This is a genomic window from Micromonospora sp. RP3T (assembly GCF_003027925.1).
GTDB lineage: Bacteria > Actinomycetota > Actinomycetes > Mycobacteriales > Micromonosporaceae > Micromonospora.
On sequence record NZ_PYPS01000024.1, the window covers coordinates 57,672 to 114,499 of the forward strand.

49 protein-coding genes and 1 pseudogene (1 of these 50 only partly in view) are annotated in these 56,828 nt (G+C 72.9%); 22 read left to right on the forward strand and 28 right to left on the reverse strand.

The window, feature by feature from the left end; all coding sequences use genetic code 11:
* From C8054_RS19740 to C8054_RS19755, 4 genes are all read right to left on the reverse strand, one after another.
* Positions 1–685 carry the 5' portion of a hypothetical protein gene (locus C8054_RS19740; protein WP_107158690.1) on the reverse strand. The gene continues 197 nt to the left of window position 1, outside the view, so 685 of the gene's 882 nt are visible here — the first part of the coding sequence; it begins with the start codon at positions 683–685; the stop codon falls past the left edge of the window.
* A 287-nt stretch (positions 686–972) separates the two neighbouring features.
* Entirely contained in the window at positions 973–2,049 is a 1,077-nt protein-coding gene (locus C8054_RS19745) for a macro domain-containing protein (protein WP_107158692.1), read from the reverse strand.
* A complete protein-coding gene (locus C8054_RS19750) occupies positions 2,046–2,729 on the reverse strand; it encodes a DUF4433 domain-containing protein (protein WP_146179941.1) in 684 nt (227 codons plus the stop codon). Before C8054_RS19750 ends, C8054_RS19745 begins: the two co-directional genes overlap by 4 nt.
* Positions 2,730–2,732: 3 nt before the next feature.
* Positions 2,733–4,331, reverse strand: a complete 1,599-nt coding sequence (locus C8054_RS19755) for a restriction endonuclease (RefSeq protein ID WP_107158696.1) — start codon at positions 4,329–4,331, stop codon at positions 2,733–2,735.
* A 451-nt stretch (positions 4,332–4,782) separates the two neighbouring features.
* Here C8054_RS19755 and C8054_RS19760 point away from each other — a divergent pair, with 451 nt between their 5' ends.
* Positions 4,783–10,179 carry an AAA domain-containing protein gene (locus C8054_RS19760; protein ID WP_107158698.1) on the forward strand — a complete coding sequence of 1,799 codons (5,397 nt, stop codon included), beginning with the start codon at positions 4,783–4,785 and terminating at the stop codon, positions 10,177–10,179.
* A 44-nt stretch (positions 10,180–10,223) separates the two neighbouring features.
* Here the strand turns inward: C8054_RS19760 and C8054_RS19765 are convergent, their stop codons facing one another.
* Together C8054_RS19765 and C8054_RS19770 are read right to left on the reverse strand one after the other, a co-directional pair.
* Positions 10,224–11,141 (reverse strand): HNH endonuclease, encoded by a 918-nt coding sequence (locus C8054_RS19765; RefSeq protein WP_199199849.1) that lies wholly within the window; start codon positions 11,139–11,141, stop codon positions 10,224–10,226.
* A gap of 329 nt (positions 11,142–11,470) precedes the next feature.
* Positions 11,471–12,727 carry a helix-turn-helix transcriptional regulator gene (locus C8054_RS19770; RefSeq protein ID WP_107158700.1) on the reverse strand — a complete coding sequence of 419 codons (1,257 nt, stop codon included), beginning with the start codon at positions 12,725–12,727 and terminating at the stop codon, positions 11,471–11,473.
* Positions 12,728–13,132: 405 nt separating this feature from the next.
* Between C8054_RS19770 and C8054_RS19780 the strand changes: the two genes are divergently transcribed.
* Positions 13,133–14,125, forward strand: a complete 993-nt coding sequence (locus tag C8054_RS19780; protein ID WP_233219727.1) for an oxidoreductase — start codon at positions 13,133–13,135, stop codon at positions 14,123–14,125.
* A gap of 216 nt (positions 14,126–14,341) precedes the next feature.
* A complete protein-coding gene (locus C8054_RS19785; protein ID WP_146179942.1) occupies positions 14,342–14,830 on the forward strand; it encodes a hypothetical protein in 489 nt (162 codons plus the stop codon).
* Here C8054_RS19785 and C8054_RS19790 read toward each other — a convergent pair.
* Complete coding sequence (locus C8054_RS19790; protein ID WP_107158706.1) at positions 14,814–17,183, reverse strand: hypothetical protein; 2,370 nt, start codon at positions 17,181–17,183, stop codon at positions 14,814–14,816. The two genes, C8054_RS19785 and C8054_RS19790, sit on opposite strands and share 17 nt — an antisense overlap.
* Before the next feature lie 215 nt (positions 17,184–17,398).
* On the opposite strand from C8054_RS19790, the gene C8054_RS19795 reads away from it, so the two are divergent.
* Both C8054_RS19795 and C8054_RS19800 read left to right on the forward strand, forming a co-directional pair.
* Positions 17,399–18,313, forward strand: a complete 915-nt coding sequence (locus C8054_RS19795; RefSeq protein WP_146179943.1) for an S-4TM family putative pore-forming effector — start codon at positions 17,399–17,401, stop codon at positions 18,311–18,313.
* A 46-nt stretch (positions 18,314–18,359) separates the two neighbouring features.
* Positions 18,360–18,737, forward strand: coding sequence for a hypothetical protein (locus C8054_RS19800; protein ID WP_107158710.1), 378 nt, complete (start codon positions 18,360–18,362; stop codon positions 18,735–18,737).
* Here the strand turns inward: C8054_RS19800 and C8054_RS19805 are convergent.
* Together C8054_RS19805 and C8054_RS19810 are read right to left on the reverse strand one after the other, a co-directional pair.
* Positions 18,716–19,255: a flavoprotein gene (locus C8054_RS19805; RefSeq protein WP_107158712.1), complete on the reverse strand. Its 540-nt coding sequence runs from the start codon at positions 19,253–19,255 to the stop codon at positions 18,716–18,718. The two genes, C8054_RS19800 and C8054_RS19805, sit on opposite strands and share 22 nt — an antisense overlap.
* Positions 19,256–19,355: 100 nt before the next feature.
* Positions 19,356–21,578 (reverse strand): immune inhibitor A domain-containing protein, encoded by a 2,223-nt coding sequence (locus C8054_RS19810; protein WP_107158714.1) that lies wholly within the window; start codon positions 21,576–21,578, stop codon positions 19,356–19,358.
* Between the two features lie 166 nt (positions 21,579–21,744).
* Between C8054_RS19810 and C8054_RS19815 the strand changes: the two genes are divergently transcribed.
* The 5 genes from C8054_RS19815 to C8054_RS19835 all read left to right on the forward strand — a co-directional run bounded on the left by C8054_RS19815 (position 21,745) and on the right by C8054_RS19835 (position 26,110).
* A complete protein-coding gene (locus C8054_RS19815) occupies positions 21,745–23,025 on the forward strand; it encodes an AAA family ATPase (protein WP_107158716.1) in 1,281 nt (426 codons plus the stop codon).
* Between the two features lie 104 nt (positions 23,026–23,129).
* A complete protein-coding gene (locus C8054_RS19820; protein WP_233219728.1) occupies positions 23,130–23,336 on the forward strand; it encodes a hypothetical protein in 207 nt (68 codons plus the stop codon).
* Positions 23,337–23,391: 55 nt separating this feature from the next.
* Positions 23,392–23,700: a DUF6403 family protein gene (locus C8054_RS19825; protein ID WP_107158718.1), complete on the forward strand. Its 309-nt coding sequence runs from the start codon at positions 23,392–23,394 to the stop codon at positions 23,698–23,700.
* Positions 23,697–25,049: a hypothetical protein gene (locus C8054_RS19830; protein ID WP_107158800.1), complete on the forward strand. Its 1,353-nt coding sequence runs from the start codon at positions 23,697–23,699 to the stop codon at positions 25,047–25,049. Before C8054_RS19825 ends, C8054_RS19830 begins: the two co-directional genes overlap by 4 nt.
* Entirely contained in the window at positions 25,046–26,110 is a 1,065-nt protein-coding gene (locus tag C8054_RS19835; RefSeq protein WP_233219732.1) for a hypothetical protein, read from the forward strand. The genes C8054_RS19830 and C8054_RS19835 overlap by 4 nt, the downstream gene beginning before the upstream one ends.
* 27 nt (positions 26,111–26,137) lie before the next feature.
* On the opposite strand, the gene C8054_RS19840 is transcribed toward C8054_RS19835, so the two are convergent.
* Both C8054_RS19840 and C8054_RS19845 read right to left on the reverse strand, forming a co-directional pair.
* The gene (locus tag C8054_RS19840) at positions 26,138–26,704 is read right to left on the reverse strand and encodes a snapalysin family zinc-dependent metalloprotease (protein ID WP_107158720.1); all 567 of its coding nucleotides are present in this window, start codon (positions 26,702–26,704) and stop codon (positions 26,138–26,140) included.
* Between the two features lie 77 nt (positions 26,705–26,781).
* Positions 26,782–27,549: an SDR family oxidoreductase gene (locus C8054_RS19845; RefSeq protein ID WP_107158722.1), complete on the reverse strand. Its 768-nt coding sequence runs from the start codon at positions 27,547–27,549 to the stop codon at positions 26,782–26,784.
* 99 nt (positions 27,550–27,648) lie between these two features.
* On the opposite strand from C8054_RS19845, the gene C8054_RS19850 reads away from it, so the two are divergent.
* The 4 genes from C8054_RS19850 to C8054_RS19865 all read left to right on the forward strand — a co-directional run bounded on the left by C8054_RS19850 (position 27,649) and on the right by C8054_RS19865 (position 30,008).
* Positions 27,649–28,488: a helix-turn-helix transcriptional regulator gene (locus C8054_RS19850; RefSeq protein WP_199199850.1), complete on the forward strand. Its 840-nt coding sequence runs from the start codon at positions 27,649–27,651 to the stop codon at positions 28,486–28,488.
* Positions 28,489–28,622: 134 nt separating this feature from the next.
* Positions 28,623–29,333, forward strand: a complete 711-nt coding sequence (locus C8054_RS19855; RefSeq protein WP_107158725.1) for a hypothetical protein — start codon at positions 28,623–28,625, stop codon at positions 29,331–29,333.
* Between the two features lie 13 nt (positions 29,334–29,346).
* The gene (locus tag C8054_RS19860) at positions 29,347–29,607 is read left to right on the forward strand and encodes a hypothetical protein (RefSeq protein WP_107158727.1); all 261 of its coding nucleotides are present in this window, start codon (positions 29,347–29,349) and stop codon (positions 29,605–29,607) included.
* Positions 29,604–30,008, forward strand: coding sequence for a hypothetical protein (locus tag C8054_RS19865; RefSeq protein ID WP_107158729.1), 405 nt, complete (start codon positions 29,604–29,606; stop codon positions 30,006–30,008). Before C8054_RS19860 ends, C8054_RS19865 begins: the two co-directional genes overlap by 4 nt.
* A 78-nt stretch (positions 30,009–30,086) precedes the next feature.
* Here the strand turns inward: C8054_RS19865 and C8054_RS19870 are convergent, their stop codons facing one another.
* The gene (locus C8054_RS19870) at positions 30,087–30,668 is read right to left on the reverse strand and encodes a dihydrofolate reductase family protein (RefSeq protein ID WP_107158731.1); all 582 of its coding nucleotides are present in this window, start codon (positions 30,666–30,668) and stop codon (positions 30,087–30,089) included.
* A gap of 119 nt (positions 30,669–30,787) precedes the next feature.
* On the opposite strand from C8054_RS19870, the gene C8054_RS19875 reads away from it, so the two are divergent.
* On the forward strand, positions 30,788–34,171 hold the full coding sequence (locus tag C8054_RS19875; protein ID WP_107158734.1) for an AAA family ATPase: 3,384 nt from the start codon (positions 30,788–30,790) through the stop codon (positions 34,169–34,171).
* A gap of 48 nt (positions 34,172–34,219) precedes the next feature.
* On the opposite strand, the gene C8054_RS19880 is transcribed toward C8054_RS19875, so the two are convergent.
* On the reverse strand, positions 34,220–35,074 hold the full coding sequence (locus C8054_RS19880) for an ABC transporter permease (RefSeq protein WP_107158736.1): 855 nt from the start codon (positions 35,072–35,074) through the stop codon (positions 34,220–34,222).
* The gene (locus C8054_RS19885; RefSeq protein WP_107158806.1) at positions 35,071–36,084 is read right to left on the reverse strand and encodes an ATP-binding cassette domain-containing protein; all 1,014 of its coding nucleotides are present in this window, start codon (positions 36,082–36,084) and stop codon (positions 35,071–35,073) included. The genes C8054_RS19880 and C8054_RS19885 overlap by 4 nt, the downstream gene beginning before the upstream one ends.
* A gap of 118 nt (positions 36,085–36,202) precedes the next feature.
* On the opposite strand from C8054_RS19885, the gene C8054_RS19890 reads away from it, so the two are divergent.
* Positions 36,203–36,703 carry a GNAT family N-acetyltransferase gene (locus C8054_RS19890; RefSeq protein ID WP_107158738.1) on the forward strand — a complete coding sequence of 167 codons (501 nt, stop codon included), beginning with the start codon at positions 36,203–36,205 and terminating at the stop codon, positions 36,701–36,703.
* Positions 36,704–36,716: 13 nt separating this feature from the next.
* Here C8054_RS19890 and C8054_RS19895 read toward each other — a convergent pair whose 3' ends face one another.
* From C8054_RS19895 to C8054_RS19915, 5 genes are all read right to left on the reverse strand, one after another.
* Positions 36,717–37,700 carry an aldo/keto reductase gene (locus C8054_RS19895; protein WP_107158740.1) on the reverse strand — a complete coding sequence of 328 codons (984 nt, stop codon included), beginning with the start codon at positions 37,698–37,700 and terminating at the stop codon, positions 36,717–36,719.
* A 59-nt stretch (positions 37,701–37,759) separates the two neighbouring features.
* Positions 37,760–38,731, reverse strand: a complete 972-nt coding sequence (locus C8054_RS19900; protein WP_158273875.1) for a helix-turn-helix domain-containing protein — start codon at positions 38,729–38,731, stop codon at positions 37,760–37,762.
* 216 nt (positions 38,732–38,947) lie between these two features.
* Positions 38,948–39,802 carry an aldo/keto reductase gene (locus C8054_RS19905; RefSeq protein WP_107158744.1) on the reverse strand — a complete coding sequence of 285 codons (855 nt, stop codon included), beginning with the start codon at positions 39,800–39,802 and terminating at the stop codon, positions 38,948–38,950.
* Positions 39,803–39,934: 132 nt separating this feature from the next.
* A complete protein-coding gene (locus C8054_RS19910; RefSeq protein WP_107158746.1) occupies positions 39,935–41,110 on the reverse strand; it encodes an endonuclease in 1,176 nt (391 codons plus the stop codon).
* A gap of 40 nt (positions 41,111–41,150) precedes the next feature.
* Complete coding sequence (locus C8054_RS19915; protein ID WP_107158748.1) at positions 41,151–42,128, reverse strand: LysR family transcriptional regulator; 978 nt, start codon at positions 42,126–42,128, stop codon at positions 41,151–41,153.
* 38 nt (positions 42,129–42,166) lie between these two features.
* Between C8054_RS19915 and C8054_RS19920 the strand changes: the two genes are divergently transcribed.
* Together C8054_RS19920 and C8054_RS19925 are read left to right on the forward strand one after the other, a co-directional pair.
* Complete coding sequence (locus tag C8054_RS19920) at positions 42,167–43,045, forward strand: serine hydrolase (RefSeq protein WP_107158750.1); 879 nt, start codon at positions 42,167–42,169, stop codon at positions 43,043–43,045.
* 155 nt (positions 43,046–43,200) lie between these two features.
* Positions 43,201–44,184, forward strand: coding sequence for an MBL fold metallo-hydrolase (locus C8054_RS19925; RefSeq protein WP_107158752.1), 984 nt, complete (start codon positions 43,201–43,203; stop codon positions 44,182–44,184).
* Positions 44,185–44,194: 10 nt separating this feature from the next.
* On the opposite strand, the gene C8054_RS19930 is transcribed toward C8054_RS19925, so the two are convergent.
* The 9 genes and pseudogenes from C8054_RS19930 to C8054_RS19970 form a co-directional block, all read right to left on the reverse strand.
* Positions 44,195–44,734: a DUF1697 domain-containing protein gene (locus C8054_RS19930; RefSeq protein ID WP_107158754.1), complete on the reverse strand. Its 540-nt coding sequence runs from the start codon at positions 44,732–44,734 to the stop codon at positions 44,195–44,197.
* 15 nt (positions 44,735–44,749) lie between these two features.
* Positions 44,750–45,505, reverse strand: coding sequence for an FkbM family methyltransferase (locus tag C8054_RS19935; RefSeq protein WP_107158809.1), 756 nt, complete (start codon positions 45,503–45,505; stop codon positions 44,750–44,752).
* Positions 45,506–45,518: 13 nt separating this feature from the next.
* Positions 45,519–47,285 (reverse strand): sulfatase, encoded by a 1,767-nt coding sequence (locus C8054_RS19940; RefSeq protein WP_233219729.1) that lies wholly within the window; start codon positions 47,283–47,285, stop codon positions 45,519–45,521.
* Between the two features lie 131 nt (positions 47,286–47,416).
* Positions 47,417–48,100: pseudogene (locus C8054_RS19945) on the reverse strand (CDP-alcohol phosphatidyltransferase family protein); the annotation flags it as partial.
* 154 nt (positions 48,101–48,254) lie between these two features.
* Positions 48,255–49,679 (reverse strand): amino acid permease, encoded by a 1,425-nt coding sequence (locus tag C8054_RS19950; protein ID WP_107158813.1) that lies wholly within the window; start codon positions 49,677–49,679, stop codon positions 48,255–48,257.
* A gap of 116 nt (positions 49,680–49,795) precedes the next feature.
* Complete coding sequence (locus C8054_RS19955; RefSeq protein WP_146179944.1) at positions 49,796–50,305, reverse strand: hypothetical protein; 510 nt, start codon at positions 50,303–50,305, stop codon at positions 49,796–49,798.
* 84 nt (positions 50,306–50,389) lie between these two features.
* Positions 50,390–51,109, reverse strand: coding sequence for a hypothetical protein (locus C8054_RS19960; protein WP_107158760.1), 720 nt, complete (start codon positions 51,107–51,109; stop codon positions 50,390–50,392).
* Between the two features lie 2 nt (positions 51,110–51,111).
* Positions 51,112–51,903 (reverse strand): ABC transporter permease, encoded by a 792-nt coding sequence (locus C8054_RS19965; protein ID WP_107158762.1) that lies wholly within the window; start codon positions 51,901–51,903, stop codon positions 51,112–51,114.
* Entirely contained in the window at positions 51,900–52,799 is a 900-nt protein-coding gene (locus tag C8054_RS19970) for an ABC transporter ATP-binding protein (protein WP_107158764.1), read from the reverse strand. The genes C8054_RS19965 and C8054_RS19970 overlap by 4 nt, the downstream gene beginning before the upstream one ends.
* 132 nt (positions 52,800–52,931) lie before the next feature.
* Between C8054_RS19970 and C8054_RS19975 the strand changes: the two genes are divergently transcribed.
* From C8054_RS19975 to C8054_RS19990, 4 genes are all read left to right on the forward strand, one after another.
* On the forward strand, positions 52,932–54,167 hold the full coding sequence (locus tag C8054_RS19975) for a sensor histidine kinase (protein ID WP_107158767.1): 1,236 nt from the start codon (positions 52,932–52,934) through the stop codon (positions 54,165–54,167).
* A complete protein-coding gene (locus tag C8054_RS19980) occupies positions 54,164–54,835 on the forward strand; it encodes a response regulator transcription factor (RefSeq protein ID WP_107158769.1) in 672 nt (223 codons plus the stop codon). Before C8054_RS19975 ends, C8054_RS19980 begins: the two co-directional genes overlap by 4 nt.
* Positions 54,836–54,905: 70 nt before the next feature.
* The gene (locus C8054_RS19985; RefSeq protein ID WP_107158771.1) at positions 54,906–56,330 is read left to right on the forward strand and encodes a DUF234 domain-containing protein; all 1,425 of its coding nucleotides are present in this window, start codon (positions 54,906–54,908) and stop codon (positions 56,328–56,330) included.
* 87 nt (positions 56,331–56,417) lie between these two features.
* A partial coding sequence (locus C8054_RS19990) for a hypothetical protein (RefSeq protein ID WP_107158773.1) occupies positions 56,418–56,828 on the forward strand: 411 nt, incomplete at its 3' end.

Consider the following 56,828-nt stretch of genomic DNA (forward strand, 5'->3'; position numbering starts at 1 on the left):
GCTCGGCGAAGGCTTCGTGGGTGTCGCCGTGAAGCCACCACGCCGATACGCTGCCGTCGGGTGGGTCCGTGGTCACGGTGAGGACGCATTCGTGCGGCTGCCACCGGTAGGAAGCCGCGCCGCCGGCCAGCGACCGCCGGGACGGCTGCCCATACCGGGCGGTCAGTTCGGCGATGACCACCGCCGACGCCGGCTGGTCGATCGCGGTTGCCCATAGCCCGTTGCGGTAGGGCTGCATCGGCCATTGCTCAAGGGACTCCCAGTCCGCGTCCGGCCCCTCGAACGACAACGGCAGGTCGCGCTCGTGGTAGAACGACGCGAACCAGTCCAACAGCCAGCCGCTGAACGACTCGCCGTCGCGGCCCCACCCCAGGCCCGATTCCGCCGTAGACGTTCTGGAGCAAGCCCAGACCAGCGGATCGTCGGCCCCGCCGAGCTCGAAGCAGTTGACGTACGCGGCGTAGGTCTCCGTTTCGAACCACACCAGCGGCCCGCACCGATCCTGTACCGGCTCCACCGAGTAACTCGCGAGAAAGGGATCGCTGCCCACCTGGGCCCGCTCGACTCCCGCGAGGATCTCCTCCAAGGAGAGCAGGTGGTTGTCGTAGGCGAACTCCCGCCACAGATCGGGCAGCGGAAGAGTCCAGTATTCCCCGTCGACCACGACGCCGGAGTCGTTGAGCACTGGGATGCGAACGATGGTTGTAGAACTCGAATACTGCGGCGGGTAGCGCGCGCTTCGTCCGGCGACCCCATTCGTTGATCAGCTCAACCATCCGTGGGTCCTGCTCAGCCTCGGCGCACATCAGATCGTAGACACTCTGCAACCACGGAACGGCACGCGGCGACCGGCTGGAGACCTCGATTGACATCGACCTCAGCCTAAGTCGCTGGTACAAGCCTACGGATTACCGCACATGTCGCAGCCCGGGGGCCGCCGACCGTTACCGGTATTCCGGTCAAGCTGCCTTCTCAGGTCCGTGCCGGGCTCGGCAGCAGCCCGACGTCCTGGAGCCGGCCGTGGGCCATTCGGATGTGGGCGGGCGTGAACAGCCGGGCCTTGCGCCCACTCCACGTTCGCACCCGATCGATCAGCTCGTCGATGTCGGTAGCCGGAGGGTGCAGCTCGGCGGCGTAGTGCACCGTCGCCAACAGTTCGAGGCTGTACGGTGCCTCGAAACCGTCGACAAGCTGCGCGAAGCGGTCCAGCAGCGCGTCCGGGACGGGATGTGCGGTGAACCAGGCGGAGACATCGTCGGCCGCGCCGTCGACCAGGCGGACCGGCTGGAGCTCCTCGACCCGGGCTGATCGATCGCCGAACCCGGTGAGGTAGTGCCCCTCGATCCGGTCGAGGACGTGGTTGAGGTTCTCCGCGTAAGGGCCGTATCGCCCACGAGCGAAACGGAGGCGAAGGGGTTGGCCGAGCACTTGGAGGAAGTAGGCGATCTTCTGGATCTCCAGGACGGTGACGCCCTCACGGGGTTCGAGCGCGCGGGCGCGGTCGACGTAGCGCTCGATCGCTCGCAGCAGCGTGGCTCGGCCAGGAGTGAGCCCGGGCTTTTCCGTGGCCACCGGCATGTCACCGGGATCGGGGGCACCTTCGGGGGGGAACAGCAGCACCCGGACCTCGGGAAGCGCGGCGAAAGCCTCTTCGATCATGGGCTGAACCTCACCCCAGGTGAGACCGCCGTTGCCGCAGCCCAGAGCTGGGACCGCAACTGAAGTGATCTTCCTTTGGCGCACCACGCGGACCAGATCCGCCAGCCCCGAGCGGATGTCTTCGATCCGGGAACTGGCACGCCAGTGACCCTTGGTGGGAAAGTTGATCACGTATCGCCGGGGACCGAGGCGAGCTGAGTCGAAGACGAACATTTCGCCCAGCTTGACCTCTTGCGCCGCGCAGGCAGCTCGGTAGGCGGTGTAGTTGGCCGGGTAGGCGCGCTTGAACTGGAGGGCGATGCCCTTGCCCATGACACCCACCGTGTTGACCGTGTTCACGAGGGCTTCGGCATCGGCGGTCAGGAGGTTGCCATGGCTGATGACGATCACTCACGCACCTCCCCTCGCTGGTATCCGTAGTACCAGTGCCGTCTGACATCAACGTACGCGTCGATGATGCCAGCAGCTCGGAGGATGTGGACGACCTGCGTCCTCCGAGCCTCCGTCCGCACGACGTAACCCGTGATCAGGTCGAGCGGAAACTCGCGGTGGACCAGCAATTCGGCCATCCGGCGTCGGACCCGGTCGGAGTCCTCGGGAACGTTCTTCCAGTACTTGGCTCGCATCAACGGCCAGTCCACCAGCGCGGCCAGGTCGCCGAGGGCTCGGGAGAAGGTGGTCACTCCCGCGGCGCAGTTGCCGTCGCTTGCCACCCAGGGCAGGCCTGCTCCATGCACCCGATCGATCGAAGTCACCAGGTAGACGAGCGGATCGTCCCCGCCGGGGTAGCAACCTTCCCTTCCGTCCCGATGCTCCCGCGAGATCCGAAACATCATCGGCGACAGGGGCGCGAAGTAGAACGGCACGTAGTCCGCGACGACGCCACCGGGTGGGCAGGTGACCGGGCGGGTCCGGCGACTGGCCTTGATGTCAGCGGCGCCGACATCGGTCCTCAGGCGCGCGCCAACAGAATTGTCAGCAAGCAGCTTGCCGGCGGAGAGGACGCTCGGAAGATTGTCGACATGCGTGAAATGCATGATCGGCGCACGCTCGGGCTTCGCTGGACGCACCGCTCAGTCCAGTTCGCCGGGGTCGATCCGTGCCTTCACCTCCGCGTGTTCGGCGAGCAGGTAGAGCAGGTTCGAGCCGTCGATCAGCTCCAGCGGCTTCCCGGAGGCGAACTCGTACGAGGCCGGGCCGTAGCCACTGGTGGTCACGAGGATGCCCTTGGACGCGCCCTCGTTCTGCAGGGTGCCGAACAGGTCGCGGACAGCGGAGACATCGACAGTGTTGCGGTACCGTTTGGCCTGGATGACCACCTTGCCGCCGAAGATGGGTCGGGGGTCGAAGGCGACGCAGTCGACGCCGCCGTCTCGCGACGGGCGCGTCTGCTTGGTATCCAGGCCCATCCTGGCGAAGAGGTTCTGGATGAGGCTCTCGAACTCCGTCGGGCTCAGCTTGAGCAGGTTCGGCCGCTGGTCCAGGTCGGCAAGTACGTCGACCTCGTCGACGAAACGCTTGTCGACCATGTCGAACTCGAGCACCGGTCGCACCGGCGCCAGCTCCGCAGGACGCTTGGAAACCGAGGCATTGAGGTGTTGCAAGCAGGCCAGCGGCTCGACCAACTTCAGATTCAGCCCGGTGAACACGTCCCGGGTGGTCCGAAGCGTGACGAGGCACGGCTGGACGGATGCGCCGGTCCGGGGGTCGGTCGTGTCGACGATGCCGTTGAACACCACCGTTTCCACGAGTCCGGAGCGGTCCGCCTCGAACAGTTCATGAACCGTCCGCAACGTGACCTGGGCGACGAGATTCGCGTACCGTTCCTTGATCTCCTTGGCCGGGCGGGCAGCCGTGGTGATCTCGTCGCGCGACTTGACGTACCGGTATTCCCGGACCGCAGGGATCACGTCCAGGATCGGCAGGTGGTATTCGACCACCAACTGCCGGGACTCCGGGACATAGGCGAGCCGGTAGTGCTGAGGGAAGTCGTCCGGGTAGACGGAGTTGCCCAGCACCATGCCGAAGTATTCGACGACGGGCTCGGGCTCGGCGGCGGCGAGGGCCGCCGCGAAGCGCTCGATCTCCGCGTTGTGCGCATTGACTTCCGCGTCGACCTTCGCGCAGTGCTGCTGGTATTTCTGGTGGGCGGCCGACAGCCGGCGCTGCCGATCCGCCTCGGCCGCCGCGTGTTGCGCCTGAGCCTGCGCGAACGACTGCTGTGCCGCCGCCATCTGCTGCTGGTGGCGGGCTTGGCCGCCGAACATCTTGCTGATGCCGCTGGGGGCGGGGGGAGCGAAGCGCCGCCAGTCCGGAGGTGGCAGCGGGGTGCCGAGGGGCCCGGGGTCGAAAGGTGGGTGCTTCGCGGACCGCCGCAGGCGGCGAAGGTCGATGTGGTCGTCGACCTCGAGCGTTGCCGAGAGGAGTTTGTCCAACTCGTCGAGGTGCGACTGGAGGTCTGCGTTGTCGGCGACCACCTCGGCCGTACGCGCCTCCGCGTACAGCCGTTTCCTCTCGCGTTCGTTCGCCGCGCTGGCGCGCTGCGCGGCCTTCATCGCGCGGTCTGCCTCGCGACGCATCTGCTGATGGTGTCGGTAGGCGGCGGCCTGAGCCTGCTTCTGGGCGCGCACCTGCCGCGCATGCGCCCGTTGCATCTCCTTGAGGATGCCCACAGTCGTTCCTAGGTGTCAGGAGGGTTGCGGAATCGACACCATAGCCAGCGACCACGATGCGTGGACCGTGTCGAGTGAGTAGCGGCTCGTTGCTCAAGCGCAATTAGTCGCTATCCTCCCGAATGAGCCAGAGTTTCATGTCAGATCTCAGACAGATGCCCTTAGTCCAGACCTATCGCTCGACGGAGGTCGATTGTGGACCGTTGGCGCACCCGCCCGCCGGAACGGACCGCGATCGTGCCAGCTCGGTCAGTGAATTCCTGACGACCGGGGACTCCCGCCCACGGGACTGCGGCCGGTAGGGTCCGAAGACCGCCATGGGGAGGTCGGTCGTGATGTACGTGTTGTCGCGGCACATGTCGCAGACGAGTCGAAATCTGCGGAGGCTTCCAGCCCTGCCGGACTGACCACTCGGATCTTCGAACCTGCCCGACCAACACAAAGGGTGCGCATGCTCTCCCGCTCGACGTCCACTGTCGAACTCCCGTCGGTGATCCTCGACCGAGCCACCTCGCTGGTCGACTACCTGATGGCCGTGCGGGCGCAGATGGAGAAGCCCGCCCGGACGGTGCCGCCCGCCGACGCCTTCTGGCAGCACGACCTGCCCGCCCATCCGGACTGCCAGGTCGGTGTCTCGCCGGACGGCAGCAGTTGGTTGCGGGTGGGTCTGCCGGCCGCCCCGAAGCCCCTGCGCCCACCGGCGGAGTTCGTCCCGCATCTGGCCGGCCCGGTCTCGTACGACAGTGAACCGCGTCTGGCGGCGGACGACGAGACGGTCGAGCGACTCACCGACCGCTTCGCGCAGTGGCGGGAACGCGACTGGCGTCCCTGGGCGGAACAGGCGCGGCGCACCGAGGCGGTCCGTGGGCTGCACCGCGGCCTGTTCGACCTCAAGCACCGCCTCGACATGAACGCCGCCACCCAGGAGCTGGTCTGGGGTCACGGTCTCCTGCGTGCGGAGATCGACGCCCACCGGGTGCACTACCCGCTGGCGGCGACGCCGGTCGCCATCGAGTTCGACGCCGACCGGTCGATGATCCGGGTGGTGCCGCAGGGACCCGCCCGCCTCCAGACCGACCCGCTGGCCGGCCTCGACGAGCGCTATCTCGGCCAGCTCCTAGAGCTCGCCGGCTCCGGCGGGCAGCTCGACCTCGACGTCTGGGACGACCTGAACCGGGTGGAGTTCCTGGATCGGGCGCTGCGCCGACTCGGCCTCGACCCCACCGTCCGGGCCGTCGGCGAGCCCGCCCCGGCCGGCCCGTACGCCCACGACACCGGCGTGCTCTTCGTCCGCCCCCGGCAGCGGATGCTCCGGCGGTTCCTCGAGGAGCTGCGGGCGCGTCTGCTCGCCGGGGACACCGCGACCATCGGCGCGCTGGCGGCCATCCTCGCCCACGAGCCGAGCCGCCTGGAGATGCCGCACGACCAGCCGGAGCGGTGGACGCCGCTCGGCGAACGGCTGCTCATGCCGCTGCCCACCAACGAGGCGCAGGAGTCCATCGCCCGCCGTCTCGCGCAGCACCGCAACGTGGCCGTGCAGGGGCCGCCCGGCACCGGCAAGACGCATACCATCCGCAACCTGATCTGCCACCTCATGGCGCACGGCAAGCGGGTGCTGGTGGTGGCGCAGAAGGAGGACCCGCTGCGGGTCCTGCGGGACGGACTGCCGGCGGAGATCCAGTCGCTCTGCCTGGCCGTCCTCGGCCGGTCCACCGACCAGCTCGTCCAGCTTCAACTGGCCGCCCGGGAACTCTCCGACCGCGGCGCGACGCTCGACAAGCGCGCCGAGCAGCAGCGGGTGGACCGGCTGCGCCGGCAGCTCGAGGAGACCGAACGCGATCTGGGGCAGGCGCTCGGCGCGCTGCGGACGCTGGCCGAGAACGAGTCGGCGCACCACGAGATCGACGGTGTCCGCCTGTCGCCCAGCGACGTGGGCGCCTGGCTGCGGGAACGCGCCGACCGGTACGGCGACATCCCCGACGACATCCCTCCGCACCTCGACCCGCCGCTGACCGTCGAGGAGTTCACCGACCTGCTCGACATCGCCCGCCGTACCAAGCGTCAGGACCGGGCCCAGGCGTTGCGGCACCTGCCGACGGTGGCCGCGCTGCCCGCCGCCTCGGCCCTGACGGCCGCCCGGCGGGACCTGACCATCGCCCGCGCGGAGCTGGACCGGCTCGCCACCGACGGCGTGCTCCTGCCGGAGGTACGCGCGGTCGGCCGACCGGCGATCGACGACCTCGGCCGGCAGTTGCGGGAGGCGCACGCCATCCTCGCCCGGCGCGAGGGCGCCTGGACGGACCGGCTGGCCAAGCTCCTCCAGGCCGACCCGAACTGGCAGGCCATGTGGACCGACCACGTCGAGGCCGTCCAGCGGGCGCTGGCCGAGTTCGGCCAGGCGGCCCGGGTCGTCGCGGCGCACCGGGTCCACGTCCCGGAGGCGCACCTGGCCGAACCGCGCAAGCTGGTGGCGCAGCTCGGCGAGCTGCGGCAGCGCTTCGCCGCCGGCAAGGGGGTCAGCAAGCTCTTCCAGGGCACGCTCGCCAAGCTCGCCGCCGAGTGCCGCATCGACGGCGAGGGCCTGCGGGGCGTCGACGACGTGGACGTGGTGCTCGCGCACCTGAATCTGCGGCGCCTGCGGCAGGAACTGGAGACCCGGTGGGCCTACTGGCGCGGTCCGCTCCAGTTGCCGCCCGCAGCCGGCGACCAGCCCGAACTCTGGGTGGGCGGGTTGCTCACCGACGCGGCCACCGCCCTCGACTGGGACCGTCGGGGGTGGCCCACCCTGCACGCGACCGTCCGTCGGCTGGTGCCCCGCGTCGAGCAGACCGTCGACGTGCGCCGGATGGCCGCGCTCACCCAGCTGGTGGCCCGGTCCGCGACCGTGTTCGAGCACGACCGCCTCGTCGCCGAGGAACGCGGCCTGGACGCCGCGCTCCAGGCCGGCATGTCCACCGACGGCGCCAGCGAGTTGTGGCGGCTGCTGGACCAGAGCCGACAGGGCGACCTGTCCGCCTGGGACGGCATCCTCGACGAGGTACGCCGGCTGGCCGCCCTCCGGCCCGACGCGCAACGATTCACCCAGCTCACCGACCGGCTCCGCCCGGCGGTACCGGCGTGGACCGCCGAGATCGACGCAGGCGCGGCGACCGCGCTGGCCGGCACCGGCGGCGACTGCCCGCACCGGTGGCAGTGGCGCCGCGCGCAGACCTGGTTCGACTCCGTCGTGGGCAGCGTCGACCCGGTCGTGCTCGGCCGCCGCGTCGAGCAGACCCGGGACCGGATCCGCCGCCTCACCCAGGAACTCGTCGTGGCCTCGTCCTGGCTCGAGGTCGCCAAGGCCCTCGACGATCGCCGCCGGGCCGCGCTCGCCGACTGGACCACCGCCCTCCGCAAGATCGGAAAGGGTACGGGGAAGAACGCCGCCCAGTGGCAGGCGCACGCCCAGCGGGCCATGAGCGCCGCCGTGGACGCCGTTCCGGTCTGGGTCATGTCCGTGGACCGGGCCATCGAGCAGTTCACCGGCGGGGCGCACTTCGACGTGGTGATCGTGGACGAGGCGTCCCAGGCCGACATGTTCTCCCTGCCGGTGCTGAGCCTCGCCGAACGCGCCGTCGTGGTCGGCGACGACCAGCAGATCGGCCCGCAACTGTCGTTCGTCGGCACCGTCGCCGGCCTGATCAACTCGCACCTGGTCGACGTGCCGTCGGCCGAGCACTTCGACCCGGAGAGCAGCCTCTACGACCACGCCGTCCGCCGCTCCCCGGAGCGGATCCTGCTCACCGAGCACTTCCGCTCGGTACCGGCGATCATCGGTTTCTCCAGCCAGACCTACTACGGCGGGGAGATCGAGCCGCTGCGGACCGACCGGCCGGCGGGCATCGGCGAACCGGTCGTCGCGGTGCACGTGCCCGCCGGAATCCGACAGGACGTCGCCCCGTACGGCAACGTCAACGTCGCCGAGGCGGAGGCCCTCGTCGCGCAGGTCGCGACGATCGTCGCCGACCCGGCGTACGAGGGGCGCAGCATCGGCGTGGTCAGCCTGCTCAGCACCAGCGGGCAGGCGATCCATCTGCTCACCCGGCTCCGGGAGGAGATCGGCGAGGAGGAGATGGAACGACGTCGGATGCGCGTCGGTGACTCGTACACGTTCCAGGGCGACGAACGCGACATCGTCCTGGTCTCGATGGTCGTCGAACCGCACTCCGGGCCGGTGTCCGCGTTCACCAAGCGCGACCACCACCGGCGGGTCAACGTCGCCGCCTCCCGCGCCCGCGACCAGCTCTGGGTCTTCCACTCGGTGCAGCCGGCGGACCTACGCGCGGACGACGCGCGCGGACTGCTGCTCACCTACTGTCAGAACGTCAACGCCGCCGAGGAGGCGTACGACGACCTGGAGCGGCGCTGCGACAGCGACTTCGAACGCGAGGTGCTGCGGCGTATCCTGCGGCGCGGCCACCGACCGCTGCCCCAGTTCCGCATCGGCGGTTACCGGATCGACTTCGTGCTGCCCGCGCCGGACGGCCGACGCCTGGCCATCGAGTGCGACGGCGACGCCTACCACGGGCCGGACCAGTGGGAGAGCGACATGCGCCGCCAGGCGGTGCTGGAGCGCGTCGGCAACTGCGTGTTCGTCCGCATCCGGGGAAGCGTGTTCAGCCGGGACCCGGAGGCGGCGCTGGAGCCGCTCTGGCAGCGCATCGACGAGCTGGGCATCGGTGCCTTCCTTGCCGCCGCCCCGCCTGTCGCCGCCGACCCGTCGGCTACTGTCGCCTCCGCTCCGCGCGTCATCGACGCCGAGGTGGTGCGGCAGGCGACTGCCCCGGCCGTGGCCGATGGAGACGAGCGGGCTGAGCCGGTCGCCCCGACCGCCACCGTGGTCGAGACGGTGCGGCCCGAGCGAGCGCCGGCATCCGAGCCGCCGATCCGAACCGAGGACGAGGCAGCGGGCGACGGTACGGTGCCCGTGCCCGTCGGCTACCGCAATGTCGCCTGGCTGCGGCCCTACGAGGCGGTGGCCGCCACGGACTGCTACAAACTCTGCCGCGACGTGCCGATCCGCCACGAGGGCAAGGTACTCGGGTGGGCCCGTTACTACGACAGCGCGTCGCCGGAGGCCCGCAAGTATCGGGCCAACGTCCGGGTGGAGCGGGCGCATCCGAGCGGCGCGCGGCAGGTCTGCTGGGTACGCCCGCACGAGGCGAAGGCCGTGATCGGCGCCGCTTCAATGAAGCGGGACATGCCGGTGGTGGACAGCCGGGGCAGGCACGCCGGCCTGGTGCAGTATTTCCCGCCGTCCAGCCCGGCCGCCGTCCGGTTCCGCAGCGTGACCCGGCTGCTACGGCTGACCGGCGGCGACGGACCCGTCAGTCCCGCGCCCGATCCGCGGGCCGCTGCCACCGCCCCCGTCGTTGCCGTGCCGGTCCCAACCGAGGTGCCGGACCGCCAGGCGCTGGAGGAGGCGTTGCGACAGGCGATGGTCAGCGTCAGCGGCCGAGCGCCGGAGTCATCGGGCGAGGCGGTGCCGGAGGCGGCTGATCGGCGGGCGTTGGAGGCCGCGTTCCACGAGGCGATGGTGCGCACCTATGAGCGGGCCCGGGACGAGGCGCAGTACAACGCGACGCTGTTGCTGCGGATGGTGACGGAGAAGGGCGGCCTGGTGACGGCTCGGCAACTGCTGCACCAGCCGGTGGTGTCGGACGGGTTCACCGCGTTGTGGGAGCGAGGGCGGGTGGACCTGACCGCGGAGGCGGTGGTGATCCGGCCAGGGTTCCGGGAGCTGTTCACCGAGGAGGAGTTGGCGGTCGCCAGCAGTCGAGTGGTGGAGGCGTCCGCGCAACTCGCGTGAGGCCGGAGTCATCTGCCGCCGGCCAGGAAACTGAGGTAGGGCGTTCAGGCCGCCGTCCGGAACTTCTCGTAACGTGCCTCCAATCTGTGGCGGTGTGGATGGGCAGAGCGCTGCCGGGGAAGACTGATCTGACGCCCGTGCATCTCCTGAATCCCATGGCGCAGCATTGGTCCGTCGACTTCCTTACGAATGTCGGGACGGACCTCGACTCGGTGGTCGGGACGGATTCCGAGGATGTTTTGATCGAAGGCAGCGTGATGGATCTTGCAGAGTGCCAGGCCATTGGGGACGACAGGGTCGCCGGCCGGTTGGCCGTCCGGGATGATGTGGGCGGCGTCCAGCAGCGATCCATGCCGTAGTTGGCAGATGGCACAACGGGTGCCATAGGCTTGCAGCACTCGCGCTCGGAAGACTGGCTGATGGAGTCGTAGCCTTGTGAGGCGCTCGACGTACCGTCGTCTCTCCGTGCCGACAGCGTCGCCAGGCACGATCAAGCGCTGCGCCTCATCGAGTGCCACCACAAATTGCAGTTGCTGCGGCTCGTCTGCGATGAGCCAGACGGGGTACCTCGGCAGGTAGAGAGCGGGCGCGATCCCGACGAACCAGATCAGAGGTAGCCCGTGCTCGTAGGCGCGACGTAGGGCAACGTTTTCGGGATGCTCAGGATCTTCTCCGCGATACTTATACCGTAGAAGTCCATCCGGTCCTTCTCGATCCTCGTAAGGCGGCAGATGGCCCGGCGGGGTGTACCGAGTGCGGAAGGACAGTGCCGCGTCGAGGAACGCTGGCTTACGGATGCCGCGCTGTCGGTCGAGGAGTGCGACCCGTCTTCCTTCGAAGATGAACTCCGCCAGCTCTGCTTGAGTGGCTAGCTCGCGCTGGTGTTGCGCACGCTCCGTGAGCCAGTCGGCAGCCGCAGTGCGAAGGCGTAGGTCGAGAGCCGCATCTTCCATGATCGACATACTGCCATGCCTACCATCGATTCCCTTCCGCTGAACGGTTACCGTCTGAAGGCTTAAGCGTTGTTGTACCCACCAACCTCGGTTTGATCGGTCCGGCGTGGACCTCCAACAGGAGGCCGCCCTTCTAGAACGGCCGGAGCCGCCCTATGGAGTCGAACGCATGCTGGGCAGCGGTGTTACTCCGGCCGCACCAGTAATGCGACCCACGCCGAAGGTCCGTCGACCGTTCTCATCCGTGAATCCCGTCGATACTGTCGAAGCGATCATGGTCGACTCAACGTCGTATATCTGACGGAAGCCGGTCCCGACGCGCGCGATGGCCTTTCTCGTTATGCCAGCAGCCCGGCTCGTTGTGCCAGCGGACGTAGTCCTGGTGTCACTGCTCGCCTTTCCTTGGTCATCAGGTCGAGCAGGATCGCCCGCGCCTGAACGTTCGCGTGGACCTGCTCGGCGGCTACCCGCTCGGCTTCGAGCAGGTGCAGCACCGCGGTGGACCTGTCCGCCGACGACATGAACGCGGCTGCGGCCAAGTCGATGTGCACCTGCGCCCGCCGTCCGACGATGACGGTCGGCAGCCGCGAGGTGTCGAGGCGCGACCCGAGTTCCAGGGCATGCTCGGCCTTCCGGGACCGGACGGCGGCGGAGACGGAATGGATGGCCACGTTCGTCGGGCCGAAGGCCGTCCACAGCCGATTCCGTTCCGCGCCGAGGTCGGCTGCCAGCCGCTCGGCCCGCGACAGGTACTGGGCAGATTCCTTCGTGTTGTCCTGCCCAGCCGACATGACGGCAGCGAGAAGGAGCAGGGCCCCCTGTGCTGACAGCAGGTCGGGATCGGCCGTCGGGTTGCCGGCGGCGAGGTGGTCGATGCTGCTGCGCGTGATCTCCTCGGCTTCACCCGCTCGGCCGGGTATCCGCAGGAGACCGCACGCGGCCTGATATGCCGCGATCGCCACGAGGGCCTGGTCGTCGCTGATTCTCGCGGCGGTCGCGGCTCTGTCGGCACTGAGCAGCGCGGTTTCTCCGTCGCCGACCTTGGCCGCGAGCTTGGCTGCCGCGAGGTAGGCGCCGGCGAGCAGGCGGAAGGCATCCCTGCTATGGGGCCCCGAGGGGTCGTTGGTCAGTTCGGTTGCCTGGCGCAGCACGTCGGGCAGCAGGCGGGCGGCAGACGAGTAACTCGCCCGTTGGTAGAGATCGTGGATACGCCGGACGGACCGTCGAAGCTGGGCGACGGACTGGGCTGGCGGGGCCGGCGGCGTGAGGTAGTCGGTCAGGAAGCTCCGCACGCCACTCAGAAGCTCCGGCCGGGCAGCACTCGGGCTGCTGGCGTCGTGGTCCTGAGTTCCGTCTCCCATAGCCTGCCCTCGGCGCTTGGCCACCGACACGTCGGCGAGCATGTCGTCGACTTGTTCGAGCGTAACGCCCAACGCGAAGGCGATCCGGGTTCTGTGCCAGGGATGCGGGTCCGTCTCGGCGTTCTCCCACCTCACCACCGTGGACCGCTCCACGCCCAGGATGTCGGCCAAGCGCTCCTGGCTGTATCCCAACGCTTTCCGGCGCTGGCAGAACCGGTGCCGCTTCAACGCCATGCTCGGCCTCCCTCCGTTCTGTCGTCAATGTAGTCACCGTGCGTTGAACTGGTGGGGCGGCTTATGCCTCATTTCTGCGTCATACGGGCTCCGTCGGCGCTGTAGTTCCGCGTCTCCTCGCCCCCGAAGCTGGTGGCACGGCCCGGGGCGGGTGCTGGCTCCGGCGGTGCCGCGCCCCCGATCGCGGCGTGACCGCCGCTCCCGCCCGCCCCGGCGCCGCCACCCGACCCCGCGACTCCGGAGGCGCCCACCGATGCCCGCCGTACCCGTCGACTTCCCCGACCCGACCCCGCTCGCCACCCAGGCCCCACCGACCGTGCGCGCCCCAGCACCGGCAAGCGACCCCGCACCCGTCCCGCACACTGGCCGCGTGACGGCGCACCCAGCCGGCGCGGGGCGGCTGTCGTGATCGACGAGACGGCGGGCCGGTTCTGGGCGGCGATGCAGGACCGCTGCCCCGGTCAGTTGCCCGAGCGGGACGCCGCGCTGCTGCACGCCACCCTGCTGCGCCTGCTCGACGGCGGCGAAGACCGGTCGGCGCGACTGGCGTCGCTGCGGGTGCTCGGCTGCGCGTACCGCGATCTCGGTTGGCGGCCCTGGCACGCGGCGGCGCTCGGCGGCGCGTTGCTGGCCGTGCCCGGCGTGCGGTGGCGGCGGGTGTGGCGGCTGGTCGAGCGGACCGCGGCCCGGGTGGGTGATGGCCCGGCCTGGTGGCCGGCCGAGGTGGTCGACCACGATCGCGCCGCCGAGGGCGTCGCGGCGCTGACGGTACGCCCGTGGCGGCGGCTGCCGCACCGGCCCGGCCAGGCGGTGCCGGTGTGCACGCCCCGCCACGCTGGACGGTGGCGGTGGCTGTCGCCGGCCAACGCGCCGCGCGCGGACGGCACGGTGGAGTTCCACGTCCGTACCGTCGGCTGCGTCTCCGGCAGCCTGGTCCATGAGGTACGCCCCGGCGAGCTGCTCTACCTCGGTCCGCCGGCCGATTCCGGGCTGGAGTTGGTCGACGGAGAGGACGATCTGCTGCTGGTGGCCGGTGGCACCGGGCTGGCGCCGCTGCGTGCCCTGGTCGAACAGGTCGCCGGCGCACCGGCTCGTCGGCGGGTGACGCTGATCGTCGGCGCGCGCACCTTCACCGACGTGTACGACGCGATCGCGTTGGACAAGCTCCAGCAGGCCCACGACTGGCTGCGGATCGTGCCGGCGTTCTCCGACGAGCCGGAGGCCGAGCCGGCCGAGCAGTGCACCGCGATCGGCCTGGCGATCCACCACCACCGGCCCGGTCAGCACGTGTACGCGTGCGGGCCGCCCGCCATGCTCGCCGCCGCCCGCCGCTGGCTGCCCATCGCCGGCGTGCCCGCCGACCGCCTGCACCTGCCCGCGCTCGCGCAGCGCGCATGATGAACGGCGGGAATCGACGCCACGAAAGTGCACTCCGCAATTGGCAGACGGAAATAATCGGCGCTGGAAATTCCACCGGTTCGCTGAATGATTGCGCGACGGCAAAAATATCGGCATGGCGACAGGAGGTGCCGGGCGCCACCCCTGGTGATCAGGGAAGACGCCTTCCTATTCTGGTTGGACGAAGGTATTCATCAATGTCCAGCGGGGTGTGGAATGGCTTTTCCGCGTGCGTACCGAAGGATGGTGGCCGCCGTTCTCGGCGGCCTCCTGATCGTCGCCGGCATGCCCGGGCCGGGGATGGCGGCGGTGAACCGAGAGATGGCCGACTACCTGGCGGCCCACCCGGGCGGGGTGGCGGTGAGCGCCAACGAGATCAGCTACGGCGACGGCGCGGTGCTGGTCACGCTGCGCGAGCCCGTCGGCACCTACGCGCTGGCCGACTGCCCCTATGGCTGGTACTGCTTCTACGACCGGCCCAACTTCGGCTATCCGCGGGGCAAGCTCTCCGACTGTGGCCGGCAGAACCTCGCGACCTGGCAGTGGCAGTTCCGGGTGGCGTCCGCGCACTACAACATCTCCAGCGGATCGGTCACGTTCTACTACGGCACCACCGCGTTGTTCAGCGTCGGCGCCGGCAACCGGGTTCGTGCCGACGCCGCGCCCTATCGAGACTGGGCCAACTACGTCAACCGTCCCTGTTAGTCGGCTTCGGGTCGGCGCACGGCCGGTCGGCGATGGTGTTGGTGCGCCCGCTGTCCAGGAACAGATAGGAAGCGAGCGTCTCGTTGCCGGCGCCGATCTTCTCGTGACTGAGCAGTCGGCCGGTCTTCTCGTCGAACTGCAACGTCTCGCGCTGACCTTTGACGTTGTCCGCACTGATCGCGTACCCGTCCCGGCCGGCGCGATCGGGGTAGCTGCCACTGTCGATGATGCCCTCGGTCCCGGCGAGCAACCGCAGCAGCGTCGCCCGCTGCGGCGCCGAGAGCGGCCAGAACCGGTACATCTCGGCGACCAGTTCCAGCAGGCCGGCCGCGTTCCGTAGCTCCGGCGGCCGACCGGCGAGCAGGCTGGCGACCTGCGCGCGCAGTTCGGCCGGGTCCGCCGACGGTGCCGGCGGCACCTCGGTCAGCTCGTTCGGGCCGAGCGGCGCGGGCTTCGGCCGGGACCGCCGGCCGTGGTCGACGGGCTGGACGGTGCGCCGGCCGGTGCCCTCCCGGGTCCACCAGAGCCGTTCCTCGCGGAACCGCTTCGGATTCTCCGAGTGCGGCTTGAGGTCCTTCGGCGACCACACCCGCAGGCAGACGAACGCGTACCGGCCGTGGCTCGGCGGCTCCGACACCCGCGCCACCCGGGCGGCGATCCGGTCGAGCTGCACGCCCGGGCCGACCGGCGCGAACGGCGTGCCCACGCGATCGTCGTCGCGGCTGGTCGGCGGCGTCTCGGTCCGGTTGGACGGCATCGCCGTCGGCGGGACGCTCCGGTCGGATACGCCTGCCCCCGCCAGCACCGGCACGAGGCTGATGCCGAGCGCGACGAGAGTCGCCGGGGCAGCGATCCGACGCCAGGCGCCGTTTCCGGCCGGGCCGGCCGGTGCCCGCCGCCCGATGCGGGAGCGCCACCGCCCGCCGGTCCGATCCGCCGCGGCGTTCCGGTTGCGCAGGTGGGGTGTCAGCCGGGCCTGGCCCGCATCGATGGCGGGCACCGCGTTGCGCGGCAGAGTCGGCGTGGCGCGGTGCCGCCCCGGGGCGTGCCCCGCGCCGGGAAGCTGGTCCCAGCCGGAGGGCCGGGACGTGTCGAACCGCCCGGGCGCCGGCGTACCGGTGCCGGAGGCCGGCGGCGTCACCTTGCGGTGGTGCTCCTCGCGGTGCGCCTCCACCAGGTACGCGGCCAGTCGGAAGCACCACCGGGCACCGTCCGGGCTCACGTTGTCGTAGGTGGCGGCGGCGAGCGCGTGGGCGACCATCGACAGCCGGAACTGCGTACGCCACTCCGGACGCCAGTTGCCGTCGTCGGCGTACGCCGTTCCGGCGTCGTGTGTGAGCCGCACGATGTCGGCCAGTGCCCGGGGCAGTTGGCCCGGTGCGAGCTTGTCCGGCCGGACCAGGTAGCGCAGGAGAGCGTCCGCCTGCCGGGGCGGCAGGCCGGGCGGCCACGCCCCGTCCGGGCCGGGTCGCGGCGCCACCCACCGCAGGACCATGGACATCAGGATGGCGCCCAGGTCGCGGGCCAGCGATGCCCGACTCTCGTACGACTCGAAGTCGATCAGGTAGAACGTGCTCGGGCGGGGGATGCCGTCGACGGTCGCCGGGATCAGCACGTTGCCGCCGTGGAGGTCGCCGTGCGAACGCCCGACCAGGTAGCGGATGCGGAGGTCGCCGAAGAGCCCGCCCGGCTCGGCCAGCCGCAACGGATTCGGCAGCACCCGGCCGTCGACGTCCACCCAGTCCCCGTCCAGATCGCCGAGCCCGAGCTGGTCGGCGGCCGGGCGGATCGCCCCGAGCGCCTTCGCCGCCGTCAGTTCACGCTCGACGTACTGTCGCACCGTGGTGGAGGTGGTGGGCGGCCCGCCGTCTCCGGCCGGGCGGTTCCAGTCCGTCGGCAGGGCGGTCACCACCTTGCGGTACGCCGTGACGAGGAGGTCGTCGTCCTCGATCTCGTCCAGGGCGACCACCGGGTCACCGCCGTTGGCGACGTCCTGGAAGGAGAGGTGACGACCGTCGCTCACCCACTGCCAGCCGTGGTGCTCCTTGACCATGTGTCGTCGGGCGAAGCCGCCGCCCTCCGCCTTCGCCAGCGTGTGCCGGCCGGGCTCGGGGGATCCGTGCCCGCCCGCCGGGTGCACCTTGACCAGTTTCTTGCGGTCGCCGGTGAGCCCCGGGCCGGTCGGGCTCTCCACGCTGATAGTGAACAGATAGGCGGCGGTGTATCCGTGCTGGGGTTCCTCCTGTGGCAGCACCTCGGCGGTGCCGCCCTTGCTGGCCGCCCACTTTCGTAGTGCCGCCAGCACGGGCGCGTCCCGGAGCCACGCCGGTGTGTCGTCGAGACCTTCGTCCATCGTGGTCGTTGTGCTTTCTGGTGATGAGGGGTGTGGTCGGGACTGAGTCCCGGATCAACGTACCGGAGTCCGACCAAAGTGCCCAGTACCTCGCGGGTCGGGACGAAGCCGTACTTATCGGTAGTTCAGTGATCACGTTAAGGTGTGATCAAGAAGCGGACAGTAACATCTAGTGGCGTAGATGTACGATCGGGTCGGCGGACCGGGAGGTTGGCGTGACGGACCGGACTGATTCCCTGCTCAGGCGTCAGGTCGACCCGGCCATGATGTCGCTGCTGCGGGCCATGTCGGTCTGCCACTCCCGCGCCCAACGCCTCGACGCGCTGCGCACCACGGTCTCCGTCGTCATCGCCGGCGCCGGCGCGACCGTCGCCTTCACCGGCGTGTCGGCCACCGCCGTCACCGCGCTCGGCGCGCTCTGGGCCGTGGTCAACGCGCTCGGGCTCGCCTCCTGGTCACGCGGGCAGCTCCGGCGGGCCGCCACCATCCAGGAGATGTTCGACGTCGACCTGTTCCGCCTGCCCTGGAACGCGGTGGCGGCCGGTGACCGGGTCGCCGCGCACGAGGTCAGCCGGCTCGACCGGGCGTTTCGGGGCACCGAACGCTATCTGCGCGACTACTACGAGATCCCGGAACTGCCCGCCCCGTACGACGTCCTCGCCTGCCAGCAGCAGAGCCTCGGCTGGGGCGCGCGGCTGCGCCGCCGCTACGCGTACACCGTGCTCGTCGCGGTGGCGACCTGGGCGGCGGTCGGCGTCGGTTACGGAGTGCTCGCCGGCCTGACCGTGGCGCACCTGCTGCTCGCCTGGTTCGTGCCGTCGCTCGGCGCGCTGCTGCTCGGCGTCGAGATCTACCGGGGGCAGCGCGAGATCGCAATCGATCGCGACCGGGCCATGACCATCGTCGAGGGCCACATCGCCTCGGCCGTCCGCGACCCGGCCACTGACGTCGGCGACCTGCTCACCGTGGCCCGTCAGGTGCAGGACCTGCTCTTCCGCAGCCGCTGCACCCAGCCCCGCGTGCCGAACTGGTTCTTCCGGCGGTTCCACGCCGCCGACCGGGTCGACTTCCAGTCCACGATGGCGGGCCTCGGTCAGGTGCTGAACCCGGCGACGCGGCTCGACGGCTGATCCTGTGGGGCCGCGCGGAGCGCTTGACGCCGGTACCGTCCCTCGGGTGCACACCGAAGACCCGCTGGCCGGGTTCACGCCGGCCCGGGCGTACACCAAGGATGTCGTCGCCGACGCGCCCGCCGCACCCGGCGTGCACCTGGTGCTCGACGGCGGCGTGGTCGCCTACGTCGGCCGCACCGGCAACCTGCGCGCCCGGCTGCGGCAGCACCTCACCGGCAACCGCGACTCGTCGGTGCTGCACGAGCAGGTCGGCCAGCTCCTCGACACGCCGGGCCGCGCCGCGACCCGCGACGACATCGCCGGGTGGCTGGGGCGGTGCGAGGTCCGCTGGCAGGAGACCGACAACCCCGAGGGTACGAAGGAAGCGCTGGTCCTGGCGCTGCGTCCCCGCTTCAACCGTCAGGTGCCCCGCTCCCGTTGAGGGCGGGCCGCGCGCAGCGCGTCGACCACGACCGCCCACCGGCTCGGCGTCATCTCGTCCGGGGAGCGCAGCACGTCCCCGTCGTGCACCACCACCCCCGCCTCCCGCAACAGCCGGAGATTCGGCGCGTAGGCCGGATGCGCGGCCAGCGCGGCGTTCACCCGGGGGAAGACGTGGATCGGCAGCCCGGTGCCGAGCAGTTCGTTGAGGATGCCCAGCGCCAGCGTGTCGCTCGCGCCGGCCGCCCACTTGTTCAGCGTGTTGAAGGTGGCCGGCACGACCGCGGCGGCGTCGGCGGGCGGGTGCGGCTCGGGGTCGCCGGGGCGACGCCACTCGACGCGTACCGGATGACCGGTCTGCGCGGCGAGCGCGTCGCGGTCGAGCCAGCTTCCCGCGATCGGGGTGGCGATGAGGCAGACCCGCCACCCGTCGGCGGCGAGCAGGTCGGCGAGTTCGCCGATCCGCTGGGCCGGGGGAGCGGCGCAGACGACGAGGTGGAGCACCGGCGCGTCACTCATGCCCGCAAGTCTTACCCGGAAACGCTCCCGCCCGAGCACCCTCGGTGGATGCTCGGGCGGGGTGAGGTGTTAGGCGGGGGCCCCGCCTATACCGAATGCGTTAAGAGGGGGCCCCGCCTTTCTGGGTCACGCCGTTGACCTTCAGCGTGTACGGGGCGTACTGCTGGACCTGCTCGGTGGGCTCGTCGTAGGCGACCACGGCGACCACCTTCGGGAAGAGCGCGAGCAGCGCGAGCTGCGCCCGGTTGAGCGTCAGGCTCGACTTGCCGTTGAACTCGAACTGCCAGGCCAGCGAGTGCTTCTCGTCCAGGCCGATGAGCCGCACGTTCCAGTTGTGCACCGCGATCGGCTTGATCTCGGTGGGCGAGTCGAACGCGGCGAGGCTGCTGCCGTCGCTGACCGTGGTGCCGCCGAGCGTGACGTCGTCGACGAGCAGACCGCCCTCGTTGACGCCGCCGTCGCTGACGTAGCGGAAGCCGAGCAGGATGTTCTTCCCGGCGTACGCGGACAGGTCGAAGCTGTGCGGCTCGAACCCGTCGGTGGTGCCGTTGAGCGCCGGGCCGAGCGGGCCGTCGATGGTCTTGTCACCGGCGACCGGCGTGTAGGTGGCGCCGCCGTCGGTGGAGACCACCACGTAGCCGTAGTCGAAGCCGAGCTCCGCGCCGTACTTGGCGAGGAAGCGCAGCGTCGGGTCGGCGGTCGGCACGGTGACCGGGGTGACCGCGGCGGCGTCGGTGTTGTCGGCGTTGCCGGAGAACAGCACCGGGTTACCGGCGCGGTCCGGGTCGTTCGTCACGACGGTCCAGGCCAGCGGCAGCGCCGGCAGCGTCTTCGCGCCCTGGAACGACAGCGACCGCAGGTCACGGCCGCGCAGTACGGTGCCGTCGGCCTTGGCCAGCGGGACGTAGTCGGCGCCGTTGGGTGCCGCGCCGGACGTGGCGTACGCGGCCGGGTTGGCCAGGTTGACGGTGGAGCGCAGGCTCTTCGTGGTCACCCGGCTCTTCGGTACGCCGAGCATGATGCCCGTGCGCGACTCCCCGACGATCTTGTCGACCAGCGTCATGGTCTGGTAGTCGTGGATCACCTGGTACATGTTCTTCGCGCCCTCGGCCTTGAGCGCGGCGTCCAGGCTGGCCAGCCCCTGGAGATCGGCGTCGTTGTGCAGCCGGTGGACGATGTCGTTGCCGTAGCGGTCGTACAGGAACTGGATGAACGCGTACGCGTTGCCGTAGTCGGCGAGCACCGCGTTCGGGTTGGGGTTCTCGCCCCACAGGTTCAGCGAGTTCTCCGGGCCGCCGCAGTCGCGCGGGTTCGCGTTGTACGGCGTCTGCACCGTGCCGAAGCCCTGCTGGCAGTAGAGGTGGCTGTCCGCGCCCCGGTCGAAGACGGTGGCCTTCGTGTCCACGTACCCGGTGATGGTCTGGGCGAAGTCGGAGAGGCCCTCGTTCATCCAGGTGGTCTCGAACGGGTCGCTGTAGTAGTGCGCCAGGTGCTGCCACTCGTGCGCGAACGTGCCCTCGTAGCTGAACGGGCGGGCCGGGCGGCTGGTGCACAGGTCGCCGGTCGGCTCGTCCGGCGGGTTCGCGCCGGTGCGGTGCAGCCAGTCGAACGCGTCGACGGTCATCACGTTCCGGTCGAACAGCTCGTTGAGCTGCGCCGAGAAGAAGCCGGCGATGTAGGTCGGCGCGGCCGGGAAGTCGTAGAAGTTGTCGTCCCGGACGTTGTCGATCAGGGTGACCGTCTTGTTGCCGCCGCCGGTGTAGTCACCGCCGTTGCCCTGGGCGTCCGGCGGGATCTGGGCGTTGCTGCCGTCGCGGTCCGGCGGCCGGCTGAACGCCACCGTCTCCTTCGGGTACATGTTCGTGTCGAACTCGTGCACGAAGCTCTGCACCTGCGCGTCGGTGATCTGCGTCGACGTGGGGATCTGGTTGCGGCAGTCGTCGGCCGGGAACGCGATGTCGTTGGCGACCCACACCTCGACGTTGTCGCCGACGCCGCGCAGCGTGTAGTCCTTGCGGTAGTAGCTGCCCTGGAAGTCGTCCATGCCGAGCCACTGCCGGACGGTGCCGACCGGCGGGGTCGGCGCGGCGGCCGCCTTCGAGCGGGCCTGGGCGCGCTTCTGGTAGCTGGCCGGGGTCTTGACCGGCTTGCCGTCGAGCGTGAAGTCCTTGCGGGTCAGCTCGCGGGTGTCGTCGGTGGCCGGCGTGGCCTTGGTGGGCGCGGCCTGGGCGGGCGCGGCGGATGCGGCCGTCGCGGGCAGGACGCCGAGGAACGGTAGGACGAGTGCGATGGCTGCGGTACCGGCGATCCGGCTGCGTGCCATTGGCCCCCCTTGTCGGGTGTGCGGAATCCGGCCGACGGGGTCACCGTCGCGTGCGCCGGAGAGACATTCACGTCGTTCGTACGCCACACTGTTGCCTTTGGCAACCAGTCGAACGTGTTAAGAAGGGGCCCCGCCTCTACCGGATGCGTTAAGAAGGGGCCCCGCCTTGCAGGTCATCGAGAGTGTGCTGCGCGACGTGCGCGAGGGCGCGCACCGCGGCGTCGTCGTCGACTCGCCGCCGGGGGCGGGGAAGTCCACGCTCGTCGTCCGCGCCGCCGCCGAGTTGGCCACCATCGGGGACCCGCTGATGATCGTGGCGCAGACCAACGAGCAGGTCGACGACCTCATCGACCGGCTCGGGCGAAAGGCGCCGGAGCTGCGCGTCGGGCGGCTCTCCGCAGCCGACTACCGGCCCACCGACCGGGTGACGGGCCACCCGGCGGTCCGGGTCGCGGCGAAGGTCGCCGACCTCGGCGGCCCGGCCGTCACCATCGGTACGGCGGCCAAGTGGGCCACCGTGCCCGAGGGGTCCTGGCCGTGGGCGATCGTCGACGAGGCGTACCAGATGCGGGCGGACGCGCTGCTGCGCGTGGCCGGCCGGTTCGAGCGGGCGCTGTTCGTCGGCGACCCCGGGCAGCTCGACCCGTTCTCCGCCGTCGAGACCGCTCGCTGGACCGGCCTGACCTGGGACCCGATGCAGTCGGCGGTGGCCACGCTGCTGCGGCACAACCCGGACCTGCCGGTGCACCGGCTGCCGGTGTCGTGGCGGCTGCCGGCCTCCGCCGCGCCGGTGGTGTCCGCCGCGTTCTACCCGTTCACCGGCTTCCGGGCCGGCACCGGGCCGGCCGACCGGGCGCTGACGTTCACCGGGGCCGGTCCGGGTGACGGCTACGACGCCTCGGTCGAGCTGGCCGCCGCGACCGGCTGGGCGTTGCACGAGCTGCCGGCGCGACACACCGTGCGTACCGACGCCGAGGCCGCCACGGCCTGCGCGGAGCTGGCGCTGCGGGTGCTGGCGCGCGGCGCGGTCGCGGTCAGCGAGGCGGCGCCCGGCGGTGCGCCGGTGAGCGCGGACCGGATCGCCGTCGGCGCCGCGCACCGCGACCAGGTAGCGGCCATCCGGTCCCGGCTGGGCGCGGCCGGCGCGGGCGTCACGGTGGACACCGCCAACCGGCTCCAGGGCCGGGAGTACGACGTGACGATCGTGTTGCACCCGCTCTCCGGCCGGCGCGACGCGACCGCGTTCCACCTGGAGTCGGGGCGGCTGTGCGTGCTGGCGTCCCGGCACCGGCACGCCTGCGTGGTGGTGGCCCGGGCCGGCATCGGTGAGCTGCTCGACGCGTACCCGTCGACCGAGCCGGTGCACCTGGACGTGCCGGTGAAGTTCCCGGACGGGTGGGAGGCCAACCAGACCGTCCTCACCCACCTGGACGCGCACCGGGCCTGAGTACGCACACCCGGGTACGCGCACCTGTCGGAAACGACGGGCGGGCCGGCCGGGCGGTCCGTTCGGATCTTCCGGCGGGGGCGGGCGGTGGGCAGGATGGCCGGGTGCATCCTTACGACCCGTACCAACAGCAGCCGCCGTATGCCGCGTACCACCCGCCGCAGCCGGAGGAGGACGGGCTCAACTGGACGACGGTCCTCTGGGTCGCGGTGCCGGCGCTGCTGGTGATCCTCTGCTGTGCCGGGTGCGTGGTCTCCGGGTTCGCCGGGGCGTTCATGGAGGGTTTCCAGGAGGGCTACTCGTCGTCGTAGCCGGCGGGCCGCACCTCGACGCGCGCGGCTGGCGGTGGTGCGTTAGACAGGGATCATGACCGTGAGCGTGCTGCCCTGGCTGGGCGGGGCCCTGGTGGCGGTGGCCGCCGGGTTCCTCGCCACGGTGCTGCCCAAGCGCCGCGAGCGCGATCGGGGCCGCCGGGTCGCCTGGTCGTCGGCGCGGGCGGCGATCCACGACGCCACCGTCAGCCGGGACGCGGCCACCACGCCGGTGCCCGAGGCGGACCGGTTGCTGGCCCGCGCCGAGCTGCTCGCCGCCGCGCGCGACGGCGGCGCGGACGCGGCCCGGGAGGCGACCGCGCACGCGCGTCGCGCCGACGAGCTGTGGCGGGCCGGCCGATGAGGGTACGCCGGGAGCTGCTGCGCTGGTCCCTGTTGGCGGTGGCGGCGGCGGTGTTGGCGGTGTTCCTGGTGGCGCAGCGGCAGAGCGTCGACGTCAGCTACGGGCGTTCGCCGTCGTCCGCCTCGCTGCCGGGGGAGGGGTCCGCGGGCGAGCTGAGCGACGCGACGGTCCCCTCGGTGGCGGAGATGACCGCGCTGGTCGCGGCCGATCCGGTGGTTCGCCTGCCCGGCGCGACCGCGCGCTGGGACACCGCGCGCGTCCGGGCCGCCATCGGCGGTGACGACACCCGCATCCTGGTCGCCCCGCCGGGGCTGGACGAGGCGGAACGCCGGCGGGTCAAGGACGTCGAGAACGCCGCGATCCGGATCGTCGGCACCGAGGTCAGCGGCGGGTTCTACGTGGCCACCGCGGACGACCTGCCGGGCTGGCGGGCGCAGTTCGCCACCGGCGACGTCACCGGGCAGGTGCTCGCGCTGCTCGCCGGGCTCCGCGAGCAGCCGTCCCCGCCCGACCGCGACGACCTGCGCTGGCGGGAGCCGACCACCGCCGAGCTGGCCCCGGTGACCGCCGCGCTGCGGGCCACCGGCCGGTACGTCGGGGCCGGTGCCACGCTGCCCCGGCTGCCGGAGCGGACCGCCGAGGACGCGTTCCCGGACGGGGCCTGGTTCGTGGTGCTGCCGGCCCAGCCGTACGGGGTGCCGCTGCCGGCGTACGGGCCGGCGTTGCACCGGCTCGCCCCGGACCGGCCGGTGGTGGTGATGTACGGCGGCTGGATCGAGTACCACGGTCCGGGCGCGGCGGACTTCGCCGAGGTGGCCGGCGCCAGCTTCTACGCGCAGTACGGCGGCCGACTCAGCCGCTACGCCTATCCGCAGCTCAACGTGCTCGGCGCGTACCTGGCCCGGGTCACCGACGTGCGGTACGCGGGGCTGTTCGACAGGCCGCTGCCGTACCGGCCGTTCGACCCGTTGCGGGTGGCGTTGCCGGCGCTGCCGTGGCTCTTCGCCGGCTGCGTGGCCGGCTTCGTGGTGCTGTCGATCCGTACCGTGCGCGGCGCCGGTCGGGGGCGGCCGGACGACGTCGGGCCGGGCGGCACGCCGGCGCGGCTGGCCGGGCTCTCCGCGCTGGCCGTGGAGCTGTCCCTGCTCACCGACGCGCGCAGCGACCCGGCGCTGGTGCGGGGCGTCGGCCGGCTGCGCGCCGCCCGGTACGCGCTCGACGACGGGCTGCCCGAGAAGCACGTACGCGGCCTGCTGGCGGACGCGGCGGCCGAGCTGGACGGCGTGGCCCGGGAGGTGCGGATGCCCGGCTACCGTCCGGACGTCTACCTGCGCGGGAGGCTGTCGTGACCGGCACCGAGCGTCGACGGGTCGGCACCGCGCGCGGGCGGGCCGGCACCGCGCGTCGGCAGGTCGGAACCGCGCGTCGGCGGGCCGGGACCGAGCGCGGGCGGGCCGGCACCGCGCGTCGGCCGGTGGGCGCCGTGCGCCGGCTGCTGGGCCGGCTGGTCGGGACCGCGTTCGGCCGGGCGGTGCTGGCCTGCCTGGTGCTGGCCGGCTGGGCGCTGTGGACCGGCGGCCTGTTCGACGGGCCGGCCGCCCGGCAGGTACGCGCCTCGTCGGTCTACGCGGCGTCCGGCGTGGAGCTGGACCGGGCCGCCGCCGAGCGGGTCATCGGCAACCGCCGGCTGGTGGTGCTGATGATGCGACCCGGCACCGACCTGGCCGGGACGTGCGACGACACCGAACGGGCCACCCGGGGCACGCTGGTGCTGGCGATGAGCCGGGACGGCGACGACTGGGACACGTACGGCTGTTCCCGCCTCGGCGGCGACAGCCCGCGCGACGTCGGCCGGTCCGTGGTGGTGGAGACCGTGATCGGCCAGGGCGCGGACGCGTTCGTGGACCGGCCGGTCGAGGCGCTGAAGGTGATCGTGCTCAACTACGACCGGCTGGTCCGCACCGGCCTGGTGCCGGACGGCGCTCGGACCATCAGCCCGTCGCTGCCGCGCTACCTGCTGGCCGGCGGCGCGCTCGGCGGCGTGGTGGCCGGCGCGGCGGTGCTCTGGTTCGGGGGCCGGCGGGCCGGCCGGCTGGCCGACGCGCGGCGGGCCGGGCGGGACGCGCGCGCCGACGAGCGGGCCGCGTTGGGCGCGGCGACCGCCGTGCTCGCCCAGCAGATCATCGACCTGGACCGGGCCGGCGGGCCGGGCGGGTCGGCGTACCGGCGGCTGGCCGGCGACTACGTCGGGCTGCTCGACGAGGTGTCCGGATCGGACGCCGGGGACCCGGCGGTGGGCCGGCTGCGGGAGCGGGTGGACGAGTTGAGCCGGCGGGCGGCGGAGCTGGCGGATGAGGCGGCGGTCGCCGCGCCGGGGTCGACGCGGACGCGCGGACGGGGCCGGCGGTGACCCGCCGGCCCCGTCCCCGGAGCGTCGTCAGCGCCCGGCGGCGACCACCGTGGCGGCCGGCCAGCTGTCGCTGAAGATCTGGGCGGGCGTGGCGCTGCGGGCGGCGAAGCCGAACAGCGAGTCGACCCGGGCGGCCTCGGTGGAGCTGGGGTACGGGTTGGTGCAGCTGGTGCCGGCGCTGCCGCCGGACATCAGGATGGCGCAGTTGCCGTTGTAGTTGTCCGGCAGGCCGAGGATGTGGCCGATCTCGTGCGTCATGATGCGCAGCGGCGAGTACTGCTGGGCCTGGTTGTAGTCGATGACCACGCGACCGTTGCCGAGGCTGGTGCGCTGGGCGTACGACCCGCCGCCGTAGGTGTAGTAGATCATCAGGTTCGACCCGCACTGGGCCATGTTGATGTTGTTGGTGTAGTTGTTCCAGATCGACGCCGCCTGCACCGCCGTGCTGGCGAACGGGCCGGCCTGGCTGGTGTTGTAGCAGACGTTGCGGACCGCGGCGGAGGCCGGTGCCGGGTTGACGGCGACCGCGCCCAGCGCCGACAGCGTCACGGCCGCGAGGGTGGCGAGGATCCGGGACAGCTTCGGCGTACGCATGGTTCACACTCCTGGGGGATGGGGGGTGTGCGGACGCCGACAGCCTATCGATACAGATCGATCGATATCAAGGTCTGTCAGGTGGCGGCGTGCGGATCGGCCGCGTTCAGCTCGGCGACCACCCGGTCGTACTCGCCACGCGTCGCCGCGTGCCGGAGGAACTTCACGCGCTCGACCTGGATCTCCGTGGCGTCCGGCTGCGCCTCCAGCAACGCCACCACCTCGGCCACGAACTCGTCCAGCGGCATGGCGAACTCGCTGCTCTCCTGCCCGGGCAGCAGCCCGGTCCGCACCGCCGGCGGCACCAGCTCCACCACCCGTACGCCGGTCTCGGCGAGTTGGAGCCGGATCGACTCGCTGAGCATGTGGATCGCGGCCTTGGACGCGTTGTAGCTCGGGGTGACCCGCAGCGGCACGAACGCCAGACCGGACGAGACGGTGACGATGGTGGCGTTCCCGCGCTGCCGCAGGTGCTCGACGAACGCGCCGATCAGCCGGATCGGACCGAGCACGTTGGTGGTCACCACCTCCTCGGCCGAGGCGAGGAACGTCTCGGGTGAGCGCCAGTCCTCGATCCGCATCACGCCGGCCATGGCCACCACGACGTTGAGGTCCGGGTGCCGGGCCAGCACCGCCTTCGCCGCCGCCGTGACGCTCGCCGGGTCGGTGGTGTCGATCGGCACGGTGTCCAGGCCCGGGTGGGTCGCGGCGATCTCGTCGAGCAGCTCGGTACGCCGGCCGCCGACGATCACCGTGTTGCCCCGGTCCCGCAGGGCGAGCGCCAGCGCCAGGCCGATCCCGCTGGTGGCGCCCGGAATGAAGATGGTGTTCCCGGAGATGTCCATGCCGTCAGCATGGCCGGTCCGTGGTGGCCGGGGCAGAGTTCCGTGATCGGGGGATCCCGGATCCCTGGTTCGCGTCGCCCGGCGGCGGATACTCGGATCATGGACCGGATCGCCCTGGCCGACTTCCTCCGCCGCCGCCGCGAGGCGCTGCGCCCCGGTGACGTCGGGCTGCCGCCGGGTGCCCGGCGGCGTGCCCCCGGCCTGCGGCGGGAGGAGGTCGCCGCGCTCGCCGCCATGTCCACCGACTACTACACCCGGCTGGAGCAGCGGCGCGGTCCGCAGCCCAGCCCGAACCTGCTCGCCGGGCTGGCCCGGGCGCTGCGGTTGACCGGCGACGAACGCGACTACCTGTTCCGGGTGGCCGGGCACAGCCCGCCCGAGGCGATCTCCACCGCCACCCACGTCGCGCCGGCGCTGCTGCGGGTGCTGGACCGGCTGGCGGACACGCCGGCGCTGATCCTGTCGAACCTGGGGGAGACGCTGGAGCAGAACCGGTTGGCCGCCGCGCTGCTCGGCGAGCGGACCGGCCACACCGGGCCGGCCCGCAGCGGGATCTTCAGGTGGTTCACCGACCCGGCCGAGCGGGCCCGCTACCCGGTCGACGATCACGACCGGCAGAGCCGCGCGCAGGTCGCCAACCTGCGTGCCGCGTACGGTCAGCTGGGTCCCCGCTCCCGCGCCGGTGAGCTGGTCCGGGTGCTGCGCGCGGCCAGCGACGAGTTCGCCGGGCTGTGGGAGCGGCACGAGGTGGCGCAGCGCTACGCCGACCACAAGACGCTGATCCACCCGGAACTCGGCCCGATCGAGCTGGACTGCCAGGTGCTGTTCACCGAGGACCAGTCCCAGGCGCTGCTCGTGCTCACCGCGCCGCCGCGCAGCGAGGGCGCGGAGAAGCTGCGACTGCTCGCCGTGCTCGGACACGAGCACTTCCCAGCGTGAACCGGGCACAGGAACGGCTATTCACGCCGCCGGGAATCCCCGGTTTTGCTGTCAACCTCCCGTCACGCAGGGTGTTCTGCTGATCTCTTCCGGTCGATAGCGTCGGGCCACTGGCCGCCGACGAAGGGCCGACAATGGACAACAACGGACACCCGCTCGACCGCAGGCGACTCCTCGCCGGCGCGGCGGCGGCCTCGACGCTCACCCTGACCGGCCTGGCCGTCGCGCCCACCCCCGGCGCCGCCGCGGCCCCGGCCGGCGCCGGCACGCCGCTGGTGACCCGGGACCGGATCGCGACCGCCGCGTTGCGCGCGCCCGACGGCTCCGCGCCGGCGGTCCGGATCCGGGCCGACTTCTCCGACCGGCTCGCCGCCTGGCTGGCGTTCTGGTCGGCGAACTCCCCTCGCGCCTGGAGCGCGCCGACGCAGGTGGTCGCCCGGGTCGCGCCGGCCGGCGACGCGCTGGACCTGCACGCGGTCCGCTACCGCCGCGACGACGAGCCACGGGTCGGCTTCGCCGCCACCCGGCGCGACGCCACGCACCTGGCCACGCTGGCCAGCCTGCACCACCACTTCCCGAGCGTGCGCGTCCGGCCGGACGGGACGATCCGGATCGGCGACGGGCCCGCCGGCTTCACCGGCGCGCCGGAACAGGTCGCCTTCGCGGTCGCCGCCTGCCGTGGGCTGTGGGGCGACGCGGCGGCCACCGCCGACCGCTGGCGGGAGCACGCCGGCCGGGTCCTCGCCCGCGCCGGCCGGCCCGCCGACGCCGCCTCGCACGCCGGCTGGGCGGCCTTCACCCGGACCAGCCTGCGCCGCGGGCTGGGCACCGAATCGTACGAGTGACCGGAGGAGACAGATGGCCCGCAACGAGTTCCGCTTCGTGGTCGACGGCGTCGACCTGACACCCGACCAGCAGACCCTGATCGCCGGCGAGATCCAGAAGGCCGGCCTGGCCGCGCTGCGTACCGCCAACGCCAAGCTCGTCAACCCGCTCACCCTCGGCCACGGCAACATCCGCCTGCGGCCCGAGTGGTACGGGCTCTGGGTGCTCGACGGCGTGCTCGCGCAGGACCTCGGCCAGAAGATCAACGACATCGGGTTCTGGATCGAGCGGTGACCGACGCCGCCCGATCGGCCGGCCCGCCGGAGCGGATGTGCCCGAGCACGCCGGCGTCCAACGCCACAGTGTTCCTCGGCATGATCACACCGGCGGGCCGGGTGGCCTACGTGACGCCGGCCGTGCCGGCCGAGGTGGCGCTCGCCGGGGCCGACGACTCCGACGGACCGATCGAGTCCCGGGTCCGACTCGCCGGCCCCTGCGTCACCTCGTCCTGCGGCTTCTGGACCGGCTCGCACTGCGGCCTGGGCGCCCGGATGGCCGCCTCGTACACCGAGACCGCCCCGCCGGCCGAGGAGACGCTGCCGAAGTGCGCGATCCGGCGCACCTGCCGGTGGTTCGCCGAGCAGGGACCGGCGGCGTGCCCGGCCTGCTCGCACGTGGTCACCGACGCGCGGTGAGCGCGGGTGGCTGCCTGGCCCGGCCACGCACAGCCGCTGATCCTGGCGGCCGTGTCGTTCGCCTCGCTGCCGGAGCAGTCAGCCGGCGAACACCTGGTGTGACCCGTCGCGGACACGGCGGTAGCGCTCGTAGATCACGCGGGAGCTGAACATCCTGGTCTCGACCAGGTCGAGCGGGATGTCGGCGGTGACCGGCGGCAGGTACGGCGTGCCGCCACCCACCACGACCGGACACCGGTACATGCGCAGCTCGTCGACGAGGCCGAGCTCGATCGCGGCCCCGGCCAGCGCAGCGCCGCCGATCGAGAGGGGCCTGTCGGTCGACTCCAGCGCCAGGGCGATCTCCTCGGCCACCGACGCCTTGGCGAGCCGGGCGTTGCCCTGGACGTCATCGAGCGTACGGCTGAAGACGATCTTCGGCAGGTCGCGCCAGGTGTCGGCGAACGCGGCCCCGATCTCGGTATCGCGCATCGCCGGATCCGTCGCCCACACCAGCATGTTCTCGTAGAGCCGGCGGCCCAGCAGGTAGCCGCCGAGCTGGCCCACCTCCGCGTGGTGGAAGCGGATCAGCTCATCGTCATCGGGATCGTTCCAGTTGAACGAGCCCGCGCGGTCGGCGACGAAGCCGTCCACCGAGACGCTCATCGAGTACATCAGCATAGATTCACTCCTTCCCCGGTCGTATCTGGGCCACAGCCTGACACACCGGGACGATGTTCTGGCGCCTCGAGACTGCGGCGTCGCCGCCTGTCGGACCGGTCGACTAGCGTCGGGAGGTCATGGAGCCGCGGTTCGGCGAGGAGATCATCGGGCGGGATCACCCGGCCGGGTTGCTGCGCGCCGAGGTGGCGCGCGTGGTCGACAGCCACGGCGGTCTGGTCCTGGTCACCGGTGAGCCGGGCATCGGCAAGACCACCCTGGTCTCGGCCGCCGCCGACGAGGCCCGCCGGCGCGGGGCGCTGGTGCTCGGCGCCGCCTGTTGGGACTCCGACACCGCCCCCGACCACTGGCCCTGGGTGCAGGTGCTGCGCCGGCTGGCCCGGGCCACCGGCGACGCCGCGCCCGCCCGGGAGGCCGCCGACGCCGCGCTGGCGGCCCTGCTCGGCGAGCGCGCCGCCGCCGACGACCCGGTCGAGCCGGGTGACGACGGCGGTCGGGACGAGTTCGCCCGGCACGACGCGGTGACCGGCGCGCTGGTCGCGGCCGCCCAGCACCGGCCGGTCGTGGTGGTCCTCGACGACCTGCACTGGGCCGACCCGGCGTCGCTGCGGCTGCTCCGGTTCGCCACCCAGCACACCTGGTTCGAGCGGCTGCTGGTGATCGGCACCTACCGCGACGCCGAGGTGGAGGCCGACGACCACCGGCTGCGCCCGCTGTTGCTGCCGTTGGCCGCGAAGGCCACCACCGTCACGCTGACCGGCCTGGGCCGCGACGAGGTGGCCGCGCTGATCCGCCGCACCGCCGGCCGGGAACCGGGCGCGGCGCTCGTCGACGAGGTGCACCGCCGCACCGGCGGCAACCCGTTCTTCGTCGAGCAGACCGCCCGGCTCTGGCACACCGACGGCCTGGCCGACACCATCGCCCCCGGCGTACGTGAGGCGGTGCGACGCCGGCTCGACCAACTACCCGCCCCGGTGGTCGAGGCGCTGACCGTGGCCGCCGTGCTGGGGCGCGAGTTCCACCGGGTGACGCTGGCCGCCTGCGTGCCCGTCCCGGCCGCGCAGGTCGACCGGCTGCTCGACCGGGCCGCCGCCGCCCGGCTGGTGCTGTCCCGCGGCGGTGGCCGGTTCGCCTTCGTGCACGACCTGGTCCGGGAGACGCTCTACGACGGGCTGTCCGAGCAGGAACGGCACGCCCGGCACGCCGCCGTGGTCCGGGCCGTCGACCGCGCCGACGACGCGCTCGCCGGCCGGCCCATCGCCGCCGACCTGGCCCGCCACGCCTGGCTCGCGGGCCCCGAGCTGGACCCGGTACGCGCCGGTGACCTGCTGCTGGCCGCCGCGCGCGACGCCAGCGGGCGGCTTGCCGTGGAGGAGTCGGTACGGCACTTCCGGCGCGCGCTGAGCCGCACCGACGAGCCGGTCCGGCGGGTCCGGGTGCTGTTGGAGCTGGCCGGGCTGCTGCACCACGCCGGCACGCCGGGCGAGGCCGAGCAGTTTCTCGTCGACGCCGCCGCGCTGGCCCGAGGGCTGGCTGAGCCGGCCGTACTGGCCCGGGTGGCGCTCACCGTCCACAGTCAGCACTCGGTCACCCGGCGTCGGCTCGACGCCGCCGCGCTGGTGCGGGAGGCGTACCAGCGGTTGATCGGCCCGCCCGAGCCGGAGCGGTCGACACGTGCCCTGGTCACCGACCTGATCACCGCGACCGAGACGCTCGCCCGGCACGGCCGGGACGACGAGGCGCTCACGTTCAGCCTGTGGGCCCGCCACGACACCACCTGGGGGCTCGGCACGGCCGAGGAGCGGGCCGTGGTCACCGCCGAGATCCGTGAGGTGGCCCGCCGCGGCGGCGACCGGGACACCGAGCTGTGGGCCACGTCGCTGCGCTGGGTGGCGCTGCTGGAGCTGGGCGACCCGGCGTACCGGGACGAGCTGGCCGCGTTCGTCGCCGGCTGCCGGGCGGGCGACGTGGCCCGGCAACGGATGGCGGCGGCAGTGGACAGCGGCATCATCGCCGCCTTCCGGGGCGACTTCGCCGCCGCCGACGCGTGCTACGCCGACATGGACGGCTACGGCGAGTGGGAGCACTCCGACCACGCCTTCATGGCCCACCACCTGCGCTGGTCCCTGCTTCTGCTGCGCGGGCGGCTCGCCGAGGCCGAGGCCGTGCTCGACCGGCCCGGCGCGGCCAGCCATCCGCAGGTGGAGCTGCTGCGGGCGATCACCGCCGCCGAGCGCGGCGACGCCGACACCGTGCTCCGGCTGGTCGGCGGCATCGAGGCCGCCGGCACGGCGTACCCCCGGCCGGTGTCGGCGCTGTGGCTGCGGCTGCGGGCCCAGGCGGCGGCCGTGGACGGCGACCCCCGCCGTTGCGCCGAGGCGCGGGCGGCCCTGGCGCCGCACCGCGGACGGTGGATGGTCGCGCTGTTCGGCTGCGACATCGGCGGCCCGGTCGACCTCTGGCTGGCCACCGTGGACGCGGCGGAACGGCGGTGGGACGACGCGGTCGCCGGCTACGCGGCGGCCCGGGCCGCCGCCGACCGCCTGGGCGCCCGCCCCTGGTCGGTGCTCGGCCGGGCCGGGCTGGTCACCGCGCTCGTCGGGCGCGGCGGGCCGGGTGACGCGGCCGAGGCGGCCCGGCTGCGGGCCGGGACGGTGGCCGAGGCGCGGGAGTTGGGCATGGTCCAGGTGGTCGAGCGGCTCACGGCGGCCGACCGGCCGGCCGGCCCGCGGGCGGCCGACCTCGACGTGGACGTGTCGACGTCGCGGGCCGACCGGGCCGCGCCGGTCGGACCCACCACGGCGGCCAGGTCGGGTGTCGCCGGTCGGGGCGGTCTGCGCGGTGGGCCCGGCGTGAGTGGTTGGGCCGCCATGACGGTCGGTACGGGCCCGAGCGGCCGGCCCGGTTCCCCGGCCGGCGACGGCCCTGACACGGAGGCGCACGGCGCCGACCCGGCCAGGCCCGAGTTCCGCCTCGACGGTCCGGTGTGGCGGCTCGCCTACGCCGGCGTGGTGGTGCACCTGCCCGACGCCAAGGGCCTGCACGACCTGCGGCTGCTGCTGAGCCGGCCCGGTGTGGACGTGCGCGCGGTCGAGCTGCTCGACCCGGCGGCCGGTGCGGAACTGGTCGCCGCCCGCCGCCTCGGCGCCGACCCGGTGCTCGACGACGAAGCGAAGGCGCGCTACCGGCAGCACCTGCGGCGGCTCGACGACGAGATCGACCGGGCGGCGCTGCGCGACGACGCGCGGCGGCTGGCAGCCCTGGACGCCGAGCGCGCGGCGCTGCTGGACCAGTTGCGCGCCGCCGCCGGGCTGGCCGGGCGCAGCCGCCGCCTCGGCGACCAGGCCGAGCGGGCGCGCAAGGCGGTGACCGGCCGGATCCGGGACACGCTGCGCCGGATCGAGCAGCGGCACCCGGTGCTCGCCGCCCACCTGCGCGAGTCGGTCACCACCGGCGGCACCTGTCGGTACCTGCCGGCCGAGCCGGTGCGTTGGCGACTCTGACCGCCGACCCCGGCACCCGTCGATCTTGGGCGCGCACCGCCGGCCCGCTCATCGGCGGTTGTAGCGGCGCATGGTCAGCGTGCCGAACACCACCACGAACCCGGCGCTCCACAGCAGCAGCCACGTGGTGTTCGTGGCGTCCGTGGCGCCGGCCATCGCGGCCCGGACCGAGGCGACCAGGTGGGTCACCGGGTTGACCTTGACGAACGCCTGCAACCAGCCCGGCATGGTGGCCGGCTCGACGAACACGTTGCTCAGGAACGTCAGCGGGAACAGCACCATCATGCTGACGCCCATCACCGACTTCTCGCTGCGTAGCACCAGGCCGAAGAACGTCCACACCCAGGAGAACGCGAACGAGAAGACCACCAGCAGGCCGATGCCGGCCAGCACGCCGGGCAGCCCGCCGTCGGGACGGAAACCGAGCACCAGCCCCACGGCCAGGATGACCACCGCGGCCAGGATGTACCGCAGCACGTCGCCGAAGATCATGCCGACCAGCGCCGCCGGCCGCCACACCGGCAGCGTCCGGATCCGGTCGAAGACACCCTTGGAGATGTCGTTGTTCAACCCGACCCCGGTGTACATGGTGATCATCACGACGCTGGTGACCATGATGCCGGGCAGGAAGAACTGGAGGTACGCGCGCGGGCTGTCGGCGAGCGCGCCGCCGAACAGGTACGTGAACATCAGCACCATGATGATCGGGAACGCGGTCACGTCGAACAACTGCTCCGGCACGTGCTTGATCTTCAGCACGGCCCGCCAGCCGAACGTCAACGATGCCGACAGCGGCCCCGGTGGCGCCGGTCGCTCCCCGGGGGCGAGCACGGTGGCCAACGCCTCGGTGGAGGGCACGTAGACGGACGGGGCCCGCCCGGTGGTGGTCGCGGTGTCGCTCATCGGGCCGCCTCCAGTTCGTCGTCCCGGTCGTCCGCCGCGACGGCCGGGTGGTCGGTCAGGGCCAGGAACACCTCGTCCAGGCTGGGCTGGCCGAGGGAGAAGTCGTCCACCACGATGCCGGCCCGGGCCAGCTCGCCGAGCGCCCGGGCGGCCTGCGCACCGGCCTCCAGGTCGGTGCCGTCCTCGCCGACCCGGGCGGTCAACGCCACCGGGTCGGCGGCGAGCTGCACCGGCACGTTCAACGTCGTCCGCAGCACCTGCTCGGCCCGGGGTCGCTGCCCGGCGTCGCGCAGCCGCACGTGGACGGTTCCCGACCCGACCGACGACTTCAGCTCGCCCGGGGTGCCCTCCGCGATCACCCGGCCGTGGTCGACCACCGCGATCCGGCCGGCGAGCTGGTCCGCCTCGTCCAGGTACTGCGTGGTCAGCAGCACCGTGGTGCCGTGCGCCACCACCGCCCGCACGATCTCCCACACCTGGTTGCGGCTGCGCGGGTCCAGCCCCGTGGTCGGCTCGTCCAGGAACAGCAGGTCCGGCGTGTTCAGGATGCTCGCCGCGATGTCGATGCGCCGCCGCATCCCGCCGGAGTACTTCTTCACCTGCCGGCCGGCGGCCTCGGTCAGCCCGAACGCGGCGAGCAGCGCCTCGGCCCGCTCCCGCGCCGCCGGGCGGCCCAGCCCGAGCAGCCGGCCCAGCAGGACCAGGTTCTCCGCGCCGGTGAGGTCCTCGTCGAGCGAGGCGTACTGGCCGGTCAGGCTCATCCGGGCGCGGACCGCGTCGGCCTCGGTGACCACGTCGTGGCCGAAGACCCGGGCCGTGCCGCCGTCCGGACGCAGCAGCGTCGCCAGCACGCGTACGGCGGTGGTCTTGCCGGCGCCGTTGGGCCCGAGCATCCCGTAGACGGCGCCGGCGGGGACCCGCAGGTCCAGACCGTCGAGCGCCCGGGTCGAGCCGAACGACCGGGTCAAGCCGTCGGCCTCGACGGCCAGCCCGGTGCTCCGGTTACTCATGATCACTACCTCTCTCCATGGACTCCTGCGGTACCGGCGTCGACCGGTAGGCGCCAGACGGCCCGCCAGATCGGATCTGGCGGGCCGTCCCGTCGGGGGTCTCTGATCGAATCGGCGGATGACCGAGGTACGCATTCTCCGTTGGAGCACCGAAGACCTGGCGTTGCTGCGGGCGCTGAACCGTCCCGAGGTGCGGGCGCACACCGGCGGCCCGGAGACCGACGAGCAGGTGCGTGCCCGCCACGAGCGCTACCTGCGCGGGCCGGGCCCGCGCAGCGGGACCATGTTCACGGTGGTCACCCCGGACGGGACGAAGGTGGGCAGCGTCGGCTTCTGGCCGCGTGACTGGCGCGACGAGCCGGTGTACGAGATGGGTTGGGCGGTGCTCCCGGCCCACCAGGGCCGGGGGCTGGCGACGGCGGCGGTGCGTGCGGTGGTGGCGGCCGCCTCGGCGGTGGGCGACCGGCGCTTCGCGCACGCGTACCCGTCGGTGGACAACCCGGCGTCGAACGCGGTGTGCCGCAAGGCCGGGTTCACGCTGCTCGGCCCCACGGAGTTCGAGTACCCGCCGGGGCACCTGATGCGCTCGAACGACTGGCGCATCGACCTGACGCGCTGACCCGGCCGGCCGGTCAGTGCGCCGCGTCCAGTCGCGTCCGCTGCTCGGCGGTCAGCTCCAGGTCCACCGCGGCCAGGGCCTCCTCCAACTGGGCCAGCGAGGAGAAACCGACGAGCGGGATCGCCGGCACGTCCCCGCCCATCAGCCAGGCCAGCACCACCTGGTTGACGGTGGCGCCGGTCTCGGCGGCCACCGCGCGCAGCGCCGCCAGCCGGGCCGGCGTGCCGGGCAGCGCGTACGCCTCGCCGAGCCGCTCCGGCTTCGCGTACGCGCCCTTGAGCAGCGGGGAGTACGCGACCAGGGTGAGCCGCGGCTCGGCCCGCAGGTAGCTGACCAGGTCGGGGCCGGCCCAGCCGATCTGGCCGTCCGGGTCCAGTTCGCTCGGCTGGTCCACCCGGGGCGGCAGATAGCTGCGGTGGTACTGGAGCACGTCGTAGCCGGGCAGCCCGGCCGTCGCCGCGAGGGCCCGGGCCCGCTCGACCCGCCAGGCGCGGTGGTTGCTCGCGCCCAGCAGTCCGACGGTGCCCTCGGCGACCAGCTCCGCGAAGCCCTCCACCGTCTCGCGCAGCGCAACGGTCCGGTCCTCGATGTGGGCGTAGAGCAGGTCGATCCGGTCGACGCCGAGCCGTTCCCGGCTGCGTTCGGCGGACTCGCGGATCACCTTGGCGGACAGGCCCTCCGGGTTGTCCCGGTAGCTGGTGCCGGGCGCGAGCGGGCGGGCGCCGAGCTTGGTGGCGAACACGATCTCGGTGCCGATCCCGCGGCTGCGCCGCCAGCGGCCGAGGAGCGTCTCGCTCTCGCCGCCCTGGCCGCCGTTCTGCCAGAAGGCGTAGTTGTTCGAGGTGTCGACGAACGTTCCGCCGGCCTCGACGTACCGGTCGAGGATGGCGTACGAGGTGGCCTCGTCGGTGGCGGTGCCGAACAGCATCGCGCCGAGGCTGAGCACGCTGACCTCGCGGCGGGTGGCCGGATCGGTGCCGATGGTGCGGTGACGCATGTCTGGGTCCTCCCCGTCGGAGCGTTTCCGTCACCCTGCCCCTTCGAGCGCGCGCGAAGTCAAACCCCGGCCAGGGGCCGGCCGACGAGCCCGTCGCCGGTGGCCGACCGCTGGTAGAGGACCCGGTGCCGGTCCCGTTGACGGCGCACCAGACCGGAGCGCAGCAGCACACCCAGGTGGTAGGAGACGGTGGCGGGCGCCAGGTGGTGCCGGTGGCTCAGCTCGCCGGTGGAGCGCGGCACGTCCAGGTCCGCCAGGAGTTCCGCCCGGCTGGTGCCGACCAGGTCACCGAGGCGTCCACGGCCCCCCGGTTGGCGGCCGTGCGCCGGATAGCCCAGCACCGCGTCGCGGGCATCGCAGAACTGCGCGGTGACCTGCGGCCAGGCCAGCACCGACGGCGTCACCACCACCTCGATGTCGGTCAGCGTCGCGTCGGTGCGGAACCGGCTCTCGATCGTCAGGGCCCCGGCCGTCCAGTGGATCGCCGGGTGCAGGCTGTCGAGCATGCGCCCGACCCCGCCGGTGGCCATCCGGGTCGCCTGCTCGGTCAGCTCGGCCTCCAGCAGCGTGCACACGTGCGGCCACCGGTCGGCCAGGGCTTCCTGCCAGAAACGGCGCAGGCCGGCCGCCACCCGCATGGCGAGCGCGCCCTCGGCCATCGCGGCCCGGACCGCCGGGGGCACCGGCCGCCGGCCGTAGCGCGCCGCGACCTGGACTGCCACCTGTTCCGGGGTGGTGGCCTCGATCGCCGCGAACTGTCCCTCCAGGACGGTGGCCGGGGACCCCGGTGCCGGCTTCGGCGTGAGCAGATCCGGCATGTAGCCGGGCTGGCCGACCGGGGTGAGCAGGTGTGCCGCGAGGGCCACGTCCGGATGCCGCAGCGCGGCGCGGGCGACCGGGCCGGGATCACCGTGCACGGGATGCCCCGACCGGGTGAGGGTCACCCGCATCCAGTGCGTGGCCTCGGCGACCGGAGACACGGCCAGCCGGAGTTGGGACAGGCTGAGGCCGTCCAACCGCGCGACCAACACGCTCGCAGCGTACCGGGGAGCCGGCCGGCGCGGCGACACCATTCGAGCACCGTCGAATCATTGGCGCGTACCGGGGGCGGTGGTCTGCAATGGCAGGGCGCAACGACGCCCGTCTCGGCGGGCGGTTGCGGAACCAGGAGGCGGCGGGCCGGTCAAACGGGGGTCGGCCCGCCGCGCACCGGAGGAGGGGCCGTGTCGGCCCCTCCTCCGGCCGGTTCAGTCCGGTACGTAGTCGAACGTGTCCGGGTTGGGGCCCTGCCGGCCGGCCTCGCCCTGGTCCAGGCTGCCGAGCCGGTCCATGGTGGCGTCGTCGAGCGTGAAGTCGAAGATGCCGAAGTTCTCCTCGATCCGCTTCGGTGTGGTCGACTTCGGGAAGACGATGTCCCCGCGCTGCACGTGCCAGCGCAGCACCACCTGGGCCGGGGTCCGCCCGACCTGCTCGGCGACGTCCACCACGGTCGGGTCGTCGAGCACCTTGCCCTGCGCGATCGGCGACCACGCCTCGGTGCCGATCTGGTGCGCCCGGTCGTACGACCGGACCTCCTCGTTGCCGAAGTACGGGTGCGCCTCGATCTGGTTCACCGCCGGCACCACGTCCGCCTCGGCGGCCAACCGCTCCAGGTGCGCCACCTGGAAGTTGGACACGCCGATCGACCGCACCCGGCCGTCGCGTTGGAACTCCTCCAGCACCTTCCAGGTGGAGACGAAGTCGCCGTCGTAGAGCGTGGGCAGCGGCCAGTGGATCAGGAACAGGTCGAGGTAGTCGAACTTCATCTCCCGCAGCGACCGCTCGAACGCCTTGCGGGCGTCGTCCGGGCGGTGGAAGCCGTTGTTCAGCTTGCTGGTGACGAAGACGTCGCCCCGGTCCAGGCCGGAGGCGCGCACCGCCTCCCCGACCTCGGCCTCGTTGCCGTACATCTGGGCGGTGTCGATGTGCCGGTAGCCGATCTCCAGCGCGGTGCCGACCGCCCGGGCGGTCTCCTTGGGGTCGATCTGGAACACCCCGAAGCCGAGCTGCGGGATGGAGTTGCCGTCGTTGAGCGAGATGTCCGGAACGCTGTTGGCGGCCATGTCGTGTCTCATCTCCGATCGTCCGGGATGCCCGGAAGCGCTTCCACGCGGCTTCCGGGCCGTGCCACCCGGGTTTCCTACCCGCTCGGCGGGCGTCCTCACGGCCGGCGGCGGGTGATCTGGGACAAGCCGTCAGCCCCAGATGGACCGCGCCCACTCGGGGTGGTCGACGAACGGATTGCGGTTGCCCTGCCAGCGCTCGTAGATGCGTTGGTTGCGGCGCTGCTCGAACGCGTCCGGCGGGTCCTGCTCGTTCCAGGCGAGCAGCTTCGACAGCCGGCCGAGCCGGGGCGTGGTCCCGTTGGCCACCGAGTCGTTCGGCTCCAGGTCCGGCCAGCCGTCGTCGCCCTCGTACCGGATCGCCATGTAGAGGATCATCCTGGCGACGTCGCCCTTCACCGCGTTGCGCGGCTCGAACGAGTCGGCGTCGGTGTAGCAGCCGGGCGCCTCGGCCACCGCGCTTCCACCGGCGTCGAAGTCCTTGTTGCCGCGCAGCGAGTTGACCGACACGTCCTCCGGACGCAGGTGGTGCACGTCGGTGCCGGGGCCGGTGGCGGTGCCGAAGTCGCCGTGCGACTTGGCCCAGACGTGCTCGCGGTTCCAGTCGTCGACGCCGCCGCCGTTGCTGGTCTTGCTCTGCGAGCGTCCGCTGTAGAGCAGGATGACGTTGGCCGGGTTCGCCGGGTCCTGGTCGGTGTCCTTGAGCGCGTCCCACACCTGGTCGTACGTGAGCTTGGTCTGGGTCCTGATGATGGTGTGCAGGGCGGTGCGCAGCGCCGGCCCGGTCCTGCCGGTCGCGGCGGCGTAGTAGTCGGTGGGCGAGGCGGTGCCGGTCGGGCTCGGGGTCGGGCTCGGGCTCGGGGTGGTCCCGCCGCCGAGGCTCATCGCGGTCGGGTTCTTCAGGCCGCCGTGGCTGAAGTACGCGGTCAGGGTGCCGGTCGCGGTCACCTGCCGGCCCCGCAGGGACGGGTTGGCGAGCAGCCCGAAGGTGCTCCGCCAGGCGGCGGTGACCTGCACGTACAGCATCCGGCCGGTGCCGGTCTCGGTGGCCTGGTCGGCGATCGCGATCGCGGTGTCGGCGGTGAAGCCGGACGTGATCACCGTGTTCGTCGCGGTCGGCTGGCCGATGACGTAGCCGGTGACGGTGGCGGTGCGGCCGTCCTGGGCGGCCAGCGCCTGCGCCACGGTCAGCGTGGTGGCCGCCGAGGCCGCGTCGGTCACCGTCAGTGGGGTCGCGACGGTGACGGTCAGCACGACCGCCGCGATCAGCCGCCCGGGTCGCGAGCGGGTGACGCTCTTCATATTCATGCCCAGCGATGCTATGCGGTGTCGGGTGAACTCCGGGAGATCACGGCGACAACTTTCCGTCCCGACCGGCCTCGAACAGCACCGGCCACGGGCGGGCCGACGGGGCGACGACCGCCGGCCCGGCCGGCGTCTCCGCCGCGGCCAGCACCTCGGCGGCGAGCCGGCCGAACATCGGCGCCGCCGGGTGCGCCGCCCGGTCCGGCCAGACGGCGGAGATCCGCCGGGCCAGCGGCGCGCCGAGGAGCGGTCGCCAGGCGATGCGAGGTTCCCGCCGCGCCAGGGCTGCCGGCTCGACGGCCACCGCCCCACCGGCCAGGAGCAACCCGAACAGGAACTCGGGGTTGCGCGCCGGGCGGACCCGGGGCGGGACGAAACCGTGCTGCCGGCACACCGTCAGCAGGTGTTCGTGCCAGCCGGGGGCGGTGGCCGGTGGCGCGGTGACCAGATCCAGGCCGGCCAGGTCGGCCAGCGCGACCGCACGGGCCCGGGCCAGCGGCGAGGTCCGGGGCAGCAACGCCCCGACCGGCACGTCCACCGGCTTCCCGAACCGCAGTCCGGCCTCCTCGACCGGATGGTGCAGCAGGCCGACGTCCAGCCGTCCCTCCGCCAGCATCCGCCGCTGCTCGGCGCTGGTCAGCTCGTGCAGGTCGAGGTCGAGCCCGGGTGCGCGGGCGGACAGCCCGTCGAGCAACGCGCGCACCGTCCCCGCCGGCGTCTCCGGGGGTACGCCGACGCGCAGCACACCCAGCGTGCCCCGGCGCACCTGGTCGGCGAGGTGGCGCAGTCGGCGTTCACCGGCGAGCAGGTCGTCCGCCTCGCCGAGCAGCAACTGGCCGGCGGTGGTGAGGCGGACCTGCCGTTGCGACCGGTCGAAGAGCGCGGTGCCCAGCTCCCGCTCCAGCCGCCGGATCGACTGGCTCAACGGCGGCTGCGCCATGCCCAACATGTCGGCGGCCCGGCCGAAGTGCAGCTCCCGGGCGACCACCACGAAGTGCCGCAGGTGTCGCAGCAGGTCCACCCGCGCACCCTAGCGTCCGCGCTGGTTACCGTGTCGGCGTGGATGCGGCGCAACGGGTCGGGGAGATCTTCGGACGGGCCGGGCTGAGCGGGTGCCTGCACGTCGCCGACGTGGACGACCCGTCGCGCGAGGTGGCGCTGCACGCCGACGAGCAGATCGTCATCGCGTCCGTCTTCAAGATCCTGCTGGTGCTGGAGTTCGCCCGGCAGGTCGCCGCCGGCCAGCTCGACCCGACCGAGCGGGTGCTGGTCGGCGCCGCCGACCGGCTCGGCGGCTGGGGGGTGGCCGGCTGCGCCGACGACGTGGAGATGTCCCTGCGCGACCTCGCGTACCTCGCCATGTCGGTGAGCGACAACGCGGCGGCCGAACTGCTGCTGCGCCGGGTCGGCCCGGACGTGCCGTCGATGCTGGCCGCGGAGCTGGACCTGCCGCGTACCCGGATCGTCGGCGGTCCCCGGCAACTGGTCGAGACGATGCTCGCCGACGTCGGCGCGCGTACCGAGGCGGACTTCGCGCGGATCTTCCCCACCCTGTCGCCGGAGCGGATCCGGGCCATGCGGGTCTTCGACCCGGAACACACCTCCTCCAGCACGGCCCGGGAGCTGACCCGGCTGCTGCGCCTGGTCTGGCGGGACGAGGCCGGCCCGGCGGCGGCCTGCGCGACGGTCCGGGAGTTGATGGGCCGGCAGCTCTTCTGGACCCGGCTCACGGCCGGCTTCCCACCCGGCGTCCGGGTCGCCGGCAAGACCGGCACGTTGCCCGGCCTGCACCTGGAGGCCGGTGTCGCGGAGTATCCCGACGGTGCCCGGTACGCCATCGCGGTCCTGGTACGCACCGACCAGCTCGGCACCCGCCGGATCGACGTGGACCTGGCGATGGGGGAGGCCGCCCGGGCCGCGGTCGAGTCGCTGCGCTGATTTCCGGACCGGCGACCCTGGAAGGTACCGGCTTCGACCTGCGGTCATATCGAAGCGGATATCGATCCTTCCGCCGTTCGATCTTGGACGCCGTCGCCGGTGCGGTGGTGGGGTGGACCTGTCGATCCACCGATCCCGAACGGGGAGGACCACCCATGCCCGAGAACCGACCGGCCGGCTACGCCCGCCGCCGCTTCCTGCGTGACACCGCCGCCGTCGGCGCCGCCGCCGTCTCGACCGCCGGGCTCGTCGCCGGCACCCCGGCCCAGGCCGCTCCGAGCGCCCCGCCCGCCCGCCGGCACCGGGCCGGCGCGGTGAGCTTCCGCTGGTGGGGCACGGCCGGCTGGCGGATCGACATCGGCGACCGCACCGTGCTTGTCGACCCGTACCTCAGCCGGTTCGACACCGGCCTCTTCCGCGGGGCGTTCCAGCCGGACACCGCGCTGACCGTGGCCGCCGACCTGGTGGACCGGCTCGCCGACCGCGCCGAGAACATCCTGGTCACGCACACCCACTGGGACCACTTCACCGACGTGCCGCACATCGCCGCCCGGACCGGCGCCCGGGTCCTGGGCACGCTCACCGCCTACCACCTCGGGCTGGCGTACGGGCTGCCGGCCGGGCAGCTCGCCCCGGTCAAGGGCGGCGAGGTGCTCGACTTCGACGGGTACACGGTGGAGGTGGTCGGCTCGCTGCACAGCCGCAACGCGGCCTTCTCGATGGCCTTCCCCGGCGTACGGGTCAGCCCGCCGCCACGCCCGACGAAGGTCTCCGACCTGCCCGAAGGGGACACCCTGGCCTACCAGATCCGGGTCGACGGCGGGCCGTCGGTGTTCTTCATGGGCGCCAGCGACCTGGACGAGCGCCGGTACGCCGGCCTGGCCCCGGACGTGGCGATGATCGCCTCCGCCGCCACCGCCTCCGTGGCCGACTACGTGCCCCGGCTGATGGCCGCGCTGGACCACCCGAGGACCGTGGTGCCGGTGCACTGGGACAACTTCGAGACCCCACTGGTCAACCCGCCGACGGTCGCCGCGACCGACCGGGACCGGCTCGACGCGTTGATCGCCGAGGTGCGCCGGGTCTCGCCGCGCAGCCGCGTGGTGGTGCCCGAGTACCACACCGCGTACCGGTTCTGACCGGTCGCGCTCAGCCCGCGGTCAGGTCGCGCAGCGCCAGCACCGACTTCCAGTTGCGCGCCGTCGCCACCACACCCAAGGTCCGCTCCAGGTACGCGGTGGTGAACTTCGTCCGCCCGTAGTTGCCGGCCGGATAGTGCAGGTGCAGCTCCCGGCCGACCACCGCGTACGCCATCTCCTCGCCGGCCGGCACGGCCAGCTCGCGGACCCGGGCCGGGTCCGGCGCGGCGGACAGGAACACCACGAGCACCCGGGTCGGGTCGTCCTGACGCCCGGCGTACGGGCTCGCGTCGACCAGCGCGGCCAACTCGCCGCCGTCGCGGACCAGCACCGGCACCCGCACCCCCACCTCGTCGGCGAGCCGCCCGGCGATGCCCTCGGCGAGCACCTCGTCGCGGGTCGGTGGGGCGGTGAACACCACGTTGCCGCTCTGGAGGTACGTCTTGACGTCGGTGTGACCGAGGTCGGCGACGACGCGACGCAGGTCCGCCATCGCGAGCCGGGTGGCGCCGACGTTGACGCCCCGCAGCAGGGCGGCGTAGCGGGTCATGACCCGCAGCCTAGGTCAGGCGGACGCCAACCGGGCGTAGACGTCGCCGGAGCGACCCGTCGGCCGGTACGTCTCCAGCAACCGCACCAGGCCCGCCGCGTCGAGCCACTCGTCGGCGGCGAAGCGCATCGTCTCCACCGGGGAGTAGTTGTAGCGGTAGCCGCCCGCCGACGCGCCCAGCCGCTGCACCTGGTCGAGCACCGCGAGCGCCGCGTCGTGCGCCGGTGGGAGGTACTCGAAGGAGAGCGCGCGCACCGGCCGACTCAGCCCGGCCAGCACGTCACCCTCGAAGCCCTCCACGTCGACCTTGCAGAACGCCGGTACGCCGTGCTTGGCGACCAGGTCGTCGAGCGTCACCACCGGCACCTCGACCGAGCGGTCCCACCGCACCCCGGCGAAGCTCGGGTCCGCCGTCACCGAGTCGATCCAGGACGACGACATGGTGGACACCGTCGGCGTCGCGGACGACAGCTCCAACCGCGCCCGGCCGGCGCGGGCACCGACCGCGGTGGGTTCGATGGCCACTCCGTCGTCGCGCCCGAACGCCAGGCGCAGCACCCGCAGGCAGTCCGGCTGCGGCTCGACCGCGACCACCCGCGCGCCCAGCCGACGCCAGGTGCGGACCCGACCACCGACGTGGGCGCCGATGTCGAAGCCGAGGTCGCCGGGGCCGAGGAACTGGCCGTAGAGCCGGCGGGCCCGGCGGTGCTTGGCCGGCTGGCCGTGGTAGATGGCCAGGGACCGGGTGATCCCCCAGGTCCGTGCGAGCATCGTCACGCCGTTCCTAACTGTGAGTCCTGGACTGCGGGCCGAACGCCCGCAGGAACCGGTCGCGGAACTCCTCCATCGGCCAGACGGGGGCGTTCGGGTCCGGGTTGAGGCCGGCCCGCCAGCCCCACCCGGCGACCCGGTCGAGCACGGCCGGGTCCTTGGCCACGATGGTGATCGGCACGTCCTTGCCGGCCTCCTCGCCGGTGACCGCCCGGGCCGGCTGGTGGTCGCCGAGGAAGACCAGCACGAGGTTCTCGTCGCCGTAGCGTTCCACGTAGGAGACCAGCGTGCGCAGCGTGTAGACGATCGAGTTCCGGTAGGCCTTCCGGGTGCCCTCGTCCGCCCGGTCGGCGCGGTTGGTGCCGGCGAAGACCGATCCGTCGCCCAGGTCGTCCCAGTCGACCAGGGGCGGCACCGGCGACCACGGGAGATGGCTGGAGAGCAGCGGGATCTCGGCCATCACCGGGGCGTGCCCGGGGGCCCGCTCGGCGCGCTGGAAGGCCTCCAGGGTGAACTGGTCCGGCGGCGAGGAGAAACTGAACGTCGGCCCCCGGTAGCCCAGGTCACCGGCGCCGTAGACCTTGTCCGGGGCGAAGAAGTCGGCCTCCGGCCAGGCCCGGGTGAGGGCCGGCATGACGAGCGACGTCCGCCATCCGGCGCGTTTGAACGCGCCGTTGAGCGTCAGGCGGTCGCTGCGTACCAGGTTCGTGTAGCGGAGCTGGTTGTCGGCCCGGATGCCGGACATCAGCGTGGCGTGCGCCAGCCAGCTCCCGCCGCCGGTGGTGGACGAGGTGAGGAACGCGGTGCGGCTGCCGTAGCCGGCCGCGGTCAGCCGGCGCGTCCCCTCGTCGAGGACGGCGTCCACCTCCGGGGCCAGCTCCGGGTCCTCCACCGCCACCCGGCCGTAGCTCTCCACGAACGTGACCAGGACGTCCTTGCCGCGCAACGCGGTCAGCAACTGGTCGCCGGGGGTGTCCCGGAACGGGTCGCCGGCGAGCTGGGTGCGCAGCCGCTCCTGGTCGTGCAGGCCGGCGTTCACCTGCCGGGTGCGGTCGTACACGCCGGCCGCGACCGTGCCGGCGGCTATCGGCAGCCCGGGGACGAGTTGCGCGCCGAGCACCGCGCAGGCGACCCAGGCCGCGCCGAGCGCGGTGGCGACCCGGGCGCTCACCCCCCGGTGGCCGGCGACCAGCCGGGCCAGTCGCCGCGCCGACAACGTCACCAGCACCGGTACGGCGACGACCGCGGCCACCGCGGCGACCACGGCCCCCACCTGGGCGGCCCGCCCGTACGACTCGGCGAGGAACTCCGCACCGGCTGCCAGGAACGCCCAGTCCGCGATCAGGTCGAAGCGGCGGTCCAGCACGGCGGAGAAGCCGAGATCGGCGATCTTCAGGACGAGCACCAGGCCGAGCAGCGCGCCGAGCACCGTGGCCACGATCCGGCGGGGTCTCGGCGGCAGCGCCAGCAGCAGGGCGACCGCGATCAGCCCCTCCACCGGGATGCGGAGGAACGCGGTCGGGGTGAGGTCGTTGACGTCGGTCGGCAGGAGCAGCGCGACCAGCGCCGACGCGGCGGCCAGCACGGTGACCGTCCCGGACCGGAACCGGCGTCGTCGCCCGGCACGTTCCTGCACCGGGTCAGCGGTCGGGGCGGCGTCCGTCCGGGTGCCGGCGCTCCCGACCGGCTCCGACCCGGCGGCGTCGGTGGAAACCCGCCGGAGACCGTCCGTCGCGGTCGGGTCGTGCCCGGCGGCCGGGGTCGGGTCGTCGTCGGTCACGGCCGCCGACCGCCGACCTCGGCGCGTCCGACGAGCACCGGAGCGGCGGGCTCCCAGCCGGCCCGGCGAGCCGCCGGCGCGGCGGAACGCACCGCGGCCGGACGGGCCGGCTCGGTACGGACGGCCGGCGTGCGGTGCCGCCACCGCCAGCGCACATCCCGGCCGAACGACTCGACGAGCAGCGCCAGCGCGCCGACGAGCACCGCGACGGCCAGCGCCGTCGGCAGCACCTCCGCCGCCACCACGGCCAGCGCGATGCCCTGGACCGCGGCGACCGTCTTGCGCCAGTAGCGCGGCGGCAACGGACCGTTCAGCCAGGGCAGCAGCCAACCGGCCGCGACGAAGGCGTACCGCATCGCGCCGATCACCAGCACCCACGGGCCCACCTGGTCGGCGACGTGGAGGCAGAGCACCAGGACGAGGAAGGAGTCGACCTCCATGTCGAACCGGGCCCCGAGCGCGCTCACCGTGCCGGTGCGCCGGGCCACCTGCCCGTCCACCCAGTCGAGCGCGAGCGCCACCGTGGTGAGCCCGACCAGCACCGTGACCGGGGTGGGCCGGCTGAACGAGTCCACCACCAGCGCGGTCACGCCACCGGCCAGCGTCGCCCGGGACAGCGTCACCCAGTCGGCCGGCCCGAGCCGGCGCGCCCCCGCGCGGCGCAGCCCGTGCCCGAGCGCGGTGAGCAGCACCGCTCCGTAGCCGAGACCGGCCAGCCAGCCGGCCCGGCCCAGGCCGACGGTGCCGGCGATGCCCGCCAGCACACCGAGCTGGAGGATCGTCCCCGCGAATGGATCAGTCCGAACCACTGACACTGTGCCTCCGAATCACGCGTGTACGACCCACCGGTCTGTACGCAGAACATGCCCGAACGGTTCGCTCTGATACCGAAAACGCACGATCAAGAGTGCACGTCACATCGGAGCGCCGCCCGGCCGGGCGGGCCGAGGGCATTCGTGTCGGGGCGGGTCAGCGGGGCGGCGCGTCGGCCGGGTCGTCGTCGCGGCGGGCCAGCGCCGAGCGGCGGTAGCCGTACAGCGCGTAGACGACGGCGCCGAGCAGGAACCAGACGCCGAAGCGCAGCCAGGTCACCGGGTCGAGGAACGTGATCAGCCAGATCGAGAACACCACGCCGACCGCCGGCACCACCGGCATGCCGGGCAGCCGGAACGCCCGGGGCGCGTCCGGTCGGCGGTAGCGGAGCACGATCACCGCCACGCAGACCACCACGAACGCCAGCAGGATGCCGATGTTCGTCAGCTCGGCGGCCTGCCGGATCGGCAGGAAGCCGGCGATCAGCGCCGAGGCGACGCCGACGATCCAGGTGACCCGGCTGGGCACCCGGCGCACCGGGTGCACCTTGGCGAACCAGGCCGGCAGCAGCCCGTCCCGGCTCATCGAGAACCACACCCGGGTCACGCCGAGCATGAACGTGAACATCACCGTGAGGATCCCGATGATCGCCCCGACCGCGATCACGCTGGCCAGACCGGAGAGCCCGACCGACTTGAAGGCGGACGAGAAGCCGCTCTCCGGGTCGATGTCCCGGTAGTTCTGCATGCCGGTGAGCACCAGGGTGGCCAACACGTAGAGCACCATGGAGATGACCAGCGACCAGATGATCGCCTTCGGCATGTGCCGGCGGGCGTCCCGCGACTCCTCGGCGGCGGTGCTCATCGCGTCGTAGCCGAAGACCGCGAAGAACACGGTGGCCGCCCCGGTGATCGCGCCGCCCACGCCGAACGGGAAGAACGGCGAGTAGTTGCCGGTCTTGACGTGGAAGAAGCCGACCACGATCACCAGCAGCACCACGGCGACCTTCAACCCGACCACGAACGTCTCGAACCGCGCCGCGGCCTTGATGCCCCGGTTGAGCAGGTACGCGATGAGCAGGCAGAGCGCCGCCGCGAACAGGTCGACGCGGTGCCCGTCGCCGGTGCCCGGCGCGCCGAGCATCCAGGCCGGCAGGTCGGCGCCCAACTGGGTGACCAGGAAGCCGAAGTAGCCGGAGATGCCGATGGCCACCACCGCCACGATGGCGGTGTACTCCAGCAGCAGGTCCCAGCCGATGAACCAGCCGACCGCCTCACCCAGCACGGCGTAGCCGTAGGTGTAGGCCGAGCCGGCCTTCGGGATCATGCCGGCGAACTCCGCGTACGACAGCGCGGCGGCGGCGCTGGCCAGGCCGGCGATCAGGAACGACACCAGCACGGCGGGGCCGGCGGTCTCGTTGGCGACCGCGCCGGCGAGCGCGAAGATGCCGGCGCCGATGATGCCACCGACGCCGATCGCGGTGAGCTGCCACAGGCCCAGCTCGCGGGCGAGCCCCTCCTCGGTCTCGTCGGCGATCTGCTCGACCGGCTTACGCCGGAAGATGCCCTGCCCAACGGTCATGGTGACCCCTCCCGCCGTGCCGCCACGCTCCCGGGTCGTGGTCACGCCGCGACACGCCGCGGTCACGCCACGACCCGACGGTAAGTCCTCGCGCCGAAGATCGCAGCCCGTGGCGGTCAGGTGGCGCGCAGTGACGGCAGGCCCAGTGCGGCGCGTACCTTGGCCGCCTGCCGGATGCCGTCGTGCGCGGCGGCGGCCCGGATCGCCCGGCGCAGCTCGGCGGCGTCGGCGGCCCCGGCCGCGAGCCGCCACTGCCGCAGCGCGACGTCGTGTTCGGTGAGCAGCGCCGCCATCGGGGCCTGCGCGGCGGCCGGCCAGCGCACCGCGCGCAGCTCATCGGCGCAGGCGACGTTGGCGTCCACGACCGCCCCGGCCCGCTCCCGCACCGTCCGCCACGGCCGGCCCGCCTTCTCGGCCTCGGCCAGCTCGTCCCGGGCGATGTCGTACGCCGCCATGGTGGCCAGGTAGCGCCCCTTCGCCTCCTTGACCGTCAGCGGCGCCACCGGGCTCGGCGTGGGGCTCGCCGGCGGGGGAAGGGCGACCTGTTTCGTCTCGCCGCCGCAACCGCCGAGCAGCAGGACCACCACCAGAGCCGACGCGAGTCGCCACCGCGCAGAACCTCCCATCGCCCGAGTGTAGAGCCCTCCTCCCGCCCCCTGTTTCACGGAAAGAGTGGCTGTTCCGCGTCCGACAGCCACTCTTTCCGTGAATCAGCGCGGGGGTGGGGTGGGTGGGGTGGGTGGGGGAGGGGCGAGCCGCCAGTACTGGCGGCTGCCCTCGTCCCGCACCACGACGCCGAGCCGGGCCAGCTCCCCGTGCAGCTCCCGGACCTCGGCGCCGCGGCTGTCCTTCAGCGCCCGCTCCCGGGCCCGCAGCAACGCGTCCGCGCCGGCCGGCAGCCCGGGCAGCTCGGGCACCCAGCGCCGGTACGCGTCCCGGTGCGGGTCCTGGTCGACCCAGGGCCAGCCCTGGCCGGCGAACGCCTCCCGCAGCCGGCCGGCGCTCAGATCGGACCGCTCCCGGGCCAGCTCGCCGCCGGCCCGGTCCAGCAGCACGAGTGCTTTGCCGTCGACGAACACGCCGGCCACCTCGGTCCGGGCGACGTCCCGGCCGTGCCCGTCCCGGTGCAGTCGCACCGACCGACGCCCGACCGTGACCCGCAGCCGCTCCCGTACGCCCACCACGGCCAGGGTCAGGCCGGCCACCGCCGCCACCCCCGCGCCGAGCGGATACGACCGCTGGTCCGGCCACCTGTCGAGCAGCGCGAACACGTCCTGGAAGGGGAACCAGGCCAGCCCGGCGAGCCAGCCGGACAGGGCGGTCAGCCCGGCGCCCAGTCCCGCGCCGAGCAGCGGGAACCCGGCCCACATCACCACCAGCTCGCCGACCCCGCCGTCGACCACGACGGCCCCGGGTTCCCGGTCGGCCACGGTCAGGACACCTCCCGCCGCATCGTCCGGATCAGGCCGGCGACCAGCGGCACGACCATCCAGACGGCCAGCGAGACACCGAGCCGACCCCACTGCCCGGCGGTCACGTCCGGGCTGAGCAGCGGCGCCATGGTGACCGAGGTGTCCAGCCAGCCGGCCGGCTCCCGCAGCGCCTTGATCATCGCCGACAGCACGCTCCACACGGTCGGCAGCAGCAGGTAGGTGACGATGGCCAGCGGCGTGTTCAGCAGCAGCAGGCCGAACCCGGCGCCCATCAGCACGTTCGCCACCTGGAACACCGCCGCGTACGGCAGCAGCTCCCAGTCGAACGTCCACGCGCCCGCCCCGCCGGTGGCCTTGGCGGCGAGCGTGCCGGCGGCGGCGACGGCGAGGCTGACCAGCACCGAGGCGAGCGCGGCCAGCACCACCGCGGCCAGCTTGGCGACGATCACCCGCTGCCGGCGGGGCACCAGCGCGAACGTGGTCAACGCGGTGCGCTGCGACCACTCGCCGGTGATGGAGAGGATGCCCAGCACCGGCAGCAGCAGCCCGACCGGCAGCAGCGACGGCGCGAAGAACGCGGTGAACGTCTGCTCCGGGCCGTCGACGACGAAGAGCTGCACCACCACGATGGCGACCGCGATCAGCCCGATGCTGATCAGCAGCCAGCGGCCGGCCCGGGTGTCGGCGAGCTTGCGCAGCTCCACCCCGGTCAGCCGGGCCAGCGAGGGACCGGCGGCCGGCTCGTGCCGCGTCGCGGCGGCGGTGGGAACGGGCGTGGTGGCGGTGGTCATCGGACGGCCTCCCTGGTCGACGCGCCGGCGGTGAGGGTGAGGAAGAGCTGCTCCAGGCCGCCGCTGCCGGCCGGACGCAGTTCGGTGAGGACCAGTCCGGCGTCGGCCGCGGCCTGACCGACGGCCTCCGGCTCGGCCCGGACCACGAAGCCGCCGTCGGTGCCGACGGTGGCCGGCAACGCGGCGCGGTCCAGGGTGAGGCGCAGGGCGTGCTGGTCGCGGGCGCGGACCAGCGTGCCGGCGCCGGCCAGCAGCTCGTCCTTGCCGCCCTGGGCGACCACCCGGCCGCCGCCGATCACCACCAGCCGGTCGGCCACCGCCTCGACCTCGCGCAGCAGGTGCGAGGAGAGCAGCACGGTGCCGCCCCGGTCGGCGTAGTCGCGCAGCAGGCCGCGCATCCAGTAGATGCCCTCCGGGTCGAGGCCGTTGGCCGGCTCGTCGAGGATCAACACCCGGGGGTCGCCCAACAGCGCCAGCGCCAGGCCGAGCCGCTGCCGCATGCCCAGGGAGTACGCGCCGACCCGGCGCCGTGCGGCGGTGTCGTTCAGCCCGACCAGGTCCAGCTTCGCGGCCACCTGCCCCCGGTCCACGCCCATGGTGCGGGCGGCCAGGGTGAGCGTCTCCCGCCCGGTGCGTCCGGCGTGCTGGGCCGAGGCGTCGAGCAGGACGCCGATCTCCCGGCCCGGGTTGGGCAGCGCCCGGTAGGGCCGGCCGGCGACCGTGGCCGCGCCGGAGCTGGGCGGCGTCATCCCGCAGATCATGCGCATCGTGGTGGACTTGCCGGCGCCGTTCGGGCCGAGGAATCCGGTCACCGTGCCTGGTTCGCACCGGAACGTCACGTCCTCGACGGCCGTGTGCGGGCCGTACCGCTTGGTCAGATGGTCGACTTCGATCATGCCGAGAAGCCTGCCGGGGCCACCCGGTGCTCCGCTGCGGCCGACGGTCGCCGCCGGCACCGACCGAGGTACACCGCAGGCGTCGACTTTGGTAGCTGGCAGCCGGTCCGGACGGCTCCCTAGCATGGGAGGGTGAGCAGCGCTGTCGTCCCCGATCATCCCTGGCTCCTGCCGGGCTCCCTGGTGCCCGCGCGGGCCGCCCGCCGGACCCCGCGGGACTGGTTCGTCGACGGCCTGCTGTTCCTGATCGCGCTGGGCTGGGTGCTGCTCGCGCACGACGACGCGGTGAGCGGGCGACCGGAGTTCGCGCTCAACGCCGGGCCGAGCTGGCTCGCCGAGATCGACCTGTTCGTCGGTCTGCTCGCCGCCGGCGCGCTCTGGCTGCGCCGCCGCTGGCCGGTGGGGCTGGCGGTGGCCACCGCGCCGCTGACGCTGTTCTCGGTCACCTCCGGGGCCGTGCTCCTGGTCGTCCTGTTCACCGTGCTGGTCCACCGACCGCTGGTGGTGGGGCTGACGCTGGTCGGCTGGCATCTGGCCACCGCGCTGCCGTTCATCGCGGTCCGCCCCGACCCGGCCATGCCGTTCTGGGCCGCCGTGGCGTGGACCGTGCTCTTCATCGGCATCGTGGTGGCCTGGGCGATGTTCGTCCGGGCCCGCCGGCAGCTGGTGCTGTCGCTGCGCGACCGCGCCGAACGCGCCGAGGCCGAGCAGCAGCTCCGGCTGGACCAGGCCCGGAACCTCGAACGTGGCCGGATCGCCCGGGAGATGCACGACGTGCTCGCCCACCGGATCTCGCTGCTCAGCCTGCACGCCGGGGCGTTGGAGTTCCGTCCGGACGCGGCCCCGGAGGAGGTCGCCCGGGCCGCCGGGGTGATCCGGGCCAGCGCGCACGCCGCGCTGCAGGACCTGCGCGAGGTGATCGGCGTGCTGCGGGCCGAGACCGGCCCCGAGGCCACCCCGGAACGGCCGCAGCCGACGCTCGGCGACGTGCCGGCGCTGGTGGCCGAGAACCGCGACGCCGGGGTACGCGTCAGCGTGGTCGACGAGGTGAGCGAGCCGGCCGGGGTGCCGGCGGCGATCGGGCGCAGCGCGTACCGGATCGTGCAGGAGGGGCTCACCAACGCGCGCAAGCACGCGCCCGGGGCGGTGGTGACCGTCCGGCTGGCCGGCGGTCCCGGCGAGGGGCTGGCGGTGGACATCCGCAACCCCTGGCCGGTGGGCGGGCCGGCCGCCGCGATCCCCGGCACCGGCACCGGCCTGGTGGGCGTCGCCGAGCGCGTCACGCTGGCCGGCGGACGCGTCGACCACGGGCGGGACGCCGCCGGCGACTTCCGGCTGGCCGCCTGGCTGCCCTGGGAAGCCCGGTGAGTGGGCCGGTGCGGGTGCTGATCGTCGACGACGACCCGCTGGTCCGGGGCGCGCTGTCGATGATCCTCGGCGGCGCACCCGACCTGGCGGTGGTGGGCGAGGCGACCGACGGCGTCGAGGTGCCGGCCGCCGTCGCCGCGTACGCCCCGGACGTGGTGCTGATGGACATCCGGATGCCCCGGGTGGACGGGCTGGCCGCCACCGAGGCGCTGCGGGCCACGGCGGAGCCGCCCGAGGTGCTGGTGCTGACCACGTTCGACGCCGACGAACAGGTGCTGCGCGCGTTGCGCGCCGGGGCGAGCGGCTTCCTGCTGAAGGACACCCCGCCGGCCGAGATCGTGGCGGCGGTACGCCGGGTCGCGGCGGGGGAGGCGACACTGTCCCCGACGGTGACCCGCAGGTTGATCGCGCACGTGACCGCCGCCGCGCCGGCGCCCGCCCGGGATCCCCGCCGCGAGCGGGCGGTACGGCTGCTCGGTGAGCTGTCCGAGCGGGAGCGGGAGGTCGCGCTGCTGCTCGGTCGGGGCCGGACCAACGCGGAGATCTCCGCCGAGCTGTTCATGAGCGTGGCGACTGTCAAGGCGTACGTGTCGCGGCTGCTCACCAAGCTCGACCTGAACAACCGGGTGCAGGTGGCGCTGCTGGTCCAGGACGCCGACCTGGCCTGACCGGGATGCTCTCGCTGGCGATAGTATCAACGATGAGAGTATTGGCGACGAGAGTTTTCCAGGTGGTCGCGTGGCCGGTTTTGTCGGCAGAACCCGTGAGCTGGCTCAACTCGACGGGGTGCTCAGCCGCGTCGCACGCGGCGGTCGGGCCGGCCGCCCGGGGAGGGCGCTGCTCATGCGGGGCCGCCGCCGGGTCGGCAAGTCCCGCCTGGTGGAGGAGTTCGTCGAGCGGGCGGGCGTGCCTCACCTCTTCTTCACCGCGTCGGCGCAGCCCACCGCCGCCGCCGAGCTCGCGCTCTTCGTCGCCGCCGCGGCCGACTCGACGCTGCCCGACGCGGGGCTGTTCACGGCACAGACGCCGGCGACCTGGGACGCAGCGCTCACGCTGCTCGCCGCCGCGCTGCCCACCGACCGGCCCAGTGTCGTCGTCATCGACGAGATGCCCTATCTGATCGCCACCGATCCCGGCTTCGAGGGCACCCTGCAGAAGGTCTTCGACCGGGAACTGTCCCGCCGGCCGGTTCTGGTGATCGGCATCGGATCGGACCTCACGATGATGGAGGCGCTGAACGACTACGGCCGTCCCTTCCACCAGCGCGCCACCGAGATGGTGATCCCGCCGCTCAGTCCGGGCGACGTGGCCGAGATGCTGGATCTGCCGCCGGCCGATGCCATCGACGCCTACCTCGTCACCGGTGGCCTGCCCCTCGTGGTGGACGACTGGGCCCCCGGTGCGGGTTTGCGCGACTACCTCGCCGACGCGGTCGTCGACCCCACCTCCGCTCTGCTCGTCAGTGGCGAGCGGGCCCTCGCGGCCGAGTTTCCGCCGCAGTCCCAACCGGACGTGGTGCTCCGGGCCATCGGTGCCGGGGAACGCACCTTCTCATCGCTCGCCCGGGCGGCGGGCGGAATCCCGCAGGCGTCGCTGCACCGCGCGCTCCGCCTGCTCACCGAGAAGAGGATCGTCGAGGCCACTCTCCCCTTGTCGACCCGGCCCTCCCGCGAGACCCGGTATGTCGTCGCCGACCCGTACCTCCGTTTCTGGCTCGCCTTCCTCGGCCCTTACCTGCCGGAGATCGAGCGTGGCCGGGGAGACCTGACGTTGAACAGGATCGACTCCTCGTGGACTTCCTGGCGAGGACGCGCGGTCGAACCGGTCATCCGTGAGTCACTACGCCGGCTGCCGTCCGGCCATCTCCCGGCCGACACGGCCGTGGTGAACGGTTACTGGACACGTACCAACGATCCCGAAATCGACCTCGTCGGTGCCGACCGTGCTCCGGTGGCCAGGCGCATCACATTCGTGGGCTCGATCAAGTGGCTGGAACAGGCGGCGTTCGACGCCCAGGACCTGGGCCGGCTGCTTCACCATCGGGCACGCCTTCCCGGCGCGGACGAAGACACCCCGACCGTCGCGGTGGTCCGCAGTGGGCGCGCCGTCGACGGCATCACCGTCCTCGGGCCGGAGGAGCTGCTCGCCGCGTGGCGGGATTGAACTGTCGCCGGTGTCCGGCCGTACCAGTGGGCGAGGATGTGGTGCGGCCGGTCCGCCGCACCGCTGCCGAGCTGCGGGAGGCCTGCCGTGCGTGTTGGTGAGCAGTCGACGGATCCCATCGACAAGGTCCTGGGCGAGGTGCCGATGCCGGCGCCGTTGACACCCGAGGACGTCCGCATCGCGGTCCGGGCGGTGGTGGTGCACGCCGCCGAGGAGTGGCCCGCGGGGCCGAAGTGCCGCAACGACGGGGCGGCGTTCCCCTGCCGGTTGCACCGTTGGGGGCGCCGGGTGCTGGCGACACACGGCCTCAACGAGCGCCAGATCGACGCGCTGATCCGGCACGGCAACCCGTTCGTGCACGTGCCCTTCCCGTTCGTGCTGACCGGCCCGTCGGCGGCCCGACCGGCCGTCCAGGCGACCCGCCCGGGCGCGGCGCAGACTGCCCGGCCGGGCGCGGGTCAGGCGGCCCGGCCGGGCGCGGCCCCGGCCGCCCGTCCG

Bases quoted from the DNA above. Each gene is read 5' to 3' on its own strand.
- C8054_RS19760 (WP_107158698.1), top strand. From the start codon at position 4,783: ATGCTCTCCCGCTCGACGTCCACTGTCGAACTCCCGTCGGTGATCCTC.
- C8054_RS19765 (WP_199199849.1), bottom strand. From the start codon at position 11,141: ATGTCGATCATGGAAGATGCGGCTCTCGACCTACGCCTTCGCACTGCG.
- C8054_RS19770 (WP_107158700.1), bottom strand. From the start codon at position 12,727: ATGGCGTTGAAGCGGCACCGGTTCTGCCAGCGCCGGAAAGCGTTGGGA.
- C8054_RS19785 (WP_146179942.1), top strand. From the start codon at position 14,342: ATGGCTTTTCCGCGTGCGTACCGAAGGATGGTGGCCGCCGTTCTCGGC.
- C8054_RS19790 (WP_107158706.1), bottom strand. From the start codon at position 17,183: ATGGACGAAGGTCTCGACGACACACCGGCGTGGCTCCGGGACGCGCCC.
- C8054_RS19805 (WP_107158712.1), bottom strand. From the start codon at position 19,255: ATGAGTGACGCGCCGGTGCTCCACCTCGTCGTCTGCGCCGCTCCCCCG.
- C8054_RS19810 (WP_107158714.1), bottom strand. From the start codon at position 21,578: ATGGCACGCAGCCGGATCGCCGGTACCGCAGCCATCGCACTCGTCCTA.
- C8054_RS19825 (WP_107158718.1), top strand. From the start codon at position 23,392: ATGACCGTGAGCGTGCTGCCCTGGCTGGGCGGGGCCCTGGTGGCGGTG.
- C8054_RS19830 (WP_107158800.1), top strand. From the start codon at position 23,697: ATGAGGGTACGCCGGGAGCTGCTGCGCTGGTCCCTGTTGGCGGTGGCG.
- C8054_RS19840 (WP_107158720.1), bottom strand. From the start codon at position 26,704: ATGCGTACGCCGAAGCTGTCCCGGATCCTCGCCACCCTCGCGGCCGTG.
- C8054_RS19845 (WP_107158722.1), bottom strand. From the start codon at position 27,549: ATGGACATCTCCGGGAACACCATCTTCATTCCGGGCGCCACCAGCGGG.
- C8054_RS19850 (WP_199199850.1), top strand. From the start codon at position 27,649: ATGGACCGGATCGCCCTGGCCGACTTCCTCCGCCGCCGCCGCGAGGCG.
- C8054_RS19855 (WP_107158725.1), top strand. From the start codon at position 28,623: ATGGACAACAACGGACACCCGCTCGACCGCAGGCGACTCCTCGCCGGC.
- C8054_RS19860 (WP_107158727.1), top strand. From the start codon at position 29,347: ATGGCCCGCAACGAGTTCCGCTTCGTGGTCGACGGCGTCGACCTGACA.
- C8054_RS19870 (WP_107158731.1), bottom strand. From the start codon at position 30,668: ATGCTGATGTACTCGATGAGCGTCTCGGTGGACGGCTTCGTCGCCGAC.
- C8054_RS19875 (WP_107158734.1), top strand. From the start codon at position 30,788: ATGGAGCCGCGGTTCGGCGAGGAGATCATCGGGCGGGATCACCCGGCC.
- C8054_RS19880 (WP_107158736.1), bottom strand. From the start codon at position 35,074: ATGAGCGACACCGCGACCACCACCGGGCGGGCCCCGTCCGTCTACGTG.
- C8054_RS19885 (WP_107158806.1), bottom strand. From the start codon at position 36,084: ATGAGTAACCGGAGCACCGGGCTGGCCGTCGAGGCCGACGGCTTGACC.
- C8054_RS19890 (WP_107158738.1), top strand. From the start codon at position 36,203: ATGACCGAGGTACGCATTCTCCGTTGGAGCACCGAAGACCTGGCGTTG.
- C8054_RS19895 (WP_107158740.1), bottom strand. From the start codon at position 37,700: ATGCGTCACCGCACCATCGGCACCGATCCGGCCACCCGCCGCGAGGTC.
- C8054_RS19905 (WP_107158744.1), bottom strand. From the start codon at position 39,802: ATGGCCGCCAACAGCGTTCCGGACATCTCGCTCAACGACGGCAACTCC.
- C8054_RS19910 (WP_107158746.1), bottom strand. From the start codon at position 41,110: ATGAATATGAAGAGCGTCACCCGCTCGCGACCCGGGCGGCTGATCGCG.
- C8054_RS19925 (WP_107158752.1), top strand. From the start codon at position 43,201: ATGCCCGAGAACCGACCGGCCGGCTACGCCCGCCGCCGCTTCCTGCGT.
- C8054_RS19930 (WP_107158754.1), bottom strand. From the start codon at position 44,734: ATGACCCGCTACGCCGCCCTGCTGCGGGGCGTCAACGTCGGCGCCACC.
- C8054_RS19935 (WP_107158809.1), bottom strand. From the start codon at position 45,505: ATGCTCGCACGGACCTGGGGGATCACCCGGTCCCTGGCCATCTACCAC.
- C8054_RS19950 (WP_107158813.1), bottom strand. From the start codon at position 49,679: ATGACCGTTGGGCAGGGCATCTTCCGGCGTAAGCCGGTCGAGCAGATC.
- C8054_RS19955 (WP_146179944.1), bottom strand. From the start codon at position 50,305: ATGGGAGGTTCTGCGCGGTGGCGACTCGCGTCGGCTCTGGTGGTGGTC.
- C8054_RS19965 (WP_107158762.1), bottom strand. From the start codon at position 51,903: ATGACCACCGCCACCACGCCCGTTCCCACCGCCGCCGCGACGCGGCAC.
- C8054_RS19970 (WP_107158764.1), bottom strand. From the start codon at position 52,799: ATGATCGAAGTCGACCATCTGACCAAGCGGTACGGCCCGCACACGGCC.